This is a genomic window from Paraburkholderia pallida, from assembly GCF_004524855.1.
Taxonomy (GTDB): Bacteria; Pseudomonadota; Gammaproteobacteria; order Burkholderiales; family Burkholderiaceae; genus Paraburkholderia; species Paraburkholderia oxyphila.
This window is the reverse complement of record NZ_CP038151.1, coordinates 1,493,789-1,551,459: the sequence shown is the minus strand read 5'-3', so window position 1 is coordinate 1,551,459 and position 57,671 is coordinate 1,493,789. Positions and strand designations below refer to the sequence as shown.

The following is a 57,671-nucleotide window of genomic DNA, read 5'->3' as shown; positions in this document are numbered from 1 at the left end:
CATCGTAATGGGCCTGAACGCGCATCGATTCTGCGATTTCCCGCAGAGAATCGTAGTGGCGTAAAAGCTCGATGAGTCGGTCACTCTGGCTCGCTTCGCGCAATGGGTTAATTAAATTGGGCTTTAATCCCTCGATTGCCCAGACCATGACCTCCGGCACGTGGATGGCATTGCCGTTTCCGGCGGACTGATCCATCCGAAGCAGAAGGCGGACTGCATAGTAGAACGCCCGCTCGACGGCGCTGAAGGAAACGGCAGGGGAAAGGATGGCCATGAGATTTTCGATAGGTCACAAGGTATGTATTACGCACATCCACCTTTGGGCGTGTGCGGGCTTTTCACCTATATGCACGGCTTTTATCCCTGGTTGGCCAGAAAACGTCGGCCTTCAGGCGGGGGGTGAAAGGTGGGTGTAGACAGCGACGTAGATGTCCGAGGAAACCGGTTGACATATCCCGCGTTCAGCGTCGCGGCAAATGAAAGCGTTTGTCCGGGGAGCCATTTTCAGAGGGAGCAAACTCTGCGGATTGTGGACCGGTTGGGTACGGATTCCAGGGTCCTGACAAACTCATCGGCCGAGAGGTGTTCGAACAGCGCGAGAACTTCAAGGTTCAGCCCTTGGTGCCGGAGGGCGAACTCATGATGCAGAACCGGAGATTCCTCGATGAAGTCCATAGTCGGTGATGTGTGGCAGCAACTACGCGCGTAGGCCACAGCGAGTGACCTCAGCCAATAGCAGAGTTGATGTTTTTCGAGCGTCTGTACGGTCTTCTGGCACGCGGAAAGGAGGGGCACCCAAACCCAGAGGTTGAAAGGTGCCCGCCGTAAGAAAGTTAAACCACGGCTCAACGAAAAGCGAAGTAATCGCGCACGTCGATAATACCGTCGTCAACATTGACAGTTGGGTCGTACTCGTGCCTGTGTCCATCTGCTACGCAGCACGCCACCCAGAGGTCCTCTTCCGTCTGCTCTGTATAGGGGTATTGCTGGAATGAGATTTTGTCCCTGAATACCCAAAGAACGTGAAGGCGTTGGCAATCGAGTGGCTGAGCCAAATTAACCGCTTGCGCTGAGACGGCAATGCGTCCATTTGCGAGCAGGGCACAGGCAATCGGGAAGCCATCGTCAGTGCGTCGCACTTGCGTGCTGATTGCCTGCGACTGGTAGTCGATATCTTCGGATGCAACGTCAGTGAGGACAACGACGATGCATTTCTCAGTGGTATCTAGCTCTCTTGTTAAGATTTTCGCGACGTTAGCGATGCACGCCGCTTTCCCACCGTAAAGCGACGTGGTCTTACGAACCCCGTCGACGAAGTCGGCGTCTGCGTCGTGCTCGTTGAGCTGAAGAGCGGGGCGATTCTGGGGCAATTGGGTTTGAAGGTCCTGCATCTGTATATCCTAAATCATTGGTGACGTTGCGTCGCGACGTCTGCGACATTATGTATAGCTATCGTTGTCGTTCAGTCTTGACCTTTGTCGTGCCGATAACTTCGGCTGTGGTCAGTCAGCCAATATGGCTTCTCGATGAGGACACGCGGGGTTGGTCAGGTCGGCAACCTCGAAAAATCCGAGGTGGCTCGCTTCTGCCGCGACCTTCTGCCAGGCTCGTACTTCCTCCTGAGTCAGCGGGTTGTGGTCTTCCTCGATGGCGTTTTTTTGCGTCATGCCTTCAAGCAAATCCTCTGAAATGTAGTATTGCGACACCGACGGCTCGTCGTCAAAAAGCCAAAGCACGTTCAGGTTGTCGTAGAGGCTCGCGTTGGCCCGGTGGGGGGCCATGTGTGTCAATGCCACCTGACCACCGCCCAGCATGAGGCACGCAATGCGCGCGCCATTGGCTCTCGGATGAACTGCGCTATAGATATCGGGATACGCATGGTCGATTGCATCAGAATCCCTTCCGCAAAGTGGAATGACGACGATTTTTTCGCCAGATAGCTCTGCCGCGTCGTCAAGGATGTCATCCGCCGCGACGACATAGCTCGGTAGTGATGCGTGTGTCTTTGCGTCGTTGCGAATTTGCTGGAGGACGTGCGGATTGAAATCTTCGATGTCAAATTCGAGCGTGGCGGACTGGAAACCAGGGTAACGGTGCTTTTTCATTTTTATATCTTTAGGAGGTTCTGAAGGTGGTGTGGCGAATTCAGCAAATTTCTCGTTATTGAATCTGCTTCATCGTGTTCGAAGTGGATGTTAGTGAAGGGTGTTGAAATTGGCAATAGATGTCGAAAAATATCCAATTATTTATACGGCGCCCGGAGTGATATTCATATAAATATTTATACGGTTCATGATTTCTTTATGAAATCATGAGGATATCGTAAGGCACATTGGCGGATGAGTGATGGTACGTGAGGTACCACTGTCGGGCAGGCTCGCTATGCGCTGGAAGCGGGCAGCCGCATGGCACCGATGATTGGACTGTTCCGCGCCCGACAGAACTTCCGGCGGTATGTACTCTGAGAGACCGGCGCGGTGGCCAAGGCACGGCCTATCTTGAACTGAGGAGGGGGAAAGTTCTGGTATGGGCTCACGAATTGTCAGCATCGCTTACGGCATCACGGTACCTCACACTCTATCTGTTCGACGACGGTCCGGCTCTTGATATCATCCCGGCGACCGAGGCGCTTACGGAGGAGATTGCGATACATCTAATGAGTGCGCAATCATGTTATCCGTATGATGACGAGCCGTCCGAGAATGCGGCAAGGGACGCATTTAAACTTCCTATGGTGGTAAGAAATGCGAGAACCGTAATGCCACTCGATGCTACGGTTGGAAGTGATGTCTCGGACTCCGATGCAGACTGTGAGGTGACTCAAGCTGGCGCACCGAGCGAAGTGGCTGAGATTCAATGGCTAGACAACATCCCGTTCTGAGCGTTGCCACGCGGGCGAGACAACTACGAGTCGCCGTACCTATGTAGTGATTTTCAGGCTCGACGCTTGGATGGAGTCTATACATGACACCCGCCACGTGTTCCGGTCGCAGACCTGGAGCTTGACGTCGCCAGTGAACGGGACGCACGGTTTCAGGAAAAGGCACGACGGGTTGGTCATCGGGTCGTATCCAGAGGGCATCCCGGCGGTGTCAAGCAAGCTTTCTCTGCGCTCCCCGCCCGCTTCGCGACATGCGAAATCGCACGCACGCGGAAAGCTTCGGGGCTTCCCGAGGAACGAGCCAGAGTCTTAGCACAGGGAAGCAACGGCGACGTAGGTTCGCTTGCACGCTGCTTGAAGGGGGCGCCATACCGGGACAGACTTCGGGGCCGTGGGTCTCGCGGTCGTGATGCTCGCGGACGGAGAGAGCGAGGAAAAACCAGGCGAAATCTCTACGCTGGGAGCAATTTAGGGCGAGCCCTACACGGAATGCGTGGGCATGCTTCGCTCCACAGCGGCGGAGTCTGGTTCCCTGCTGACGCACTAGGATCACGTGTGAAAGCAAATTCTATATATGTTAATTAACATTAACTACACGTTTCGGAAGCAAGGTTCTTCAACTTGCCCAATTGCGAGTCGTAGGCATGACTTGCCACCGCCCGCTATCCCTCATGCCGCGCAACGAACTATATTTGTTGAAGCAATTTCTGTGTGACGAGCTATTCAACTTCGAAGTCGATAGGTGGGACATGCGAAAGGGTGCCCGAGGCCGTCATCGGTAGCCTTTGCGTCTCGGAGAGCCTTCACGATATCGTTTGCGATCTGGCTTGGCGAGCAACTGACGGGGGCTCGTAATTGCGTGGCGCTACCTCGAACAGATATTTTCGGCGCAAGCATGTAAGGGATCTTTCCCGTTGATGCTTCTTGTTTTGGTTTGAACGGCCGCCGAGGCAATCGCACTCGACAGTGCGAGAGCGGAAATGGTGAGGGTTTTCAGGAGGCAGGACGGTTATGTGTGTTCGCGTGCGAGGCGGCAGCTCCGCCTAGAGCCCAGGCCCAGTAGAAAGTGTTCTCACTACAACTGCTGCACTACAGATGTTGCCTTGGCATGGTAGTCGGTCGATTGCTTGCCGAATCCCAACGGGGTGCATTGTCCGTTGAGGCAGAGGCTACAGGTGTGTCATACGAACCCCTACGCGGAAAGCATATCTAGTCCGAATTTTCAGCCGACAGAATCACATCGATGCCGATGCGGGCGCGTTTTCCTCCTTCCTTTTCATCGCGGCACGCTTATTGCAGTCAACTGTCGAGGTAGCTGTTCTCCGGCGGTGGCCACTCTTCTCTATCCTTTGAAGAATTCGGAAAGAGGGGACTTGAGTGCGGTTGCGATACGGGCCAAGACCTCCAGAGTGATGTCCGGGCGCAGTCGCTCAATCTGGCCGACGTATCCTCTCGGAAGATCCGCGCGCTTTGTCAACTCGTTCTGTGACAGTTCTAGCTCTATGCGTAAGCGTGTGACGGCCTGTGCTACGACGTCTGGCAAATCTTCGCACGAGCAGTTAGGCGCTGGAGAGTCAGCCGTCCCTTTCTCGAAGAATGCGCATGGGTGCATTTCCAGTGCTCGTGCCAGTTTGCAGATTGTCACGACGCGTACGTTCGCCTTGACTTCTTCAATCAAATAAAGCGTGTTCCGGCTAATCGATGCCTTCTTTGCTAAGTCTTCTCGGGATAGGTCTCGCGCCGCTCGTAGATTGCGCAAGGTCACAGCGAAGTCCGCGTTCGCAGATGATCGACTCATCAGGTTTTGAAAACATGGTGGTGGCGCCGGGAATGATAACGCGTTGACCGCCGCATCTTTCGTGATGCTGGGTACCGCCCATGTTCGTTTGTTAATGCTTCGAGTCGGTCGCAAGTTCGATTTTGAAAGCTGCCGTACGATGGTACATGGGTGATCAGCGACTCCGACAGCGACAGCGACAGTTGCAGCCAGACAGGTAGCGGGCGGGCGGCGGCGAGATTGGTTAGTGATTGTGACTCGCATCATGAAATTTTCTGGTGAAAATTACTATTTATTCGATAATTACAGATAAAAACATCCTGACGGTCGGATGAGCGGCAGCTAGATTTGACGGCAAATCAAATCAAGCTTCCCTCAGCAGGACTTGCTCGCTACGGCGCCAAAACGAACTTTACTTTTTCGATTTTGTTCGTTAGATTTCGCATTCGAACATTTCGGGTTCGCACTTGGGCTCGTTTTGGGGCCACTACCCGAATTACCAGGACTATCAGGAAACGCAGGTGACTCAACAGAATCGCTACGATCTGCTCGTCGTGGGCGGCGGGATCAACGGCGCGGGCATCGCGCGCGACGCTGCCGGGCGCGGGCTTTCCGTGCTCCTTTGCGAGCAGGACGACCTCGCCTCGCATACGTCGTCGGCCAGCACGAAGCTGATTCACGGCGGGCTGCGCTATCTCGAGTACCGCGAGTTCGGCCTCGTGCGCAAGGCGCTGCAGGAGCGCGAGACGCTGCTGCGCTCGGCGCCGCACATCATGTGGCCGCTGCGCTTCGTGATGCCGCACATGCCCAACCTGCGCCCCGCGTGGCTGATCCGCATCGGCCTCTTTCTCTACGATCACCTCGCGAAGCGCGAATTGCTGCCGGGCTCGCGCGGCATCGACCTGCGCCGCCACGCGGCGGGCGCGCCGCTCATCGACACTATCCGGCGCGGCTTTGTCTATTCGGACGGCTGGGTGGACGACGCGCGCCTCGTCGTGCTCAACGCGCTCGACGCGCAGGAGCGCGGCGCGCAGATTCTCACGCGCACCAAGCTCGTTTCCGCGCAGCGCAAGAACGGCGAGTGGCTGGCCATCCTGCGCCGGCCCGACGGCAGCACCTTCGACGTGCGCGCACGCGCGGTGGCCAATGCGGCGGGCCCGTGGGTGGGCGAAGTGCTGCACGGCGCGCTCGGGCGCGGCGCGCAGCATAGCGTGCGGCTCGTGAAGGGCAGCCATATCGTGACGAAGCGGCTGTTCGACCACGATCACGCGTACATTTTCCAGAACCCGGACAAGCGCATCATCTTCGCGATTCCCTACGAGCACGACTTCACGCTGATCGGCACAACCGATGTCGAGTACCGCAACGATCCTGCGAAGGTGTCGATCGACGGCGACGAGACGCGCTATCTGTGCGAGTCCATCAACCGCTATTTCAAGCGCAAGATCTCGCCCGCCGACGTGCACTGGACCTACTCGGGCGTGCGTCCGCTGCTCGAGGAAGAGGGCGCGAAGAACGCATCGGCCGTCACGCGCGACTATCGTCTGGAAATGGACGACGCCGAAGGCGCGCCGCTGCTTTCCGTGTTCGGCGGCAAGATCACCACGTTCCGCAAGCTCGCGGAAGAGGCCGGCGACATGCTGTGCCGCGTGCTGGGCAGTGACGCGCCCAGCTGGACCGAAGGCGAAGCGCTGCCGGGCGGCGACATCGCGAACGCGCGCTTTGCGCCCTTCGCCGAAGCCTTCGCCCGACGCTTCGCCTGGCTGCCCGCGCCGCTCGCGCTGCGCTACGCGCGCGCTTACGGCACGCGCGCCGAGCGCCTGATCGGCCACGCTACGTCGCTCGAAGAACTGGGTGAGCAAATTGCGCCGGGCATCTACGAAGCCGAGCTGCGCTATCTGCGCGATACCGAATGGGCGACCTGCGCCGAAGACGTGCTGTGGCGCCGCTCGAAGCTCGGCCTGCACGTGGCGCCGGGCACGCTGGAAGCGGTCACGGCCGCGCTCGAATCGTGGTTTGCCGCGAGCCGCGCGCGGGCCGCGGTGCCGCACTGAGCATTACGCGCATCTACGCGCATCGAATCACGAACATTCAGCACCACTCCCACGCGCCGTGCCTTGTGGCGCGCATCACAACTACTTAAGGATGGAGATGAGAGACATGCAGGACCAACAGTACATTCTTGCGCTCGACCAGGGCACGACGAGCTCGCGTGCGATGCTGTTCGACCGTCAGGGCCAGATCGTCTCGATCGCCCAGAAGGAGTTCGAACAGATCTATCCGCGCCCGGGCTGGGTCGAGCATGATCCGCAGGAAATCTGGTCGACGCAGGCGGGCGTGGCGGCCGAAGCCGTCACGCGCGCGGGCCTGAACGGCACCAACATCGCCGCCATCGGCATCACGAACCAGCGCGAGACCACTATCGTCTGGGATCGCGAGACGGGACACCCCATCTATAACGCCATCGTCTGGCAGGACCGCCGCACGGCTGACTTCTGCGACCAGCTCAAGGACCAGGGCCTCGAAGCCATGGTGCGCGCGAAGACCGGCCTGCCGATCGATTCGTACTTCTCCGGCACCAAGATCCGCTGGATTCTCGACAACGTGGAAGGCGCGCGCGAAAAGGCGCGGCAAGGCAAGCTGGCATTCGGCACCGTCGACAGCTGGCTGGTCTGGAACTTCACGAAGCACGAGCTGCACGTGACCGACGTCACGAACGCCTCGCGCACGATGCTCTTCAACATCCACACCCGCAAGTGGGACGACGAACTGCTCGAAGCGCTCGACATTCCGCGCAGCATGCTGCCCGAAGTCCGTTCGTCATCCGAAATATATGGGCCGACCAAAACCACGGTGTTCGCTTCGAAGATCCCGCTCGCCGGTATCGCGGGCGACCAGCAGGCGGCGCTGTTTGGCCAGATGTGCACGGCCTCGGGCATGGTGAAGAACACCTACGGCACGGGCTGCTTCCTGATGATGAACACGGGCACGAAGCCCATCGAGTCGAAGAACAATCTCGTGACGACGATCGCCTGGCAGATTGGCGACGAGGTGAACTACGCGCTCGAAGGCAGCATCTTCATCGCGGGCGCGGTGGTGCAATGGCTGCGCGACGGCATGGGCGTCATCAAGAGCGCGGCGGAAGTCGAAGCGCTCGCCGCGAGCGTGCCGCACACGGACGGCGTCTATCTCGTGCCCGCCTTCGCCGGCCTTGGCGCGCCGCACTGGAACGCGCATGCGCGCGGCTCGCTGTTCGGCGTGACGCGCGGCACGACTTCGGCGCACGTGGCGCGCGCGGCGCTCGATTCGATCGCGTATCAATCGCTCGACGTGCTCGCCGCCATGGAGGCCGATTCGGGCATCAGCGTGGGCGAGCTGCGCGTGGATGGCGGCGCGAGCGCGAACAACCTGCTCATGCAGTTCCAGGCGGACTTGCTCGGCGTGGATGCGGTGCGTCCGCAGATTACCGAAACCACCGCGCTGGGCGCGGCCTATCTCGCGGGCCTCGCCACCGGCTACTGGAACAGCGTGCACGATCTGCAGAGCCAGTGGCACGTGGACAAGCGCTTCTCGCCCGCCATGCCGGCCTCGCAAGTCGACGTCTGCCGCGCGGGCTGGCAGCGCGCGGTGCGCGCCGCCAAGGCGTGGGCCGACGACGCGCAGTAAATGCAGTACGACGCCAGCAAAAGCATCTCAACCTAAAAACACAATAATCCGCGGACGGGCCGCGCGGCCGCGTTGCATCGGCTGCGTGCGCCCGGCCCGGATCGAAAGAGAGACAAATCGAATGTCACCCTATATTGCTGAATTCATCGGCACGGCCATTCTCGTGCTGCTCGGCAACGGCGCGGTCGCCAACGTGCTGCTCGCGAAGACCAAAGGCAAGGGCGCCGACCTCATCGTCATCGTGATGGGCTGGGCCATGGCCGTGTTCGTGGCCGTCTACGTGACCGCATCGTATAGCGGCGCGCATCTGAACCCGATCGTGACGATCAGCCTCGCGCTCGCGGGCAAATTCGCCTGGTCGAAGGTGGGCGGCTATATTGCCGCGCAAATGCTCGGCGGCATGGCGGGCGCCTTCCTCGTGTGGCTCGCCTATCGCCAGCACTTCGCGAACGAAGCGGACTCCGACGTCAAGCTCGCCGTCTTCTGCACCGCGCCCGCGATCCGCAGCGTGCGCCACAACGTGATTACCGAAGCCATCTGCACCTTCGTGCTGATCCTCGGCGTGCTGTATCTCGCTTCGCCGCAGGTGGGGCTCGGCGCGCTCGACGCGCTGCCCGTTGGCCTGCTCGTGCTCGGCATCGGTATTTCGCTGGGCGGCCCCACGGGCTACGCCATGAGCCCGGCGCGCGATCTCTCGCCGCGCATCATGCATGCGCTGCTGCCGATCCCGGGCAAGCGTGACAGCGACTGGCGCTATGCGTGGATTCCGGTGCTCGGGCCGCTTGTCGGCGGCGTGGCGGCATCGTCGCTGTATCTGTATCTGCACGCGATGCACTGAGTGTCGTAAATCGGACGCGGGCCTGGTATCGAACCCGGTCCGCGTCTGTCTAAAGCCTGTTCGCGAGCCCGGTGGCTTCACGCTCAGGTGCAGCGGGGAAGCTTGCCAATCTCTGCGCGACACGCGCCACTACCGGTTGCCAATCGCCAGGCCGGGGTTGCCGAAACAAGGTCACGCTGTCGTACCATCGCTGTGATTCCTGCGTCCCCCACGCCCATTGCGACACGCGATCGAGCATCGCGAACACGGGCTTGCCGAGCGCGCCGCCCAGATGAAGCGGAGCGCTATCGATCGTCACGACCGCATCGAGTGCGCAGACATGCGCGGCGACGTCTTCGAAGCCGTCGCGGTAGTCGGGCGTCAAATCGCAGTGCGGCACGTTCGCCGGCATAGCTGTATGCCCCGGCGAAAGGGGATGGAAAACCACATCGTTCAACGCGAAGAGCGGCGCCAACGCTTCAAGCGTCATGGAACGCTGCGCGTCACGCCTATGGTTGGGATCGCCACGCCAAACGAGACCGATCTGAAGTGCATCATGCATCGGCGATGCCTCGCGTACACGAGACTGCCATTGCGCTGCGCGCGACGCATCGGGCTCGAGATAGGGCGTGCCGCGCACCTGCTCCGTAAGCGGCTCGGCAGGGCCGGTCCCCGATTCGCGCGCGCGTGGGGCATGATGTGAGAGCGTGGAGAGGTCCGGGTAGATCCAGATAGATCGTTTCCATGATCGTGGACACGATCTATCTGGATCTACCCGGTCAAACGGCGGGCGTGGGCGGAGCGGCCGGCTTCAGTTTGTCGGCCACGTTCCAGGGAAGCAGTTCGTCGATGCGGTTGACCTTGTGGTCCGCAATATGAGTGAGCACGTATTCGAGGTAAGCACGTGGGTTGATTTCGTTGAGTTTGCACGTACCGATGAGACTGTACATCGCCGCCGCACGCTCACCGCCGCTGTCGGAGCCAACGAACAAATAGTTTTTTTCTGCCCAACGCTACACAACGCAGGGCATTTTCTGCAAGCACATTGCTGATCTCGGCGCGTCCGTCCTCGCAGTAGAACGTGAGCGCCGCCCAGTGGTTCAGCGAGTAGTTGATCGCGCCCGTGAGCGTAGACTTCTTCGACAGCGTCGCAAGCTTGGCCCTGAGCGTCGATTCGAACGCGTTGAGCAGAGGCTTGCTCTTCTCCTGCCGCACACGCAACCGCTCATCGGGAGGTTTGCCGCGAATGTCGGCTTCGATGCTGTAGAGCTCGCCGATCATCTCGAGCAGTTTCTGGGTATCCGGAGTCGGCGTACGCTCGTGAACGTCGTATATGTACCTCCTCGCGTGATCCCAGCATGCCGCTTCGAAGACGTCGCCGCTTGCGTACAGCTGATCGAAGCCGGCGTAGGCATCCGCCTGCAGGATTCCCTTGAAGTTGGCGAGGTGCGTTTGCGGATGAACACCCTTGCGGTCCGACGAGTACGTGAACCAGACTGCCGCAGGCTCCGTCGAGCCCGAGCGTCGATCGTCGCGCACATAGACCCAGAATCGGCCGGTTGTCGTCTTCTGGTTGCCCGGTGTGAGGACGGGAACCGTCGTGTCGTCGCCATGAAGCTTGCCGGCAGCCAGCACGTAGCGCTGGATCGCCTCGACCAGCACCATGCAGAGCTCGACGATCTGGCCGATCCAACGGCCCATGCTGGCGCGATCGAGCGTCACCCCGTCGCGGGCCGCGATCTCCGACTGGCGATACAGAGGTTGGTGATCCGCGAACTTCGATACCGCGATATCGGCCAGCAGGCTCGGATGCGCGATGCTGCGCTCGATCGGCAGGCCCGGCATCGGCAGTTGTTCGATATGGCCGCAGCCGGGGCAAAGCAATTTGCGCCGGATCGTGCGGATCACCTTGAATGCGGCGGCTACGCGCGCGAGCTGTTCGGATACGTCCTCGCCCAGCGGCTGCATGGTCGTCGCGCACCTGGGGCAGAGCGGATCAGGCTCGAGTACGATCTCCTCGCGCGGCAGGTGCGGCGGGAGCGGTTCTCGCGAAGGCGATTTGCTGGCCGGCGCATTCGGTGTCCTGTCTCGCTGGTTACGCGCCTCGGCAGCACCACGGCCGCCCGTCAGGTCCTCCAGCTGCGCCTCGAGCTTGTCGATCTGCTTGGCGAGTTGTTCGGACTTGCGCCCGAAGTGCATCCGCCTGAGCTTGTCGATCTGCGCCTTCAGGCGCTCGATCTCGTCATCTCGCGCGGCGAGTTCCTCCGCCATCTTCGCAATCGATGCCTGGTGCTCAAGCAGCGATGCCTGTTGCGCGAGCACCATGGCACGGAGCTCGGCGACAGTATCGGGAAGCGGCGCTTGATCGGACATGCGTCGCAGTTTACGAGCCTTCCTCGAGGTTTACAACATCGAGAGTGCGGCGGTGCGTCGTGGTTGTCGCCAGTCGATGCCCTCGAGCAACATCGACAACTGCGCGCTCGTCAGATGGATCTTGCCGCCGTCGGCCTGCGGCCAGATGAAACGCCCTCGCTCCAACCGTTTCGCGAGAAGCCAGAGCCCGTCCTCAGTAGCCCAAAGCACCTTCACAAGATCGCCGCGGCGCCCTCGGAAGATGAAGACGTTACCGCCAAGGGGGTTCTCCTCAAGCGCCGTTTGCACCTTGGCAGCCAGGCCCTGGAAGCCGCAGCGCATGTCAGTGACGCCCGCGACAAGCCAGATACGCGTACCCGTTGGCAGAGAAATCACGAGCGCAGACTCCTCAACACCGTTCGAAGCGTCTCAGCGTCGACAATACCGTCGACCTTAACCACCGCCCGACCGATCCGAACCTCGATTGAACCAGTGGGCACAGCCGGCCTCACGGTCTCAGGCTCTGGCAGCGCAGGAGGTTCATTGACCGATGACGCCTCGTTCACGATTGCCACCGGAACGAGTTGCACCGCCTCGGCTTGCTGTTCCGCCAGATACCGGCGCCGCCACGTGAACACGAGGTTCGCGTTCAAGCCGTTCTCACGGGCCAATCTGGCGATTGACACCCCTGGTTCGCAAGCTGCCATCGCCAGGCGACGTCGGAATTCCGGATTATGGTTTGGGCGACCTTTACGGCTGCCGGGCCTCTGTGTTGGCTCTGACAAAATGATGTCCACCACTTCGAAAATGATGGACATCACTTTGATGCCGATCCTTGCGGGCGTCTACGACGGCCATCGCGAGCCGCTTACCCTGCTCCGGCTTCAAGCGAAGCATGAAAGGCACGCTCATCATCGGCAGGCAGTAGTCAGGAGTGCCATGCTCGGCATAGTTTCTCGCTTCGATCTCGATGCAAGGCGCGTAATGGCGTGCGAAGAGCGTGCGCAGTGCGCGCCTGCACGCCAGGACCAGACGGCCGCCTTCGGCTTGCACACGCGCCGTGAGTGCGGGGATCAGCCGGACCATCTGAATGTCGTCGCCATGTCCCTGCTCGCTATAGACCAGCAGCGTGCGGCCCTTGAGCGGCTGGCCAGTCCAGCGCGGAGCCACGCGCGTCATGATGGACACGACACTGTTTGATGCGCGGTCCGTTCGCGCGAGGCGCCCTTCGTATCGTGACCAGCCGCGTGGCCAGTCGCCATTGCGCAACTCCAGCTCGGCGAGATCGACGGCCGATGTGGGTGCGTTGCTGTCGAGCGCGAGCGCGCGTTCATACAATCGCCGGGCCGCGCCGTAACGCGCCTGTTCGGCGACAAACTGCGCCAGCGCAGCGAATACGTCGCTGTTTCCCGGGTGATGGGCATCGGCGATGCGCATCGTTGCTTCCGCTGCGGCAGGGTCATGGCGGCGCCATTGCGCACAGGCCAGTTGCCACGACATTTCGAGGTCGCCAGGACGACGGGCGAGCTCCGCGTGGCACACCTGTTCGACGGCTTGCCAATCGCCCGCATACCGCCGCTCCAGAACCCGTTGCAGCGGCAAGGCCGGATCGATCATCGGATCGATCTGCCAGGCGCGCAGCAAGGCCTTCTGGCGCAACTTGAGTGTTGCCTCGTCGGCGTGGCCGGACAATGCGCACGCGATCAGCCAGTGCAGGCGGGCATCGTTCGGGTGATGAGTCTCCAGCGCGGCCATGAGGTGCAGCGCCATCGCGCGGCCGTCGATCTTGTCCGTTATCCACGTTGCCCATTGCAGGGCGTCGTCCGGCTCGAGCGCCTGGGCAGCAAGCGTGACGAGTTTCAGAGCGGCGTCGTCGCGCCCGGATGCGCTGGCGAACAATGCGCATCGCAGGAATCGAGTACCAGCGTGGGCGACGTTCGATGCACCTCGCGCCTGTTGCTCCGGCGTGGCTTTCAGGCCGAGGCCGGCTATCAGGTCTGCCTCGAGACAGGCGCTTTGACCCGTGGAATCGAATGCAATCGCGAGGCGTTGCGCCGCGTTAAAGCCATCGGATTGCAATGATTTGAAGACCGGTAGAAAGGTATCGCTCGCGGGTGAGATGGCTTGATTCATTCTCGCGCTCCTGGGAGAAAATCGATGAGCGACGAATTGGGATTTCCGTCTGGCACGCAATGCTCTCGCCGCGCTCGTGGCGAGCGCTATAGGACCGCTCCGAAAAGGGTGTGTAAAACGAACACGGCCCGAGCGCATCGGGCCGCGGTGCAAGCAAACAGGTCACGTCGATTCAACCTGCAGCCAACTTCGACGCGCCTTCGCGCATCACTTCGGAATCACGCAGAGCATGGCCGCGAACGCCGCATAGAGCCAGCCCACGTGCGTCAGCTGGCGGCTATGCACTTGTGGCGCGCGGAACGCCCACTGCAGGAACACGATGGCGAGCATCGTCGTGACCGCGGCGAGAATCGACGGCGCACCGAGGTGCCACGACGTGAAGAACAGCCCGAACGCGGTGGGAATGGTCGCCTGGATCATCATCGCGCCGCTGATGTTCGCGAGCGCGAGCCGCTCCTTGCCCTGACGCACCCAGATGATCGCGTTCATGATCTCCGGCAGCTCGGTGGCGATCGGGCTGAAGAGCAGCGCCGTCAGTTGCGGGCTCAGCCCGAGCCACGGACCCACCGCGCTGATCTGCTGCACGAAGAGGTGCGAGGCGAAGAAGATCACAGCGAGCGCACCCACGGTCTGGAGCAGGACCCAGAACAGTGACGGATTCGCATCGCGCGGACGCAGCTTGAGTGGTTCGAGTCCCACGTCTTCCACGCTGTCGCTCTGGTCGCTGAGCTCCTTCCAGCAATAAATCGCGTAGGCCGCGAGAAACGCGATGCCGAGCAGAGGCTTGAAGCTGAACACCACGAGCCCGAGCCCGATCTTCACGACGAAGATCGCGAGGAACCAGAGCTGGTCGCGGCGCAAGCGGCGCGTGTCGGCGTCCACGGTGCCGGCGCGCGCGCGGCCCGTGCGTGCAGCCGTTGCCAACAACGCGACGCCCACCACGGCATAGGCGACCGTGCTGAGCGCGAGCGGGCCGCCGATGGCCGCGCCAATGCCGATTTCCTTGTGGGCCGCATCGGTGCCGAAGGCGACCGCCACGAGCGTGACCACGCTCTCGGGCAGCGCGGTGCCAAACGCGGCGAGGATCGTGCCGGTGGCCGTTTGCGTGACCTTCAGCTTCTGGCCGAGCCATTCGACGGCGTTGACGAAGATCTCGCACGACAGATAGATGATGCCGGCGGCGGCAATGAGCAGGGCGAACGTCCAGATCATGACGCACGCTCCGTAGGGCGCGCGCAAGTGCAGATGCGGGAAAGGCGGGACATGGGTAGCGGCATTCCTCGGGCTGGACGATGGGACCAATGACGCCATCCCCCCCGCCCAGCCCGGGTGTGAGGGATAACGTCATAGGTCTCGTCAGGCCGAAGAACGGCTGCCGGCGCCATGGCACTGTGTGCCAATCATGTTGACGCCGGCGCGGCACGCATTGCGCGTGACGCAGACTACTCCCCTAAGACCCGCGCATTATAGCCGACGAAGCCGGCCGCGCGGAAGGAAAGGGGCGAAGCCGGATCAGAAGTGGTGGCGGATGCCGACCATCGCCATGGCCTGCTTGTTGGTGGTCGCGTCGTTGCCGAAGTCGGCGAACGAGGCGTTGGCGTCGACGAGCGCGCCCGTATCGGCGTCGATCGTGTGGCCCGAGGCCTTCTGGTAGCCCGCGAGCACGTAGATGTCGGTGCGCTTGGAGAGGAAGTAGTCGCCGCCGAGGCTGAACTGGTTATAGCTCGCGTTCACGCCGTTGCCATGGCCCTTCGTGTAGTTGTAGCCGACACCGATCAGCGCCACCGGCGTCACCTGGTAGTTGATGTACGCCTGGCCGGTGTTGAACTTCGTGTCGCTGTTGGGGCCGGACGCGCTCTGGTAGTTCGCGTAGTCCACGTTGCTGTACGAGAGGCCGAAGGTCATCGGACCGTAGTTGTAGTTGCCCACCGCGCGGATGATCTGCAGCGAGTTGGCCGAAACGAAGCCACCCGTGATCGCCGGCGAATCCACGTTGACGTCGGTGTTCGGGTTCAGGCCGTCGAACGAAGCCGCCGTGCCGCTGTTGCTGTTGGCCTTGAAGTAGCCTGCGCCGAAGCCGAACGGACCATGGTTGTACGCCGCCGCGAGGGCCCAGGTCTGGCCCGCGCCCATGCTGCCCGCCTGGCCGCCGAATGCGTACATCGCGCTCACCTGCAGGCCCGCCCAGTTCGGGCTCGTGTACTTGACCGAGTTGCTGGTGCGGTAGCTGTTGTCGTAGTTGTCCATGTCGCCCGGCGTCGCGAATGCGGAGCCGAAGTTCACGTCGTCGGTCATCGGCTGGAGCAGGTCGATGAGCGGATCGTACTGGCGGCCCAGCGTGAAGCTGCCGGCCGTGTTCGAGTTCAGGCCCACCATCGCGGTACGGCCGAACATGCGCTGGCCCTGGCCCTGCTTGCCGTTGTCGATGTTAAAGCCGCTTTCGAGCTTGAAGATCGCGGAGAGGCCGTTGCCGAGATCCTCGGTGCCCTTCAAGCCCCACAGGTTCGGCGACACGTTGCCGGACATCATCTGGAAGGTATTGCCCGAACCATTCTTGCCCGCCTGATTGCCGAAGAAGGCGACCGAGGTGTCGAGCGAGCCGTAGAGCGTCACGCTGCTTTGCGCATGAGCGGCGGAGGCGATGGTCGCCAGCGTGGCAGCGAGAGCGAGAGCGGTTTTTTTCATTGGCGAATATTCATTAAAAAGTTGCGTGAGAGAGCGTGTACTTCATGAAAAACGAATCGCAGCGCGGCAGGTACGCAAGGCAAATTCAGGGGCGATTATGCGTAACGTGCTCTGTGGACGAATTTGAAAATCGGAAAGACTGAGTTTCAGAAAACGCGTTCGTGCGTGGGTCCCGTCTGGACGGCGCTGCAAGGGCGCAGTGCGCGAAGGTGTTGTTTTTTTGCGGCGATCTGTGGCGTGGCGATGTGTGCATAGGCACACGTCGTGGATGCGCACCGCGCTGGCTGGTGCGCATGGCAAGCCGCGCATGCGGCTTTCGTGGACGTATTGCAGGTGCGATGTGCCGCGCGAGTCGATCAGGACAATTGAGCGAATTCGCTTTCATCCTGGCGCGCGGCGGTCATGGGCCGGATCTTAAACATTTCTTCATTTCCCTGCGGATATTCGCGAGGGTTCGCGCCTCTATCCTTGCCGCATGAATTGCATTGCAGCCCTGCGATGCATCGGGAACCGGCGTGCAACAGCGCCGGCACAGTCAACGGTAACGGCCGCCTGGCCGGACAGGAGTTTGAAGTGAAGAAGAGTTGGAATTGCGCGATTGCCGCGCTCATGTTGTCGGTTTCGGCGTTCGCGCATGCACAAGGCACGGCGACACCCGTTGGCGCTGCGCCCGACGCGGCGGCGCCCGTGGCGGCGGCTCCGGCGGCCCCCGCATGGAACGGTGACGGCACGGCACACATCACGCGTGCCCAGGTGCGTCATGAACTCGTCGAAGCGCAGCAGGACGGCCAGTTGAAGCTGCTCAACAGCACGGTCTACGCCCACCACTGACGCGACCGGGCACAGCCGTCAAGTCGCACGGGCCGCGCGTCTTGACGGGAACTCGCCTTGCGGCCAGTCATCCGAGTTTCGATTCCATGAAATCACGCATTGTTATTTATGTCGTGCGCGCGGCGGTGTGCGTCGCGGCGGCAGCCGCCATGTCGGGCTGCGCAAGTCTGCATCCGCAGCCCAACGGCCCCGGCGACTGCGTCGGACCGCCGGATTATTGCGTGCCGTTCTTCGGTTCGTAATGCGAGGCGGATGCCGCGCGGCGCGTCAATGGCTATTGCCGGCGGCATTCGAAGCCGGCTGCGCGGCCGTATGGCATTCGTCGAACAGCCAGCGCCGGAACAGCGGCACAGCGGGCGCTTCGGGCCGCGCCGGCGGACGCACGAGAAAGTAGCCGCGCGCCGTAACGACTGGCGTATCGATCAGCCGCACGAGCTGGCCGCTCGCAACCAGCGAGTCAGTCAGCGGGGTCCAGCCGAGCGCAACGCCCTGGCCCATCAGCGCGGCATGAATCACGAGCGCGTAGCTATTGAAGGTTATCCCCTGTTCATCCGCGGGCGCCCGCAAATGCTGCGCCGCGAACCATCCTGTCCATGACAGCCAGCGCACCGGTTCCGTCGGCTGAACGTGCAGAAGCGGCAACGCCGCGAGGTCGGCGGGCGTCCTCACGTGGCCGTGCTGCGCGTAAAACGCGGGCGAGCAGACGGGAGTGACCTCCTCCGGAAACAGTCGCGTGGACGTGCAGGGCGTCCAGTCATCGTCGCCAAACGCGATCGCCACGTCCGCGTGATCGCGGCGCGGATCGAACGTCTGCTGCGAGGTGACGACCTTCACGTTGACGTCCGGCATCCGTTGCTTCAGTCCCGCCAGGCGCGGCATCAGCCAGAAGGTCGCGAAGCCCGCATCGGTGAGAATGGTTAGTCCTCCTGACGCACGGCGCGCGCGGATTTCGGCGGTGGCATCGCGGATGGTCGCCAGGCTCTGGCGCACCGCCTCATAGAGGCGCTGGCCGTCGGGCGTCAGCGTCACGCCGCGGTGGCCGCGCTCGAACAGCGGGGCGCCGAGGTCCGCCTCGAGCTGCACGATGCGCTGGCTGACCGCCGGCTGCGTCGCGCCGAGCTCGCGAGCCGCGGCGGTGAAGCTCGCAAGTCTCGCAGCCGCCTCGAATACCGAGAGCGCCTGCATCGGCGGCAAACGATCCTGGTCTGACATAAGCGTCCCTTATGGGGCCATAAGCTGAGGGCGTCTTCACGCGCGTTTAATGGGGCGACATATTGTGGACACGCCGCACGTCCCTTCGGACATTGCGCCGTTGAGTCCGGCAGCCCGTCGTGCCGCTGCATCCCTGCGGCAATGCCGCGTGGCCGGCCACTACCCCCGATTTTAACTGCCCTCGATCATGAGCTCTAAGCCCGCAAATATTCTCATCCTGATGGCGGACCAGATGACGCCTTCGGCGCTGCGCATACACGGCAATGCGGTGTCCAGGACGCCGCGCATCGACGCCCTGGCGCGCGACGGCGTGGTATTCGATTCCGCGTATTGCGCGAGCCCGTTGTGCGGGCCTTCACGCTTCGCCTTCATGGCCGGCAAGCTGCCGTCGAAGATCGGCGCCTACGATAACGCGGCGGAATTGCCTGCGCAAACCCTGACGTTCGCCCATTACCTGCGTGCGGGCGGCTACCGGACGGTGTTGTCGGGCAAGATGCATTTTTGCGGTCCCGACCAGTTGCATGGCTTCGAGGAGCGTCTGACCACGGACATCTATCCCGCCGACTTCGGCTGGGTGCCGGACTGGGATCGTCCCGAAGTACGTCCGAGCTGGTATCACAACATGAGTTCGGTGCTCGATGCCGGTCCCTGCGTGCGTACCAATCAGCTCGACTTCGACGACGAGGTGACATTCACCGTGCGGCAGAAGCTCTACGACATCGCGCGCGAGCGACAGGCGGGCAGCGATACGCGGCCGTTCTGCGTGGTCGCGTCGTTGACGCATCCGCACGATCCCTACGCGATCCCGGCGCAATACTGGAACCTCTATCGCGATGAGGAAATCGATCTGCCACGCACGATGCCGGGCCATGAGGCGCGCGATCCGCATTCGCAGCGGCTGCGGCACGTCTGCGAGAACGACCGCACGCCGCCGGGCGAACAGCAGGTCCGCAACGCACGCCGGGCATACTATGGCGCGCTGTCCTATGTCGACGCGCAGTTCGGCGCGATGCTCGACGCACTGGAGGAGAGCGGGCTCGCTGACGATACGATCGTGATCGTCACGTCCGATCATGGCGACATGCTGGGCGAACGCGGTCTCTGGTACAAGATGACGTTCTTCGAGAACGCCGCGCGCGTGCCGCTGATCGTGCATGCGCCGAAGCGCTTCGCGCCGCGCCGCGTCGCGAGTTCGGTCTCCACGATCGACCTGTTGCCGACGCTCGTGGATCTGGCGGGCGGGACCCACAAGACCGACTGGCCCGACCCCGTGGATGGCCGCAGCCTGGTGCCGCATCTGGTTGGCGACGGCGGCCACGACGAGGTGTTCGGCGAATACTTCGCGGAGGGCGCGATTGCGCCCATCGTGATGATCCGGCGCGGCGCGTACAAGTTCATCCATACGAGCGTGGACCCGGACCAGCTTTTCGATTTGAGCGCCGATCCGCTGGAGCTCGTCAATCTGGCCGACAACCCGGATCACGCGCGGACGGTCACGGCATTTCGCGCGGAGATCGCGGCGCGCTGGGATCTCGATGCCCTGCGTCGCGAGGTGCTGGCGAGCCAGCGCCGACGCCGCTTTCACTACGCGGCGACGACCCAGGGGCGTATCCAGTCGTGGGACTGGCAACCCTTCGTCGATGCGGGTAATCGGTACATGCGCAATCACATCGAGCTGGACACGCTGGAAGCGATGGCGCGCTTTCCGCGCGTCGTGCACGAGTGATCCTTGCGCCACACCATCGTCGAGACCCGGGCGGAAATCGGAAACAGGAGAGAGACATGAAACGAAACGAGGCAAATCAGGCCAGCAGGCTGCGACGCGTTCTGTCGATCGTGCTATGCGCGACGGCGCTCGCCCCCATGCTGGCGGCGCAGGCTGCGGAGCCGCAGAGTTGCGAGCGCGTCCGGATGGCGGCTCCCGGGTGGGCCGACATCGACGCCACCAATGCCATAACCGGCATCGTGCTTAAGGCGCTCGGCTACAACCAGACCGTCTCGAACCTGTCCGTGCCCATCACCTATGAGGGCTTGAAGCGAGGGCAGATCGACGTGTTCCTCGGCAACTGGATGCCGGCGCAGGCGCCGCTCGTGAAGCCTTTCGTCGAGGGCCACTCGATAGACGTATTGCACGCGAACCTGACGAACGCGAAATTCACGCTCGCAGTACCTGACTATGTCGCCGCTGCGGGCGTGCACTCGTTCGCCGACCTCGCGAAGAACGCGGGAAAATTCGACGACACCATCTATGGAATCGAGCCTGGCGCACCCGCGAACCAGAACATCAAGCACATGCTCGACAAGAAGGCGTTCGGGCTCGGTGACTGGAGGCTCGTCGAATCGAGCGAGACCGGGATGTTGACCCAGGTGGAGCGCGCAGTGCGCGACAAGAAGTGGATTGTCTTTCTCGCGTGGGAGCCGCACGAGATGAATACGCGATTCCACATTACGTATCTGGCGGGCGGCGACGCGTATTTCGGGCCTGACTATGGCGGCGCCACGGTCAATACCGTGACGCGCACCGGCTTCGCGCAGCAGTGTGCCAATCTTGGCCGGCTGCTCAGTCAAATGACGTTCAACGTCGACCTCGAAAACCAGATCATGACGAGCGTGCTGCGAGACAAGGAAGATGTCAAAACGGCCTCGCTGAACGCGCTGAAGGCGCATACCAACCTGCTGGGACCGTGGCTCGATGGCGTGACGACAGTGGGCGGCGCGAACGGATTGCAGGCCGTCAACGCGGCGATTGGAGGCCACTAGCGGCGTGCCCCGACGGCGCGCTCGACACGCCTCTCGGCTATGTCACCAACGCAGGAGGGCTGGCGCGTCTACGGAACCAGTACGGCCTTGATGCTGCCGTGCCCCGCGCTCGTGTCGATCGTCAGCGTGCCGCCAGATCCGGTACACAGATGATGCGCTAGACGAAGCCCAAAACCCGCATCGCGCGCGGGATCGAAGCCCGCAGGAAATCCCGATCCCTCGTCGTCGACAACGACCTCCAGTTGACCCGTTTGCCATGCCAACGTCACGTTGACGTTGCCGCGACTGTATTTGACCGCGTTGGTCACCAGTTCCGCCACGATGGAGCCGAGCGACACGAGCGTATCGCTGTCGAGCACGAACGCTTCGCCTGGCGCCAGACACAGCATGCGGGCCGAGCCCGGGCCCAGAAGCGCGTGGTGCAAATCCTGAAGCAGGCTAGAGAGGTAGTCCCTCGCGGGTTGATAGTCGCATTGGCCATTGTCGTAAAGATGCTCATGAATACGCGCGACACTGTTGATGCGGCGTGCCGCAACATCCAGTGCATGTCTTGCTTCGGCATTGCTGGACTGACGCGACTGCAGCTGCAAGGTACAGGCGATCAGATGGAGGCTGTTTCGCGTGCGATGATGAAGCTCGCGTATTTGCAGAGCCTGTATCGATGAAATCTCCTGTGGGGAGTCTTTCCGTGAATCCGCGGGGCTATCGGAAACGGGTTTCATGGCGAAAGGAAAGAAGGAAGCACGCGGGGAGGAGGCGGCCGGCGTGACGCGGTGCCGGTCGGTGGCCTCGTCACTGGATGCGGACACTGTATTGCCGGGCCCGTGCACTGAACAGATACGGTTGTACTGCATTGCCTGGTATGTTTGACTCTGTTGCCAGGCTCGCTGCTTCGCTACATTGGGTTCGTCCCTGCCGTATCGGCAAGGGGCTTTCCCCCATCGACTGGAGAGCGATCATGGACAACGACCGGATCAAGGGCGCGGCGAAAGAGATCAAAGGTTCGATCAAGGAAGCAGCCGGCAAGGTAACGGGCAGGCGCGAGACCGAAGCGGAAGGCAAAGTCGAGAAAGCGACCGGAACGGTTCAGCGCAAGGTTGGCGAGGCCAAGGACAAGCTACGCGAAGAGCTTGACAAGGACAACTGATGTGTTTTGAGCCTGCGCGAATGCGGCAACGTGTTCGCGCAGGCCGCGTTGCCGGGCTGGAGCCCGAAAGGGCTTTCTGCTTACCGTGTGGCGGGGCCGCGTGGATTGCGGCGTTGTCGTGGCGAAGGCGCCACGTGGCCATCGCGGTCGATGCCGCGGTCGCGGGCCCAGACAATGGCCGCAGAACGCCGGTTCACGCCAATCTTGCTGTAGATGGCGGCAACATAGTTGCGCACGGTATTGCGTGAGAGTTGCAGCGTTTCGGCAATCTTCGCATCGTCGCTGCCCTGGCACATCAGCACCAGCACTTCGAGCTCGCGGGGGCTGAGGTCGTCGAGCGCCGCACCCGTTTTCCCTGCGGGAGTAGGATGGCGGATTTCCGCGAGCTTTTCGATCACGGTGCGGCTGAACCACGACGTATCCTGCATCACTGTTTCGATGGCGGCGATCAGTTCGCTTTCGGAGCGTTTGCGTTCGGTGATGTCCTGGAGCACGCACAACACGCAGCGCCGCTCGTGAATGGTGACCGTCTCCGCGGAGACCAGACAGTCGAGCATGTCGCCATTCTTTGCGCGCAGCTTCATTTCGACATTGCGCACACTGCTGGTGGATTCAACCGTGTCGCGGAACTGGCTGAAAGCCTCGTCGTCCTCCCACAATTCCAGCGACGACGGATCGCGGGCAATGGCCTCTTCGACCTGGTAGCCGGTTGCAGCGACAAACGCGTCGTTGACGTCGAGAAATAACATGTCGTCGAGCGCGCTGACCGTCATCGGCACTGGCGCGAGGCGAAACGCCGTCGAAAAGCGCTCTTCGGTTTGCCGCAGCGCCGCTTCGGCTTTTCGCCTCGGCTCGAGATCCATGAACGTGAAGAGCATGCAGTCCTGGTCGCCCACCTCGATCGGCTGGCCGGCCACGATCACGAACTTGCTGCCGCCATCCGCGATACGCAGCACGCTTTCCATTTGCGGAATTGTGCGGCCTTCGTTCAGATATTCAATCGCCTGGTCGCGCTTGTCGGAGCCGCCGAGGACATCGAACTCGTAGGCCGAGCGACCGATGACTTCATCGCGCGCGAACCCGGTCATCTCGAGAAAGCCCTGATTGACCTTCACGTAGCGGAGGTCGGACAACCGGCAGATGACTGCGGGCGCCGGATTCGCACTGAAGGTTCGCTCGAAGCGCTCTTCCGCCGTGTATCGCCCGGTCACGTCCTGAATCACGAGCACCAGCGACTGCGGCTCCTCGGCTGCGTCGGTCAGCACGAGGCTGCGCACCTGGTGGATCGCGTGAAAGCTGTCGTCGCCCGGCTTCGTCACCTCGATGATCACGTCCCGAAACACTTCGCCGGCCTGTACGCGTGCCAGCGGATATTGCCCTGCCAGCAGCGGATGATTGTTGCGGTACTTCAGCGTGAAGCGCTTCTGAAAACCGGCGGGGTTGCCGCCGAAGTCCTCAACCGCATTGATGCCGTGAATCGAAAGGGCGGTTTCGTTGGCCCAGACGATCGAGCCGTCGGGATCGGCGAGCAGGATGCCTTCGGTGAGTCCGGCGACGATCTGCTGCAATTGCCTTCTGTCGACTTGCGGCTTGCTGGAAGCGGAATCCATTGCGTATCCCGGTGATCTTGTCGGCCAGGCCGTGATCATCGATCCCCGGTTTCAGGCGCGACAAGGGTACGAAACGATGCGGCCTTTTCCATCCTGCATGAAAAGCCTCGCGCCGAACAGAGCGAATTGCACGATCTCACCTGATTGCTTTGTACTGTACTGGCGCGCAGCCCGCCTTCACATGGCCGCGTGATTCGCTGTGCTACCCTTGCGCTGCCCTTTGCCCGCGGGTGCGCGCGGCCCCGCCTGTTGCCTTCCGCACGCAGCGCCACACACTATCCGCCCGCGGGCAGGCTGCTTTGTGTTTCGACATCCCGTATCGACATCCATAACAAGGAAGAGAACCAGATGAGAAAGCACGAGAAATTGCGCGCGGGTTCGCGCAGTCATTTGCGCGCCGCGGTCTGTGCGCTTGCCATCGGCATGTCGTTTGCCGGCGGCATCCGGTCGGCCCAGGCGGCGCCCGTCGAGATCCAGTTCTGGCACGCGATGGAGTCGGAGCTCGGTGAGCGCGTCAACGATATCGCGAAGCAGTTCAACGCCTCGCAGAGCGAATACAAGATCGTGCCGGTGTTCAAGGGCACTTACGACCAGACGCTCGCCGCAGGCATTGCCGCCTACCGCAGCGGCGACGCGCCCGCAATCCTGCAGGTCTACGAAGTGGGCACCGCAACGATGATGCAGGCGAAGAAGGCCATCGTGCCCGTGTACGACGTGATGAAGAACGCGGGCGTGCCCTTCGACGAAAAGGCGTTCGTGCCGACCGTGGCCAGCTACTACAGCGACGCGAAAACGGGGCATCTCGTCTCGATGCCGTTCAACAGCTCCACGCCGCTGCTCTACTACAACCGAGACGCGTTCAAGAAGGCGGGCCTCGATCCCGACGCGCCTCCGAAGACCTGGCCCGAGGTCGCCGCCGATGCGGCCAGGCTCAAGGCGGCTGGCATGAGCTGCGGCTTCACCACGGGCTGGCAGGGCTGGATCCAGATCGAGAATTACAGCGCCTGGCACGGCGCGCCGATCGCCACGCGCAACAACGGCTTCGACGGCACCGACGCCGTGCTCGAAATCAACAAGCCGCTGCAGGTCGCGCATATCGCCTTCCTGCAGAAGATGGCGAAGGACGGCACCTTCACCTATGTGGGCCGCAAGGACGAGGCCACGGCGAAGTTCTATAGCGGCGACTGCGGGATCATGATGGGCTCGTCGGGCGCGCTCGCGAACGTGCAGCAGTATGCGAAGTTCAAGTACGGCACGGGCATGATGCCCTATGACCCGAGCGTGAAGGGCGCGCCGCAGAACGCCATCATCGGCGGGGCGAGCCTGTGGGTGCTGGCGGGCAAGAATCCCGACGTGTACAAGGGTGTCGCGAAGTTTCTTGCCTATCTGGGTTCACCGGCTGTGGCGGCGAAGTGGCATGAGGACACGGGCTATCTGCCCGTCACGACGGCGGCCTACGACCTCGCGCGCAAGCAGGGCTTCTACGATTCGCATCCGGGCGCCGATACGGCCACGAGGCAGATGCTCAACAAGCCGCCGCTGCCCTGGACGAAGGGTCTGCGTCTGGGCAACATGCCGCAGATCCGCACCGTGGTGGACGAAGAGCTCGAGCAGGTATGGACGGGCAGCAAGACGCCGCAACAGGCGCTCGATTCGGCCAACGCGCGTGGCAATGAGCTGTTGAGACGCTTCGAGAAGCAGGGCGGCTAACCCTTTCATGGCGGCACGGACGCACGACATCGTGCGTCCGGCTCGCGGGGCGTGAGTGAAAGGGTGCTCGAAATGTCTGGGCGTCAAGAATTCGCTGGTGCCGTGATTCGATCGATATTCGAGGTGTGTTATTTAAATAAGCGGTGATTTTCGTCAGGGTATTGAGTTGCTAATGATCATGAAATGATTAAATGTTGTGGCGCTGCAACAAAAACGGCGTGCGTTAAATATTAAATCAAGATATCCACCTTTCAATTAAATTATGTAATTGATTTTCAAAGACAAAATTTAATTATTCAAAATAGTCAAATTTTCTATTCGTCCTTCTGTGTAGTTTGATGGTCGACTGGTCTTTATATTGCGTCCGTGCATGAGCAGCCTTGTCTGTCCGAAGCCCGATTTGGCGCGGGATGTCGGAAAGGGCTGTCCACGCAATGTGGCATTTCCAGATCAACTATTAAGCTCTGTACGGAACGAACGATGAAAAAGAAGACTTTGATTTTTGCGGCTGCATCCGCGGCCATGGCGGCCGGGGCGCATGCCCAGAGCAGCGTGACGCTTTACGGTATCGTCGATGCGGGCTTGACCTATGTGAGCAATGAAGCGAGCACGAGTTCGTCGGTGACGCCCAATGGGCTGTCCAACGGCAAAGCCTCGTTCGGCATGACGAGCGGCAACATCCAGCAAAGCCGCTGGGGCCTGCGCGGCGCGGAAGATCTCGGCGGCGGACTGAAAGCCGTCTTCAACCTCGAAAGCGGCTTTAACGTGAACAACGGCAGCACGGTCACCAGCTCGCTGTTCAATCGTCAGTCGTACGTCGGCCTCTCGAGCAACGACTACGGTACGCTGACGCTCGGCCGCCAGTACGATCTCGTGGTCGACTACCTCGGGCCGATCTCCGCAACGGGCTCGTGGGGCGGCACCTACTTCGCGCATCCGGACGACAATGACAATCTGAACAGCACGTTCAGCATCAACAACTCGGTCAAGTACCAGAGCGCGAACTACGCGGGCTTCTCGTTCGGCGGCCAGTACGGCTTCTCGAACAAGGCGGGCGGCTTTGCCGACAATCGCGCCTATAGCGTGGGCGCCGGCTACAAGTACGGCGGCCTGCAAGTCGGTGCAGGCTATCTCCAGGTTCAGGGCCAGAGTCTCGGCGCAGTCGATCCGAGCAACCCCAATGGCGCGGTTCAGAATTCCACGGTGCTCGCAAGTCTGCCCGGCATGCAGACCCAGCGCACCTGGGGCGTTGGCGCGAACTACGCTTTCGGCCCGGCGCTGGTGGGTCTCGTGGCTACGCAGAGCCGCTTCCAGGACAAGCTCAGCGACATTACCCTGCGCTACAACAACATCGAAGTCAACGCCCGCTATGACCTGACGCCGGCGTTGTTCGTGGGCGGTGCCTATACGTACACGCAAGGCCTTCGCAACACGCCGGGAAGCGGCTCGTCGAACAATTTCTCGGCTCACTGGAACCAGTTCAGCCTGATGGCCGATTACTCGCTCTCCAAGCGCACCGATATCTATGCGGCCAGCATTGTCCAGATCGGCGCCAACAATGACGATGGCACGAACGCGGCCCAGATCAACGGTACCGATTCGTTCTCGACCAGCCGCAGCCAGGTTGTCGTGACCACGGGCATCCGCCACCGCTTCTAAGCGCCTTAGCGCTTCCTTCGATGCATGAAGAAGGCGGCCGCCACAGCGCCGCCGCCTCTTGTCCGCGCCACGCGTGAGCCCGATATCGCTCCCGCGTGGCTTTTTTACGCGTCTTTTGTGAACCATGATTGGGAGCACGATTGTGAATCAGTCGAAGAAGAACGCACGCGCGATGATCGCGGTCGCGGCGGTAAAGCGGGTTCGGGTCGTGGCCTCGCTGCTTGCCGTTACCGCGCTGGCGTGGAATCTGCCAGACGCGAGCGCGCAGGCGCAGCCGGCCGCCGCATCGCAGCCGGACTGGCCGCGCGCCCTCGACGAAGGCAAGGAGCACGTCGAGATGTACCAGCCGCAGATCGAGCAGTGGAGCGGTAATCGCATTGCCGGCCGTGCCGCCGTCGCGGTGGGCGCGGCGAATGGAGCACCCACGTACGGCGTCGTGCGTTTTTCCGCGATGGCCGACATCGACAAAGAAAGCGGTCTCGTTCTGCTCACCCATATTCAGGTCGATGGTGTCGACGTGCCGACGAACGCGGCCATGTCTCAGCGCATCAGGCAGGCAGTGGTCGCGCGTCTGCCCGCCGCCGGCCTGCAGGTGTCGCTCGACGAGTTGCAGACGAGCTATGCGGCGTCGCGAGGATTCGCGCACGCGATGAGCGTCGCAGTGAAAAACGACGTGCCGCGGATCGTGTTCGCATCGACGCCCACCGTGCTTGTCCTTGTCGATGGCGCACCCGCCTGGCGGCCGGTCGGCGAGACGGGGTATGCGCGCGCCCTGAACAGTCGTGCGTTGCTCATGCGCGATGCGCAAGGCCACCTTTACGCGCAAGCGGCGGGCCACTGGTATTCGGCATCGGCGGTGGGCGGTCCCTGGCAGCCGATGGCGTCGCCGCCGGCCGCGCTGCTTGCGGCGACGCAGGCGAGCGAGGCGAAGACGCCCGCCGATGCCATGCTGCCCCACGACGGCAAGCCGGCCGCATCGGCGCCCGCGTTGCTCGTCGCCATTCAGCCCACGGAGCTGATCGTGACCGTGGGCGCCGCGCAGCTCAGCCCGGTCCAGGGAACGCATCTGCTGACGGTCACCAATACGGACCATGCGGTCTTTGTCTATCCGCAGACCAATACGTACTACGTACTGATATCGGGTCGCTGGTTCCGCGCGCAGTCCACTGGCGGACCGTGGACCTGGGTGCCGGGCAGCGATTTGCCCGCGGACTTCGCGAAAATCTCCCCCCAGGATCCGAAGGCCAATGTGCTCGTTTCGGTGCCGAATACGCCTGAGGCGAAGGAGGCCGCAATCGCGGCCTCGATTCCGCAAACAGCCACGGTGTCGCGCTCGCAGGCCAGCCTCAAGGTGAGTTATGACGGCGCGCCCCGCTTCGAGCCGATCGCGGGCACGACACTGAGCTATGCCGTCAACACGGGGAACGCCGTGATCGAGGTCGATCCTTCGCATTACTACGCGGTTGCCAACGGCGTGTGGTTCGTTGCGGGCTCGGCCGCCGGCCCGTGGGCCGTTGCGACCGCCGTGCCCGAGGTCATCTACGCGATGCCGCCCAGCAGTCCGCTCTACTACGTGACTTACGTGCGGATCTATTCATCGACGCCGGACACTGTCGTGGTGGGCTATACGCCGGGCTACATGGGGGTGATGGTCAGCGCGGACGGCACGGTCGTCTATGGAACCGGCTATGTCTATGCGCCCTACATGGGCGACGTCTACTACGGATATCCAGAGACTTACGGCTATGGCGCCGGCTTCGCGCTGAGTGCCGCCGAGGGCTTTGCGTTCGGCTTCGCCGCCGGGGCCATCTGGGGCAGCGCATCGCCGTGGTGGGGGTCTTATTGGGGCGGCTACTGGGGCGGGGGCGGCTGGAGCAACGTCAACGTCAATCAGGCGAACTTTTACGGCCGGTGGGGGCAGGGCACGGTAACCCACGCTTCCGGATGGAACCCATGGACCGGCACGCAGTGGCGCGGCGCTGCCGGCACGGGCTACAACCCGGCCACCGGGGCGCACTACCGGGGCGCGGCCGGAGCCGCGTTCAATCCGTACTCGGGCAACTTTGCCGGCGCGCATCAAGGCGCGTTTGCCAATCCCACCACCGGCCGCGCGGGTGCGGGCCGCGGCGGTATCGTCGGCAACGAGGCCAACGGCAATTTCGCGGCAGGGCGGCAGGTGGCGGGCGCCAACGTGAACACCGGGCGCTCGGGTGCCGCGGAATTCGGCGTGGCCGGCAATACCCACACGGGCCAGTACGAAGCCGGGAGCCGGGGCTATGTGACGAACGCGTCGCGCGGCAATGCGCTTGCCTGGAACAATGGCGATGTCTATGCGGGGCACGACGGCAAAGTCTACCGGCACACCGATGGCGGCAACTGGCAGCAGCACACATCAAATGGCTGGCAGTCGGTGCAGCCGCGCGGCGACGTGGGTGACGACCTGAACCGGCAGAGCGACGCGCGCAATCTCGGAGCACAGCGATGGAACCAGCTCAACGGGCACGCGGGCGGCGGATGGGGTTCGCGCGGGATGGGGGGCGGGTTCCGTGGCGGTGGCTTCGGCGGCGGATTCCACGGTGGGTTCCGGCGCTGACGCGTCCATCTCGCCTTACTGGCGCGGCGCAAGTGGGCGGGCGGCTTTCGGAGGCCGCCCGCATCACATTGGCGTCGGGTGCGCCAATGTCAGAACCACGCGTCCTGCATGTCGAGCGTCGTGCGGTCGAGCGAGGCGAGCAGATCGAACTGCGGGCCGGTCTTCGGCAACTCCCACGCGAAGAAGTACTCCGCGGCGGCGAGCTTGCCGCGATAGAAGTGGATTTCGTCGCCACTTGCCTGCGAGAGCGCCGCACGCGCCGCGAGCGCCTGTTCCAGCCAGATCCACGCCACCACCACGTGGCCGAACGCTTCCAGGTACACCGAAGCATTGGCGAGCGTGACGCTCGCGTCACCCGCCGACCAGAGCGTCTGCGTGACATCGACGAGGCGCTGCAGCGCCGCTTCGAGCGCATGCGCATGCGCGGCGTCCTGTGCGTTGCCGTTCGAGCGCGCGCGGTCGAGCGTGGCCTTGACGCGCTGGACGAACAGCTTCAGCGCCGCGCCATCCTTGATCGTGACCTTGCGGCCCAGCAGGTCGAGGCCCTGAATGCCGTGCGTGCCTTCGTGGATCGGATTGAGACGATTGTCGCGATAGAACTGCTCGACGTTGTACTCGCGCGTGTAGCCATAGCCGCCGTGCACCTGGATCGCCAGATCGTTGGCGGCGAGGCACCACTGCGAGGGCCAGCTCTTGGCAATCGGCGTGAGCAGGTCGAGCAGCAGCGTGAGCGGTTCGCGCGCGGCGTCGTCCTCGACGGCGCGCGCTTCGTCCACGAGCTTCGCGCACCAGAGATTGAGCGCTAGCGCGCCTTCCACATAGCTCTTTTGCGCGAGCAACATGCGGCGCACATCGGCGTGCTCCACCAGCCTGATTTGCGGCGATGCCAGGTCTTTGCCCGCCGCGCCCACGCTGCGCCCCTGGGGCCGGTTGCGCGCGTAATCGAGCGCGTGCAGATAGCCGGTGTAGCCGAGCATGGTCGCCCCGAGGCCCACGCCGATGCGCGCCTCGTTCATCATATGGAACATGCAGGCGAGGCCCTGATGCGGTTCTCCCACGAGATAGCCGATGGCACCGGCCTGGCCGCCCGGCGTGTATTTCGTGCCTTCGCCAAAGTTGAGCAGGCAGTTGGTGGTGCCGCGATAGCCCATCTTGTGATTGAGGCCCGCGAGCACGACGTCGTTGTGCTCGCCGCGCGAACCGTCCTCGTTCACGAGGTATTTCGGCACGATGAAGAGCGAGAGGCCCTTCACGCCGGCAATGAGCTTGCCGTCCGGGCCGGGAACCTTCGCGAGCACGAGGTGGACGATGTTCTCGGAGAGCTCGTGCTCGCCGCCCGAGATCCACATCTTGTTGCCGCGCAGGCGATATTGCGCGCCGAGCGGCGAGTCGCATTCGAAGTCGGCGCGCGTGGCCACATCCGAGAGCGATGAGCCCGCCTGAGGCTCGGAGAGACACATCGTGCCGAAGTAGCGGCCTTCCAGCTCGGGCTTCACGAAGGTGTCGATCTGCTTCGCGCTGCCGTGCGCGAGCAACAGGTTCGCGTTGCCGATGGTGAGGAACGGATAGGCGCTCGTGCCCACGTTCGCGGCCTTGAACCACGCGAAGCCCGCTTTCTCGACCACGAGTGGCAACTGCATGCCGCCGTACGCGTAGTCCTGGCCCGCGGCCATCAGGCCCGCCTCGCAGAACGCCTTCAGCGCGGTCTTCACCTCGGGGATGATGGTGACGGTCTCGCCGTCGAAATGCGGCTCGTGCTGGTCGTTCTTCTTGTTGTGCGGGGCGAACAGATCGGTGGCGATCTTCTCGCAGGTGTCGAGCGCCGCGTCGAAGGTTTCGCGCGAGTGGTCGGCGTAGCGCGCAATGCGCGTGAGACGTTCGACGTCGAGCCATTCGTAGAGCAGGAAATTCAGGTCGCGGCGGGAGAAGATCAGCGACATGGCAGGCAGCCTCGAATGTAAGAAAAGTCCTAGCTTACATAAAATAGAACGATCGTGCTATTGGTAATTTCTCCAGCATCGCCGAGTGCCGGCGCGGTCGTTTCGCGATCACGGGCTGATACGCGTCAAACGTCGACGATTATTCACGAATCTTGAAATGGAGACAGGCTTTTGGGGGAGCGATTGGCCTAAGCTGGACGCCGCTCCCTATTTGGGGAGCATTCCTTAAACACACGCACAAACCATGGAGGTTGCTCATGCAACTGCTTCAACGTGAAGAACTGTCGAATCTGCAAGTCGTGACCGCAGGCGCTGGCGCCAACAAGACGCCGTCGGCTGTGACGCTGACGATCACGAAGGAAAGCGGCCTGAATCTCGTGATCACGCCGCAAGCCGCGACGTCGGCAAGCTAAGTTTTAGCCGGGGTCGCTGACCCCGAAGGCCGGCAACTCTGTTTGCCGGCAGTAGGTTGACAAAGCCCAGGTTCCCCGCTTGGGCTTTGTCGTTTCATGAGCGCCGTGCTCGATACGCGGCCCCCTCGCAGCATGAACATGTGAGAGGAACGCGGGCCGAAGCGCGGGCGAGCAACGTGATCGACTGCCGCTCGCCAAACAATCCAGTTCAGTATTTGAGTAATGCTCACGGGTAGCCCGGAATCATGTATTTCGTACAACGTAGTGACAAAAAAAGAGAGAAGGCCGTGAACTACCTATCCCTCCGGCGTGTTTTCGCTGGCGCGCTGCCTTCACAGGATAACCGCCCGTTCCGGATGTACTGGCGCAGTTCGCAGAAGGACCTGGCCGGTCTGCTGTTCATCCAGCGGCTCGATATTCGTGAGGATCTGTGCGGAGGCATTGAGGGCCGCCTTTCCTGCATTTCCACCACGGTGGGCGCACCGCTCGAGATGTTTCTCGGCCAGCCGGTAACGGTCCAGCTGGTCACCGACGAAGGCGCGCTGCATTCGATCAGCGCGATCGTCACAGATGCCCATGAGGGTGAATCCGACGGATCGCTCGCAACCTACCAGCTGGTGATCCGTGACGCGCTGTCGATCATGGAGCGGCGCATCAATACGCGCATATTTCGCGCAAAAAGCGTCGTCGATATTATCCAGACGCTCGTGGAGGAATGGCGCCGCAGAAGCACCACGCTTGGTGGAACGTTTAATGTCGATATATCGAATCTGGACACGTCGAAATATCCCGCGCGCGAGCAGACGCTCCAGTTCGATGAATCGGACGCGGATTTTGTCCGCCGCCTGTGCCGCCGTGAAGGGATTGCATGGTTTATCCGCGCTGGCGACAGCCGCGATAATACCGATCTCGCGAAGTGGCCGTTCCACACCCTGGTGCTGTTCGACAACGCCGTCAAGCTCAGGGAAGCGGACGTGGGCACCGTCGTCTGGCACCCCGATGCGGCTACCGGAACGCGCGATGCCATCACGCACCTGACGATGGGGCGCCAACTGGTGTCGGGCTCGATGCGGCGGGCGAGCTGGGACTTCAAGCCCGGCATGGTCAGCCTGGTGGGCGCGACGACACGCGTCGACCAGGGGCCGGCGGGCAATGATCTCGCAGCCCTGCTGTCCGATGTCCGGATCGATTCTCCCCATTTCGCCGATACCCCGGACGACTACGAGCGGATCGGCTTCGCGCGGCTGTGGTCGCACGGGGCGCGCTCGACCCGTGTCAACGGCGCGAGCGGCGTGCGTGACCTCGAGGTTGGCTTCTGGATCAGGGTCTCGGGGCATCCGGAGCTGGATCAGTTGCCGCAACTGCAGCGTCGCATCGTCATCACGTCGCTGCATCACACCGGCGAGAACAACCTGCCCAAGGACCTGAACGAGCGCGCGCAGCTCTTCACGGCCAGCCGATGGCCGTCCGTGAGCGCGCCGCTGTCGGTCGATACGCTGGCGCGTCCAACGGCGTTCGACGGCTCGACCGCGAGCCGCTACGAGAACACGTTTAGCGGCGTGCCGCGCGGCACGCCGCTGGCGCCCGTCTACGATCCGCGCGTGGACCTGCCGCGCGTGTATCCAGTGACCGGCAAGGTGGTCGCGCCCGATGGCGAGCAGGTCCACACCGACGAATACGGGCGGCACAAGGTGCAGATCCGGGCTCGCCAGCGCCGACCACGAGCACGCCAGCGGCGCGGGCACGAGCGGCACGCCGGCGGACAGTGCGTGGGTGCGGATGCTGTCGGGCTGGGCGGGCGACTGCTTCGGCCAGCAGCGCCGCTGCGAGCCGGCATGGAGGTCTTGCTGGACTTCGCGAACGGCGATCCCGACAGGATGTATATCGCAGGCGTGCTCAGTAATGGCCAAAACATGCCGGCGACGTTCAGCCGTACCGGCACTCTGCCGGGCAACCGCTACCTCTCGGGCATGCGCTCACGCGAAATCAACGGCAGGCGGTACAACCAGCTGCGCCTGGACGATACGCCGGCGCAGATCAGTGCGCAGCTGGCGAGCGAGCATGCGGCGTCGGAGCTGAACCTGGGGCACCTCACGCATCCACGCGAGAACGGACAGGGCGCGAAGCGCGGTGAGGGCGCGGAGCTGGCCACGGATGCCGCCGCGGCGCTGCGGGCCGCGCAGGGCATCCTGCTGACGACTTACGCGCGTACGCAGGCGAGCGGGGACCAGCTCGACCGGCAGGAACTGCTGCAGCTGCTTGGCGAATGCACGGAACTGTTCAAGGCGCTTGGAGACTATGCCGGACAACACGGCGGACAGGCGGCCGATACAAGTGGCCAGACGGCCGTTGCGGACGCATTCAAAAGCTGGTCGCCTGGCGTCGGGAGTTCGGAGAACGGGCGCCGCGCCGGCCGATGGATCGCAGGCGTTGATGGCGTTCGGTGCGCAGGCGGGCTCGGTGAATGTCACGCCGAGGACGCATGTGACCTATGCGGGCGAGAACATCGATCAGGTGGCGCGTCAGCACGTGCAGGTCGCCAGCGGCGAGCGGATCAGCCTTCAGGGCGGCCACGGCGTGGCGATGTTCGCGCAGGCCGACGGCATTTCGGTAATCGCTAACCACGGCAAGCTCACCACGGCGAGCCAGTCTGACGACACGCAGATCCATTCCGCGAAAGACCTTCAGCTCACGGCCGCCGACGGCAAGCTCGTGGGCACGGCGAGCGACCAGGTGGTGTTCGCCACGACGGGCGGCGCTTACCTGAAGCTGCATGGCCAGAACATCGAGCTTGGCTGCCCGGGCAGCTTTACCGTCAAGGCGGCCGGTCATACGTGGGGCGGCCCGGCGAGCATGGCCACCGACATGCCGAACTTCAGCGACTCGCAGCTTGGCCGGGTCCCACAGCTTGTGCGCGCAACGGACGGCCAGTCTGCCATGGGCTATCAGGGGGCGGTGCAGGCCGCCGCTGGTGAAATCGCCCAGGGGCAGACCGACGGCTCGGGCCAGTTGCCAAAAATCAATGGCAACCGGTTCCAGTCGCTCGTGGCGAAATTTTTCCGGCAAGAGACGTAAATCAAAACGGAGTCCAGGACATGAGTGCTTCTCCAGATCCATCGCTCGTGGAGGTCGGCAGCGTAGAAGGGATGACATTATTCAATTCGGACACGCCGCTCATCTGCGTCCTGCGGATGCCGCTACCGGGCATTGTGATCTTCGTGCATGGCGTGAACTCCGAAGGGGAGTGGTTCGACGCTGCAGAGAAAGGCCTGTGTCGCGGCCTGAACGCACGGCTGGGCCGCAACGACGACCAGATGGCCTATACCGGCACCTGCGCCGGCCAGCTTACGCCGGTCAGCTATATCGACAGCCTCACCGCCGATGGGTATATCAATCCGAAGATGACGTCCAAAACCTACATCAACCCGGACCCGTCGTTTTCGCCGGTGATCCACTTCCGCTGGGGCTACAAGGCCAACCAGGACGAACTCAAGCGGTACGGCACCAACATCTTCCTGAACGAGCAGAACTACTGGGGCGGCGGCCCGTTCGCCAATGGCACGTCGAGCCTGCCGGATCTGTGGCACGAAGGCCTGAACGACCGGCTGTTCCTGTGGCTCACCGCGCAGCACATGAATCCGGTGGCCTCGCGCACCGTGTATGCCTGCCCGCCGCGTGCCTACGGGGTGCTGGCGGCCCTGCGGCTTGCGAATCTGATCAGGACGATCCGCAGCAAGCAGCCTGACGCGGCAATCACGGTGGTCTGCCACAGCCAGGGCAACATGGTCGGGATCGCCGCCGCGTTCTCGTGACCGCCTCCCGGCGGTGAAGCTCCCGAAGGGTAGCAGCCTGCCACCCGAGACCGGCCGCTGCGTGGCGGATACCTATGTGCTGTGCAATCCGCCGTACAGTCTCGTCCCCAGCAACGCCATGGATAGCTGGGCGCAGCGCGGCATTGGCGACCGGGACGGCAACCACGGGCGTGAGAGCTATGTCGCGCGCGCCGAAACGCTCAAGGCGTATTTCGACATCCTGCGCGAGCGGGCGGCGCTCGAGCCGGATCCTTCGCGGCTCGATCCGGAGATGGCCAATACGCGCACCTCGGCAAGCGGCGGGCAAGCGTACAACGCGGCCGACGACCGCGCGGCGCACGGCCTGAACGGCAAGACGTATGGGCGCGTCACGCTGTACTGCTGCCCGCACGACCAGGTGATTTCCGTGACGACCGTGCAGGGCCTGGGCTGGCGCGGCATGAGTGACAAGGAGCGCGCCGACACGAACGCCGACGGCGTGCTCACGCAGCGGGTATTTGCTTCGGGCCACGAGGTGGGCAGGACGGGCGAGTACTACCGGTACTGGGATGACGACTGGCGCAAGGATCGGAACCGGAAAGAAGGCTTCTGGTATCCGCCCTCGCCGCTGGCCCGATTCTCGCTCGAGCGCGGGCTGGAGGCGCGCCCGAGGAATCCGGTTGCGCAACTCACGACGCTGGCCACCGCGCCGGTGTTCTACCTGTTCAACCTGCTCACGCGTGTTCCGTTGAATGCCAGCCCGGACAAGGACTGGAAGGTCCTGGTCAACGCGCCGGCGCTTCCGGCGACGTTCACGCCACAGTCGATCCGCTATGGCGGGGTGTCGTCAGTCTCGGACGGAAGCGCCGAAAGCGATTTCAACGAGGGCTACGATCCGCCGGCGGACGCGCGCGACGCGAGCAAGGGCAACGGCGGCAAGGCGACCAACCCGGCTGATCCCTACGACAGCCATCCCGGGCAGGGGCTGGGAACGGAGCAGACCGAAGCGTCGCGGCGCTACGAGGATCACGCGACGCTGCGCATGCTGGCGCGGCGCGAGGACCGGCCCGGCTGGGTCGACGGTCAGGGCAAGGTGGTTGGCGAGGACGATGCGTCGCAGGCCAGCGCGGACTACACCGGGTGGCACAACGAGCAGATCACGAAGATCCTGACGCAGGGCGTCGACAGCAACGCGACGAACCATTCGACGATCCTGACCAATGCGGAGCACGCGGAAAAGGCGCTGGCGTACGACGTGGCGATCGGGCGGTGCGATATCTCGGCGGAAGATCTTGTCAAACTGCGCTGGGCTGCCGACTGGCGGTTTGGCGACGGATTGCCGGATGACGATCCGAACGGGCGGTTCGCAGAGTACTTTCAGTACGGCCAGATGAACGATGTCGCGCTGGATAAATGGCTAAAAATCGATCGTGATGCCCAAAGGCCGGACAAGATCCACGACAAACGGGACGGCAACTTCCTGCTGGCCGTGGGAGGGTTGCTATGACGTGGCTGCTTTCGACCTGGCCACGCCGGCTTGGACTGGCGATCGGCGTGGCAGTGCTGGTCGCGGCGTGGATGCTGACGAGCATAAACAACGAAACAGGAGTGCTGACAATGGGCGATCTGATGAAACGACTGGTGCTGATACCGGGCCTGATGGCGATCGCGGTATTCTCGCTTGCTACTTCATACGTTATGCCAGACGCCACGGCAGCCACGCCGGGAGCGGGCGCGACGCCGGTGGATGATGCCCGCAAGCCGTTCCTCGCCCAGGTCGTGGGACTTGAATGGCTCAATCCGCTGCAACGCCGCGACTATCCGACCGAATGGCAGACGCTGTGGACGCTGGGGCTCGTGAAGCCGAACCGCAATGACGACATGGTGCGGACCGATCCAAAGAGTTTTACGTCGTTGCAGCCCGTGGCCATTGTTGCGAACGGCGTCTTTGGGGAAGAGACGTTCGAGGGATTCCACAAGAAGTACGTCACCAAGCTGCTCCTGCTGTTCCGTGACCGCTATGCAATGAATCCGTCCTACTTCTACACGGTCGCGCCGTCAAGCAAGCGCAAGTGGCGCGAACTCGCCGGCATTCACGTCGAGTACGCAATCCCCGCCCGCAGGCTCGATCCCGTCAAGGCACGGGACTACCTGCAGCAGAAGATCATCTACAACTTCAGCATCGGGCACAAACAGTTCACAGACCTCTGGTCGAAGGACACTCCACCAGACGTTCACGTGACACCCGGCGGTCCGAATGCCGGCTTCACCTCGCTGAACGCGGCGCTCGACTACCTGCAGTCGCACCCGACCGAGAGCGTCTGGGTAATGAACTGGGATGCACCGAGCTTCCCGCCGAACGACGAGCAGATGAACGAAAACATGGTGCTGCTGATCCTGGCGGGCCCGGGGCTGGACACCGGACGCGACCCGCTGGCCTGGATCGGCCGTGCTGCAAGCGCGAGTGTCGACGACTTCGAAGTGAAGGCCGGCACGACGCGCACCGTGCAGGCATGGCAAAGCACGATCGAGGCGGCAGCGCGCAACGCGAACGTGCCGGTGACCGGCATCCAGTACGTGATCCACGATGCCGGACGGGGCAGCGACGCCGCCTCCGAGCGCGTCGGCGCCCTCGGCCGCACGCTGACGGTCACGCTGCCGGAGTTCGAGTACCTGAAGCAGACCTTCAACACGCCGGCGCTGCTTGGCGAGATGGGCGCGGGTACGGCACTGACCGACGTGGTGCTGGCGATCGGCCGGGCCAATCACCTGGGCGGCAACACACTCGTCATGGGCACCACCGATCCGAAGCACCTGACTGCCGTCGTGGTCGTGCCGCCTGAGAAGCTCATAGCGATCGACCCCGAGAAGGACTGGTTCCGCGCGCGCGGCGAGAACAATGCGTACCTGCCGTGGTGGGGGCGTCTGCGTGGCAAGACATACCCGATCCAGGGCTACACCGAATGAACGGCAGCCTGCGCACGGAAACACCGGGACAGTCGACGCGCCGAGCCCTGGCGGCCAGGTCGCGCAGGTTCGTCCGGCCGGACACGATTCGCTGAAGCCTGAAAACTCCCCCCGCACGCTGTAAAACGCGGTCCAGGTCAACAATCCGCCGCCAAACATTGCGTGCCGGCTATTTAGCGTATGCGCGGCCGCGGCACGCAAGGAAGCCCGGCATTCCGCCGCGCCCTGGCGGCACATAAGGCCACCGAGCTTTCACACCCGAAGCGGATCCGGCAATATTCGTTCTCATCCTTCCAAATGGCGAGAACATCATGGACCGGCTCGATGCGATGTACGTGCTCGTCGCCGTGGTCGAGGCGGGCAGTCTTTCAGCGGCGGCGCGGCGCCTGAACATGCCGCTCGCCACGGTTAGCCGGAAAGTCAACGAGCTCGAGGCGCATCTCAAAACACGGCTCGTCAAGCGCACCACGCGCCAGCTCGCGCTGACCGAGGCGGGCGCGTCCTACGTGGCGGCCTGCCGGCGCATCCTCGAGGAAGTGGGCGAGGCCGAGCGCGCGGCAACCGGCGAATACACCACGCCCAGAGGCACGCTTGCACTCTCGGCGCCCGTGGTGTTCGGCCGGCTGCACGTGCTGCCGGTCGTCAACGCATTCCTCGCGCAGTATCCCGAGATCGACGTGCGCCTCATGCTGGCGGATCGTGTCGTCAATCTGATGGAAGAGCACGTCGACGCCGCCGTGCGCATCGGCGCGCTGCCCGATAGCGCGCTCGTGGCGGTGGGCGTGGGCACGATCCGCCGTGTGGTGTGCGCGAGCCCCGCGTATCTGGCCGCGCATGGTGTGCCCGCCGCGCCGCGCGATCTGGCGAGCCACCACTGCGTGACGTTCGAAGGCGTCGAGGGGCGCATGTGGACGTTCCGTGGCGGCAAGAGCGACGTGATGCAGCCGGTGCACGCACGGCTGGCCGTGAACACCGCCGAGGCCGCGATCGATGCCGCGCTGCAGGGCGTGGGGCTCACGCGCGTGTTGTCGTATCAGGTCGCGCAGGCGGTGCGCGAGAAGCGCCTTGCCGTGGTGCTCGATGCGTTCGAGCCGCCGCCGTGGCCCGTCAGTCTCGTGCACGGCGGGCAGGCGCCGCTGCCGCTCAAGCTGCGCGCGTTCCTGGACTTCGCCAGGCCATTGCTGCGCGAGCGGATCGAAGCGGCACGGCTACCGCAGGCGGATTGAGGCGCCTGCGGGTTGCGTTAGAACGAGTAGATGAACTGTGCGCCCAGCAGGTCGTTGCTCTTGCTGTACGAGCCGTCGTCGCGCAGGAACACCTTCTGCGTGGCCCAGTCGTGACGGTATTCAACCTTCACAGTGACCTGCTGCGTCGGATAGAACAGCAGATCGAGGGCTACGTCCTGACGCGTTGCGCCGTTGCATTCGAAGCCATGACCGCCGTTGGCCTGCGAAGTCGCCAGGCACTCCGAACCGACGCCGAAGCCGTTGTACGGATCCATGCCGTTGCCGTTGAGCGCGATGCCGCCACCGCCACCACCGTTCTTGCCGTTGGCGAGCACGTCGTAGCGCGCGGTCACGCCCATGCGGCCCACCACCGGTGCGTTGAACTTGCGGTGCGCGAGCAGCGAGAGACCGTACCACTGCGCATTGCCGCCGTTGAACGCGGCGCGCTGCTGCTGGCCGTAGTCGAGCTCGGCGTTGTACTGGATGTCCGCGAGCGTGTAGGTCGCGTCCATTTCGCCGAAGAAGAAGTAGCCGCCCGAGCTCGTGGCCTCGCCGCCCGGACCGTAGACGAACTGGCCGGTCGTCGGATCCTGCGCGCTCGACAGCGTCTGGCGGCCCACGTTGAACGAACCACCGATATCGAGTGCGCTCGACCACGTGTAGTCGGCGCGCGCCGTGAAGGTCGGGATCTTGTTGCTCGTCGTGATGGGGTCGCCCAGCGCGTTCGTGCCCGTCTGCGTGACCGCGCCGTAGGTACGGTACTGCTCGTTGCCGACCATGAACTTGAAGGCCCACTGGCTGCTGTCGGGCGAGTAGTTCCAGCCCACGCCCACATAGCTGCCCGGATCCGAGAAGTCATAGAGCAGGTTGTGCGTGAGGGTGAGCATCTGGTTCGACTGCTGCACCTCATAGCCGCCGAAGCTCGGCATGAGACCGGCCACGAACGTGCCCGTGGCCGTCACGGGCACCGTGATGACCGCCGTGTTCAGGATGTTGTTGCCGATGTCGCCGTGCTCGTTGGCCAGCAGCGTGATGCCGTTGCCGCGGTTGGGCATGAGCGTGATTTCGGCCGAAGGCGCCATCGGGCCGACGCCGAAGGTCTTCTTGATGTCGAGGTAGAGGTCGCCGAACGTGCTGTTAAAGTAGTTATACGAACTTTCGTGGTTCGCGAACAGGAACGACGACGTGCCGGGGGCACGGTTGTAGATATACGTCGGGTCGATATAGCCCGTGACCGAGAGGCCCGCGATCGGGCCGGTGTTGGCCGCGTCGGAGAGCGAATCCACCTTCAGCTGCTGGCTCGCGATCTGCTGCTTCATCGAGTCGACGTCGTCGTTGGTCAGGTGCGCAGGCTGCTTGCCGTAGTCGGGCGAGGACATGTCGACGGCCGGCGCGGCAGCGGCCGTCGTTGCGGCGGCCGCGCCCGTGGCGGCGGTGGCGCTCTTCGCCGTGCCCTTCGCGCCCGTGTTCGACGTGGCAAGCTCGTTCTTGAGCGATTTCACCTCTTTTTGCAGCGCGTTGAGCTGCTGCTGCAGGGCCTTGATCTGATCGCTGGTCGAGTCCGCAAAAGCGAGCCCTGGCAGTGCCCCGGCCACCAGCAGACAGATTAATTTCTTCTTCATCAGGATTCTCCTTATGGATCGTTATGGCAGGCGCCCTGGCTTGTCTTTCCCCTGTGCCGCCGGACGTTGCGCGCGGCGCGCGCCGCAGCCTGCGAGCCGCGCGCGCCGCTTCTATGGACTGCGTTCTGTGGACTGCGACCCGGCGATCAGGCCGCGCGCCGGCCGAGCGGCGAGCCGACCGCGCCCGCCGGTGCGCCCTGCACGGCGCCCTGCACCGCTTCCGAGGGATCGGGCTGCACGAAGGCCATCTGCATGTCGCGCATGCGCTTGCGTTCGCGGGCCGACATGATGTAGTTGGCCGCGATCACGCCAATCGTCACCGCGCTGATGAAGAGCGTCGCCAGTGCATTCATCTCCGGATTCAGGCCCAGACGCACGCGCGAGAACACCACCAGCGGCAGCGTCGTCGAACCGGGACCCGAGAGGAACGCGGAGAGCACGAGGTCGTCGATCGAAAGCGTGAACGAGAGCAGCCAGCCCGAGATGAGCGCCTGCGAGATCAGCGGCAGCGTGATCACGAAGAACACCTTGAAGGGCGTGGCGCCCAGATCGAGCGCGGCCTCTTCGAGCGACTTGTTCAGCTCCTTCACGCGCGACTGCACGATGATCGCTACGTACGAGACGCACAGCATCACGTGGCCGATCCACATGGTCAGCACGCCACGGCCCTTGGGCCAGCCGAGGAACTGCTCCATCGCGACGAACAGCAGCAACAGCGAGATGCCCTGGATGACTTCAGGAATCACGAGCGGCGCGTTGATCATCCCCGCGAACAGCGCGAAGCCCCGGAAGCGGCCCATGCGCGCGAGCACATAGCCGGCCCACGTGCCGATCGCGATCGACGCGAACGCCGTCATCAGGCCGATCTTCAGCGAGAGCCAGGCGGCGGTGAGGAGCTCGTCGTCCTGCAGCAGCGCGGCGTACCACTTCAGCGAGAAGCCCGACCAGACGGTCACGAGCTTCGATTCGTTGAACGAATACACCACGAGGCTGATGATCGGGATGTAGAGGAACAGGAAGCCGAGCGTGAGCACGCCCGTGGACAGGGTGCGATTGGGCTTGATCATTTGCGGTCCTCCATTTCCTTGACCTGGTAGTGCTGGAAGAGGGCCATCGGCACGAGCAGCAGCACCACCATCGCGACCGTCACGGCCGATGCCATCGGCCAGTCCATGTTGTTGAAGAACTCGTCCCACATCACGCGGCCGATCATGAGCGTGTCCGCGCCGCCGAGCAGCTCGGGAATCACGTACTCGCCCACCGCCGGGATGAACACGAGCAGGCTGCCGGCGATGATCCCGTTCTTCGAGAGCGGCAGCGTGATGCGCGTGAACGCGACCCGTTGGCGCCCAGGTCATAGGCGGCTTCCGTGAGCGTGAGGTCCATCTTCACGAGGTGCGCGTAGAGCGGCATCACCATGAAGGGCAGGTACGAATAGACCATGCCGATATAGACGCCCGCGTCGCTGTGATAGAGGCGCAGCGGCGAGTGGATCAGGCCGATGGCGATGAGCGCATGATTGAGCAGGCCGTCGTCCTTCAGGATGCCGATCCACGCGTAGACGCGGATCAGGAACGAGGTCCAGAACGGCAGCATCACGGCCATCATCAGTACGTTGCGCGTGGCGGGGTTCGAGCGCGCGATGTAGTAGGCGATGGGGTAGCCGATCAGCAGGCAGAAGAAGGTGGAGACCGCGGCCATCTTCAGCGAGCTGATGTAGGTGGCGACGTAGAGGCTGTCCTGCAGCAGGAACACATAATGGCCGAGCTGCAGCGCCAGGTGCACCATGCCGTCCTTCATCTCGACGAGGTTCGAGTAGGGCGGCACGGCCATCATCTGGTCGGCGAAGCTGATCTTGAGCACGAGCACGAACGGCACGGCAAAGAACAGCGTGAGCCACAGGAACGGAATCCCGATGACGGTGGTGCGGCCCGAAGGCACGAAGCGCGAGAGGAAGCGTGCGAGCGTGCCGCGCGAGGCGGCCGTCGTGGAAGGTAAAGTCGTACTCATGTCGGCATCTCCGTTATTGCGTGAGCACGACGCCGCTGGCGGGCGACCACGAGACATAGACGTCGTCGTTCCAGGCCGGCGCGCCCTCGTTCATGAGGTGCGAGCTGGAGAGGTTCGAGACGACCACCTTGCCGCCGGGCAGGCGCACGTGATAGAGCGAATAGCTGCCCATGTAGGCCACGTCCTTGACCACGCCACGCGCCCAGTTGTGCGGCGTGGTGGGCTTCTCGCGCGTGACGCGCACGCGCTCGGGGCGCACGGAGATGCCCACCGGCATGCCGAGCGGCCCGGTGATGCCGTGGCTCACGTACATGCGCGCTTCGAGGTCCTCGCTTTCGACGTAGATGTGATCGGGCTCGTCTTCGACGACCTTGCCTTCGAAGAGGTTGGTCGAGCCGATGAACTCGGCAGAGAAGCGGCTGTTGGGGAATTCGTAGACGTCGTTGGGCGAGCCGATCTGCACGATGCGGCCTTCGCTCATGACGGCGAGGCGGTTGGCCATGGTCATGGCCTCTTCCTGATCGTGCGTGACCATCACACAGGTGACATCGACCTTCTCGATGATGTTCACGAGTTCGAGCTGGGTCTTCTGGCGGATCTTCTTGTCGAGCGCGGACATCGGCTCGTCGAGGAGCAGCAGCTTGGGACGCTTGACGAGCGAGCGGGCGAGCGCGACGCGCTGCTGCTGGCCGCCCGAGAGCTGGTGCGGCTTGCGCCTGGCGTAGCGGCCCATCTGCACGAGGTTCAGCGCATCGGCCACGCGCTCCTTGATCTCGTTCTTGGGCACGCCTTCCTGCTTCAGACCGAACGCGACGTTCGATTCCACGCTCATGTGCGGGAAGAGCGCGTACGACTGGAACATCATGTTGACGGGGCGGCGATACGGGGGCAGCGTCGCGAGGTCTTCGCCGTCGACGAAGATCTTGCCCGAGGTGGCGGCCTCGAAGCCGGCGAGCATGCGCAGCAGCGTGGACTTGCCGCAACCCGAGCTGCCGAGCAGCGCGAAGAGCTCGTTCTTCGCGATGTTCAGGCTCACGTTGTTGACGGCGACGCTGTCGCCGAACTTCTTGACGACGTTTTCGATGCGGATGAACGCATCACGTGACGGAATTTTCGACTCCTGAATATGGGCGGTGGGCATTGGCGTTGTCTCCATGATTGCCGTGCTTCCAGTTCCACCTGCTGCGGGCGCACGCTGCCCTGCGCGCCGCGAGGTGGAACGTATGATTCGCAAAGGGAAAGGTCAGGATGCGGCCGGTAGCAATCCGGTCAGCGGGCCGCGATCACGCGATTCAATGCCCGGTTTTGAGCTGTGCCCACAGGCGGTTTTCGAGTCTCTGGATGTCTGCGGGCAGCGCCTTGATGAGCGTCATCTTGAAGAGCACGTCCTCGGGCGGGTAGACCCCCGGATCGTTGGAGACCGAGGCGGTCACAAAGGAACGCGCCGCTTTGTTTGGAGTGGGATAGAAGACGTCGTTGGTGATGCCGGCGTTGACTTTCGGATCTTCAATGTAGTTGATCCAGGCCAGTGCGGCTTCGGGGTGCGGGGCATCCTTGGGAATGCCCATGACGTCGAACCAGATCAGCCCCCCTTCCTTGGCATTCGCGAATTTGATGTCGTAACCGCGTTTGGCATCCTGAGCACGACGGTGCGCAATGCCCACGTCGCCCGACCATCCGAACGCGACACAGATATCGTTGTTCGCGAGATCGTTGATATAGCCCGACGAATTGAACTGCGTGATGTACGGGCGGATTTTCTTCAGCACCTCATACGCCGCCTGGTAATCGCTGGGGTTGAGACTGTTCGGGTCCTTGTGCATGTACTGCAGCGTCGCGGCGAATACGTCGGTGGCCTGGTCGAGGAATGAAACGCCACAGCTCTTGAGCTTCGAAAGATTGTTCGGATCGAAGATGAGCGCCCAACTGTCCACCGGTGCATTCGCCCCGAGCTCCTTCTGTACGGCCTGCTGGTTGTACCCGATGCCGTCCGTGCCGTAGGCGTACGGCGCGCCGTACTGATTGCCGGGGTCAAACTGCGCAATGACCTTCATGATGGCCGGATCGAGATTCGCGAGGTTGGGCAGCTTCGACTTGTCGAGCTTCTGATACACGCCAGCCGGAATCTGTCGCGACATATAGTTCGAGGTGGGCACCACGATGTCGTAGCCGGAATTGCCCGCGAGCAGCTTCGCCTGCAGCGTGTCGTCGCTGTCGTAGTTGTCGTATTTGACCTTGATGCCGGACTGCTTCTCGAAGTCGGGGATGGTGTCCTTGCCGATGTAGTCGGACCAGTTGTAGACGTTCAACTGGGTATCGGCCGCGTGTACGGGGATCGTAGTGAATGACCCCAAGGTGGCCACCGTTGCGAGTGAGACGGCTGCGATGGTCGGACGAAGGTAATGGCGCTTGCGATGGGCACTCATGTTGTTTCCTCTATGGGCAAAGAAGTAGAAGCGAGCATCATTGGCGATCAATGAATATCCGAAAGGACTGGATTTTTTTAATGGGGTTTTGTATTGTTGTAAGGAATGCGAATTAATATGTATGAATTCAGTCGCTGTATAAATCCGATTCCGTGAACATCACGACGAGGTGCTGCGCGGTCGGCTACCAGGTCGCTCGCTACGGGACATGACGAGCGCTATCGCCTCGAACATCACGATGCGCTGCCTTTCCGCAAGCTCGCCGATCTCGTCCATACCGCCTCTCTCTCCCCGCCGATGGAACCGCATTCGACAGCCGCGCCGCGCCTGAATGGCCAGCGAGCCGGCCCCTCAAAGGCAGTCCTGGCGGGCGTTTGGCCGGTTTCTGGCACTGCGCTGCGAACGACGGATCAAGCGTAGCACGGTGCAAAGAGACGGAAAAAAATAGTTTCTTTACTGGTTGCGGAGATTTTTCCTATGCACCCGGCACCAAGAGGTTTTTGCTAGCCAAGGAACACAAAAATCATAATTTCGTAATTCCTGGACTCTGAAGAGAATATGAACAACACCAACCACTAGCCCTCGTACGAGGAAAGAGCAATGAGTATCGAAACCGTTGACACGCTCGTTGTGGGCGCCGGGCAAGCCGGCGTCGCCATGAGCGAACACCTGGGCAAGCTTGGCGTGCCGCATCTGGTTCTCGAGCGGAACCGCATCGCGGAACGCTGGCGGACCGGCCGCTGGGACTCCCTCGTCGCAAACGGTCCCGCCTGGCACGATCGCTTTCCCGGCATGGAATTCGATGACCTCGATCCTGACGCTTTCGCGTCCAAGGAGCGCGTGGCCGACTACTTCGAGGCCTACGCGAAGAAGTTCCGCGCGCCCATTCGCACCGGCGTGGAAGTGACCCGGGTCACGCGCAATTCAGGCCGCGGTGGCTTTACCGTTGAGACGAACAGCGGGGTGATCGAAGCGAGCCGCGTCGTGGTGGCCACGGGGCCATTCCAGCGACCTGTCATTCCGCCGATTGCGCCCAAGTCCGATCGCTTCGTGCAGATTCACTCGGCCGACTATCGCAACCCCGAGCAATTGCCGGACGGAGCGGTGCTGGTGGTGGGCGCCGGCTCGTCGGGCGTGCAGATCGCCGAAGAGTTGATGCGCGCGGGCAAGAGGGTGTATCTCTCCGTCGGCCCTCACGATCGTCCGCCGCGCACGTATCGGAACCGCGACTTCTGCTGGTGGCTCGGTGTGCTCGGGCTGTGGGATACCGAGACCGTCGTGCCGGGTAGGGAACACGTCACCATCGCGGTCAGCGGCGCCAGGGGGGGGCATACGGTCAACTTCCGAAAGCTCGCGCATCAGGGCATGACGCTCGTTGGCCTCACCAAGGCGTTTGCCAATGACGTCGTGACCTTTGAAGCGGACCTCGAGACGAATCTCGCGAACGGCGACGCGAACTATCTGTCTTTGCTCGATGCGGCAGACGCCTATATTGCTCGCAATGGCCTGGATTTGCCGGAAGAGCCGGCCGCGCGCGAGATCGTGCCGGATCCGGATTGCGTGGCGCATCCGCTTATTGAGCTGGATCTGGCGGCAGCCGGCGTGACGTCGATCGTGTGGGCCACGGGTTACGCCAACGACTACGGCTGGCTGCAGGTGAATGCATTCGACGACAAGGGCAAGCCCAAGCATCAGCGCGGCGTCTCGGCAGAGCCGGGCGTTTATTTTGTGGGGCTGCCGTGGCTGTCCCGACGCGGGTCGTCGTTCATTTGGGGCGTCTGGCACGACGCGAAGCATGTTGCCGGCCATATCGCCACGCAGAGCAGCTATCTCGAGTATCGCGACGCCGCGCAGCGCAAGGCCGAAGCGCATCTCGCCAGCACCGGGTACGCGAACGTCGATTCGCAGATTCAAAACACCAACGCATTGGGAGTTATTTGATGCCGACTCATACTCGCATCCGCATGTTCAATACCAAGGACACCTATCCGAACCAGTCGCTGGACAACGATCTTTGCCAGGCCGTGCGGGCCGGCAACACGGTCTATGTGCGCGGTCAGGTGGGGACCGATTTCGAGGGACGCCTGGTCGGCCTGGGCGACCCGCGTGCGCAGGCAGAGCAGGCCATGAAGAACGTCAAGCAACTGCTCGAGGAAGCCGGCAGCGATCTCTCCCACGTCGTCAAGACGACCACGTATCTGATCGACCCGCGCTATCGCGAGCCGGTCTATCAGGAGGTCGGCAAGTGGCTCAAGGGGGTCTTTCCCATTTCCACCGGTCTCGTGGTGTCGGCACTGGGGCAGCCGCAATGGCTGATGGAAATCGACGTCATCGCTGTGGTTCCGGACGGCTGGACGCAGGCACAGGCATAAGGAGCAGGCCATGACATTTTCGATCGTCGGACGTTGCCCGGAGACCGGGCAGCTTGGCATCGCCATCAGCTCCTCCAGTATCGCGGTGGGTGCGCGTTGCCCGTGGGCGCGGGCGGGCGTCGGAGTCGTGGCCACGCAGAACGTCACGCTGCCGGCACTGGGCCCGCAGGTGCTCGACCTGCTGGAGCACGACCAGCTGGAGCCCGCCGCAGCCGTGGAGCGCGCCCTCAACGCGAACGGCTGGAGCGAGTATCGGCAGGTGACGACCATCGACGCACAGGGCCGCACGGCGTTTTTCACCGGCAAAGAGGCGCTGGGCGTTCATCATGCGTTGGCAGGGGAGCAATGCGTGGCCGCGGGCAATATGCTCGCGAGCATCGAGGTCACCGCTGCCATGGTGCACGCCTTCGAAAACGCTGCGGGTCTGTTGGCGGACCGTCTGCTCGCGGCAATGCACGCCGCGACCGACGCGGGTGGAGAGGCCGGGCCCGTGCATTCGGCCGCGTTGAAGATCGTTGGCGATCACACATGGCCCATTGCCGATTTGCGCGTCGACTGGGCGGACGAAGATCCGATTGGGCAGCTCGACACGCTTTGGCAGGCTTATCGTCCGCAGATGCAGGATTACCTGACACGAGCGCTGAACCCCACCTTGGCGCCGAGCTACGGAGTGCCGGGCGATGAGTGACCTATGCAGCCGCATGCTGCTCGAACGGCTGGTGGCTTTCCAGACGGTCAGCCGCGACTCGAACCTCGAGTTGATTGCGTTTATCGAGCACTATCTGGCCGGGTTCGGCGTCCGCAGTGAACTGATCTATAACGCGGAACGGACGAAGGCCAATCTCTTTGCGACGATCGGCCCGGGCGGGCGCGGCGGCGTGGTGCTTTCCGGGCACACGGATGTCGTGCCGGTCGATGGGCAAGCGTGGACGGTCGAGCCCTTCCGGTTGACTGCGCGCGACGGGCGCCTCTACGGCCGCGGCACGGCGGACATGAAGGGCTTTATTGCCTCGGTTCTGGCAGCGGTTCCCGCGTTTATCGAGGCGGATCTGCATGTGCCGGTCCATCTGGCGTTTTCGTATGACGAGGAGGTCGGATGCCTCGGTGTGCGCCCGATGCTCGCCGAGCTTGCGAAGCGTCCGCACAAGCCGGTTCTGTGTCTGATCGGCGAGCCAACGGGGATGAAGCCCGTGCTCGGGCACAAAGGAAAGCTCGCGATGCGATGCTCGGTAAAGGGTGCCGCGTGCCATTCCGCGTACGCACCGTATGGCGTGAATGCGATCCAGTATGCGGCTCGCCTGATTGGGCGGCTCGATGAAATCGGCGCGCAGCTCGCGCGCCCCGAGCGCCATGACGCGCGCTTCGATCCGCCTTTCTCGACGGTGCAAACGGGCGTGATCAAGGGCGGCAGGGCGCTGAACATCGTGCCGGCGGAGTGCGAGTTCGATTTTGAAGTGCGCACGTTGCCCGGTTTCGATGCGCAGGAGGTGGCGGACGATCTGGATCGGTACGCCCAGACGGAACTGCTCCCCGCCATGCGAACGGTGAAGCCCGAAACGGACATTAGCTTCCAGTCGCTGGGCGCTTATCCAGGGCTCGCGACGCCGCATGAAAGCGAAGCGGCCCGGCTGTTGGCGGCGATCAGCGGCTCATCGGAATTCGGCACCGTCGCATTCGGAACAGAAGGCGGTCTTTTCGAGCAGGCGGGCATACCGACGGTCGTATGCGGACCCGGCAGCATGGATCAGGGGCACAAGCCGGACGAGTTCATCAGCGAGGCGCAACTCGCCGCTTGCGACGCGATGCTCGGGCGCCTGGCAACGCGTTTGAAGCATCCGCTCTGAACGCAGAGCGGCCTTCATCGATGCGCCCCGCTCACCATGCATCGACGCATGGTGAGCGGGGCGCATGGCTATTTCGACGCGTGCAGATGGGTGAGCTGCTCCCGGCAGAAGTCGACGAACAGCTGCGCGGGCTTGGTCAGTTGTCCGCGCTTGAGCCGCGCGCTCACGAGACCCGAAGGCGTAACCGACTCTGTAATGTCGATCGTTACCACCCTTTTTCCATCGTAGGTGCATTCCGAATTCGGGCGTGTCACGAGCAGTGAAAAGCCGAATCCTTGCCCCACCATCCCTCGCACCATTTCGATCGAGGGGGAGCCGAAGACGATATTGGGTGTCAGGCCCAGATCGTGGAAAAGACTGACGAAATAGGTGCGGCTCGGCTGCACGTCGAGCAGAATCATGGGTTCCACACTGAGATCGTGCAACGAGACGTGCGACTGCCGCGCGAACCGATGATTCTCGGGCAGCAGCACATAGGGCTTTTGTGCCGGCATGAGCGGCTCGGCTTCGATGGTGCCGTCGAGCTCATGATCGTAGAGGAACGCCACGTCGATGGTCCCGGCCGTCAACCCCTGCACGAGATCCTGCTGCTCGCCGTCGCGCAGCCGGATGTTGACGCCCGGATACAGCTCGCGAAAACCCGCGATCAATTGCGGCAGATACAGCGGGGCCACGGTCTCGAAACAGCCGATGTCGATCTGGCCCGTCACCACGTCGTTGTCGGCGAGTGCGTTTTGTTCGAACTCGCGCGCCACGCGCAACAACTCCTGCGCCTTGCGATAGAAGCGCGTTCCGCCGGGCGTGAGCGACACGCCCTGGGCGTGATGGCGGATGAAAAGCTTCACGCCGAAACTGTCTTCCAGCCCCTTGATGGCGCTCGAAATAGACGGCGGAGCAATATGGAGCTGTCGCGACGCCTCCGCCACGCTGCCGGCTTCCACCGTGGTGACGAGGTACTTCAGTTGCCGCAAGGTATAAAAAGCCACGTGTCCCTCTGATATCCGGCCGCTGGCACTTTGGCCGCGCGGACTATTTGTCCTGTGTTTTATGTGCGTAACCTTACCCTGGGAAAGGCGCCGCAGTGGGGCTCGGCTGCAAAGTTTTATCATATCGCCCGAGAATATTTTTAATAATTTTCCTTTCGCGCGAAATACCGCACCATCCTCTTCAATTACAAAGCAACCGGGCCGCAGCAGCGGTCCAAGCGGAGCGCAGCATGTTCGATCTCGGGTACTGGCAGCGGCGAGCTGCCGAGCAGGCTTTCATCGAAAAGGCGGTGATCAACGGACGTCGCGTGGACGCGGCTTCGGGCGCGACATTCGACTCGATCAATCCGGCCACGAATCAGCGGCTGGGACACGTCGCGGCATGCAATGAGGTGGACGTCGATCTGGCCGTGCGCGCCGCGCGTCAGGCGTTCGAAAAGGGGCCATGGGCACGCATGGCGCCCGGTGAGCGCAAGAAGGTCTTGCAGCGGCTCTCGGAGCTCATGCTGGCGCACCGGGAGGAACTGGCCCTGCTCGACTCGCTGAATATGGGCAAGCCGGTCATGGACGCCTATAACATCGACGTGCCGGGCGCGGCCCACGTATTCGCGTGGTATGGCGAAGCGCTCGACAAGCTCTACGACCAGGTCGCGCCTACTGCATCGAACGCGCTGGCGACCATCACGCGCGAAGCGCTCGGTGTGGTCGCAGCGGTCGTGCCGTGGAATTTCCCGCTCGACATGGCGGCATGGAAGCTCGCGCCGGCGCTGGCCGCGGGCAATAGCGTGGTGCTGAAGCCCGCGGAGCAGTCGCCGTTTTCCGCGTTGCGTCTGGCCGAGCTGGCGCTCGAAGCAGGTGTGCCCGAAGGCGTGCTCAATGTCGTGCCGGGTCTGGGTGAAGTTACGGGACGCGCGTTGGGTCTGCATCCCGATGTGGATTGCCTCGTGTTTACGGGGTCCACTCAGGTTGGCAAATACTTCATGCGCTATTCGTCGGAGTCCAACCTCAAGCAGGTATGGCTCGAATGCGGCGGCAAGAGTCCGAATCTCATCTTCGAAGACTGTCGCGATCTCGACCTCGCCGCGGAAAAGGCCGCATTCGGCATCTTCTTCAATCAGGGCGAAGTGTGCTCGGCAAACTCGCGTCTCTACGTGCAGCGTTCCATTCAGGACGAGTTCATCGAACGCCTGATGAAAAAAGCGCGTGACTGGATGCCCGGCGATCCGCTCAATCCGGCGAGCCGCGCAGGCGCGATTGTCGACGCGCAGCAGACTTCGCAGATCATGAGCGCCGTGGAGCAGGCGCAGCGCGATGGCGCGCGTCTGGTGACGGGGGGCAAGCGCCTGAGCGTGAATGGCTCGGACAACTTCGTCGAACCCACGGTGTTCGCGAATGTGCGTCAAGACATGCGGCTCGCGCGCGATGAGGTGTTTGGTCCCGTCCTCGCCATCAGCAGCTTTGACACCGAGGAAGAGGCGTTGAGCCTCGCCAACGACAGCGTCTACGGCCTTGCCGCCTCGCTCTGGACCGACGACCTCAATCGCGCCCATCGCGTGGCGCGTGCGCTGAAGGCCGGCACGGTGTCCGTCAACACCGTCGATGCCCTCGATGTGACCGTGCCGTTTGGCGGCGGCAAGCAGTCGGGCTTCGGCAGGGACTTGTCCTTGCACTCATTCGACAAATACAGCCAACTGAAAACCACGTGGTTTCAATTTCGCTGATATCGGTAGCAAGCCCCTTGCGATGAACCGCTTGGGGCTGCTCATTCCCGAATCGTCAATTGCTCGCGCGTGCCAATGCTTCGCGCCAACTTCACTACATGATTAGGAGACTTTATGAATGCTCCCACACCCGGTCACCGTACGACCCGCGACTTCCAGCGCTCCGATGCCGCGCATCACATCCACGCGTTCGTGGATCAAAAGGCGCTGAATGCGGAAGGTCCCCGTGTGATGGTTCGCGGCGAAGGTAGCTATCTATGGGATTCGGACGGCAATCGCTATATCGATGGCATGTCCGGTCTCTGGTGCACGAACGTCGGCTACGGACGCCCGGAGCTCGTGGAGGCGGCTTCGCGCCAAATGAAGGAACTGTCGTACTACAACATGTTCTTTCATACCACGCACCCTTCGGTAATCGAATTGTCCGAGCGGCTGTTCGGCCTGCTGGGCGAACCGTTCAGCCACGTCGTCTACACGAATTCGGGCTCTGAATCCAACGAGGTCTTGATCCGCACGGTCCGCCGCTTCTGGGACATCATGGGCAAGCCGACGAAGAAGGTGCTGATCGGCCGCGTGAACGGCTATCACGGCTCGACGGTCGGCAGCGCGTCGCTCGGTGGTATGAGCTTCATGCACGAGATGGGGGATCTGCCGATTCCCAACATCACGCACGTCGACGAGCCCTACTGGTTCGCCAACGGCGGCGACCTGACACCGGAGGAGTTCGGCCTGAAGGCGGCGCGATCGCTCGAGCGCAAGATTCTGGAACTCGGCGCCGAGAACGTAGGCGCGTTCGTTGCGGAGCCGTTCCAGGGCGCCGGCGGCATGATCTTCCCGCCGCCGGGATACTGGCAGGAGATCGAGCGTATCTGCCGGCAATATGACGTGCTGCTCTGCGCCGACGAGGTGATTGGCGGCTTCGGCCGCACAGGCGAGTGGTTCGCGCACCGTTACTTTGGCTTCACGCCCGATCTCGTTTGCGTGGCGAAAGGGCTGACCTCGGGATACGTGCCGATGGGCGGGCTCATCATGAACCGCCGCATTGGCGAGACGCTGGTCGAGAAGGGCGGCGTCTTCGCACATGGCCTGACTTATTCGGGCCATCCGGTTGCCGCCGCGGTGGCGTTGGCGAACCTCGACGTGCTTCAAGGCGAGCAACTGGTCGAGCGCACAAAGGCCGACACGGGTCCGTATCTTCAGAAGCTGCTGCGGGAAGCGTTCGCCGACCATCCGCTCATCGGCGAAATTCAGGGCGCGGGAGCCGTAGCGGCGATCCAGTTCGCCAGGAACAAGACGACGCGTGAGCGCTACGAGAACGAAGCGGACCTGACGTGGCACAGCCGCAGCGTGGCGTTCGATGCGGGCGCCATAGTGCGCTCGACGAACGGCCGGCTGATCGTGGCGCCGCCTTTGGTGATGACGCACGGACAGATCGACGAACTCGTCGACAAGATGCGCAAGGCGGTGGACGCCACCGCGGCAATGATTGCGCAGAATAACTAAATAAAGGCTATTCATACAATGGCGAGATCACGCGACGCGTGATCTCGCCATTTTTGTTTGAGTACCGACAATGCGACGGCCATCCAGAAGGGGATATAAAACCAGTACCGGACAAGCCAGTGTCTTTTTGGATTCCTCATCGCACTATGCCTGCTTGCTGTATGAAACAAGGGTCCACGTCGCATAGGTCCGGTCTTCACGCACGCCAAGCAGGGCATCGAGTATTTTCATGGAGCGGGGATAGCGGAGGAGCAGATCCGGCATGGTTTGCCCCTTGCTGAAGTGCTGCGTGGCTTCCGGACTATAGTATGTCCATTGCTTCGCACACCACACGCCCTCCTGCGGACAGGCCTCATTGGTGTACGCCGTCGTGCCGAGAGGAACGCGGCTATCCTTGGGCTTGAGGGGCAGGCCCGTCGCCGGGTCGAGATTCTTCTCGCGGGCCAGTTTCGCGACGAGCGATTCGGCTGGCTTCGATGGCGGCACGGCGGCGTCTTGCTCCTTCTGCCACTGGAAGGTGCCGTCCCACTCCGGCAGCTTCGCGGGCGGCAGCGGCACGATCAGGTCGATGTCCGGCACCTTGGGATTGAGGCCGTCATGGTCATCGATGAACTTGCCGATCAGCTTGTAGCGGCGTGATCTTTCCGGGTCGCGAGCAAGTTCCAAGTAGTACAGCGGATCGGATGTATCGGTGTCGAACCCATTTGCCAGAAATCTAGCCGATTGCTCGTCGCCTGCCTCGACCCCCTTTTGAAAGATCTCGGTAGCTTGCACATAAGATTTGCTATCCATAAGATCTACGCCAAGGTCGCTCGCCGCCTTCCCAAACCCTTGATCTACCGCACACCGCATCATTTGCCTCGAAATATCCGGGGCGCGGTCCTTCGGAGAAAGCAGGTCGCCAACGTAATACTGTGCGTCCGGATCGCCCAGATCGGCTGCCTGCCGGAAATAGTGACGCGCTTTCTCTGCGTCCTGCTCAACGCCATAGCCCACTTCAAGGTAGTGACCCATCTCGTAGTAACCCCAAGGTATGGCAGCTTTGATTAGCTGACTGGCGAGATCAACAGCTTCCGCAGGAGCATCTGGCGAGGATACCTGACCGTTTTCAAGCATATTCTGCAAATTGTTGTTGGCCTTGTAGTGCCCGCTAGCTGCCGCAATCCGATAATACCGGGCAATTTCGTCGTAGTTCTTTGGGCCATCCTGCTTCTGTAGATAGCGCGCGTATTTGAATAGCGCATCAGCAGTCGGATCAAGTGCAGGCAAATGGTCCGCCGCATGAACGCATGTAAAGGCCAGCTTCGCACGCACGGCGCTCCAGTCGGTTTGAGAGGGCATCGGATTATCCTTGTTCGAACAGGCACATAGCAGCGACGCCAAAAGAACTATCAAGGAGACTTTTGGCATGATCTTTAATCCACGTTGCTCTTCGTCGTTGAAGCGCGCGAAAAGCCAATAAGCGACGCAATCGGTGCTTCTCCGTTTTTCTGTTTTCTCGCATTGCGCTTAATAATGTCATCCCAAGCATCAAACGCCGACTTAGGCGAATCCGATGCCCCGTCTTTTATCCCGCGAGTATGGATATGCCACAAGCGCCGCCGCAGCGGCTGCGTCACGTCCATCCGCTCGTGACAGATATTCAACTCGCTGTCCACCTCCATGCTGCGCGTGTTGATGTTCGCGGAGCCGTGCGTCAGGAATACATCATCGACAATCATGATCTTGCTGTGGATATAGACCGGCATCCAGTTGTCGCCTGGCGAATCCGGTGCGACCAGCGTGCAGATATGAATCTTCAGGCCGGGGATATCCCTCACCGCCAGCGGGCCACCGTTGCCCTGTCGGGCATCATCGAGTTTCTGTTGCGCTGCCTTCTGCCGTGCAGCAGCATCAGGACCTGAACTCATCCGGGCAACGGCCAGTTCATTTACCGCACGCATGATATCGACTGGTTGCTGGGCATCCTGATCTTCCTGTGCCAGGCCTGACATGAGTTTTCCCTGTCCGAGGCTCTTCAGCATGTTGTAGGTGCTCACCGTGCCGCTACCCACCCCTTCGTCACTTGAGTTCGTGACGACGAACAGATAGACCGGCCCATGCTTGCCGGGATCGCGGCCCCACTGGACCTGTCTCGCGGCAGCCTCCTTGATCTTGTCCGCCAGCGGCTCCCAGCGGAAATACTGGTTTTCGATGTAGATGAACTTCGCCGCGTTGGCCGCAGTCTGGAGATACAGCGACTTGATATCGCGCCTTCCTTCCTGCGACTGGGTGCGCGTGATCTGCGCCATCACAGGCGTACCAAAGTCGCGACGTACCTTAAGCTGTTTCGACAGCGGCATCCGCTTTGTCTGCAAATCAACCTTCGCGTTGTGCTTCCACGCGGTGCAGAAATTCGCGTTCAGACACTCCAGAATCGGCCCCGTGACAATACTCGACATGTCCTGGCGTGGCGTCTGGCCATTACGCCCGAAGCGGGCATTCTTCCGCGCGTAGCCATGCGAATCGTCATCCCAGTATGCGTCAAGCGTGTTGTGGCCCATAACGAAGCCCACAGCCTGTTCGGGAGCTTCATAGTCGATCAGCACCATTTTCTGGTGATGCGATGGTCCGGCACCGAAGCCAAGCACAACCGCCTGCTCGCTTAGACTCTTGTCCGCGCGGCGCAAGGACTCCCGATACATGATTTCAACGCGGTCAGTCAGCGAAAAGTCCCGCGTCACCAGGTGAATATTCTTGAGAGCATGAATACCTGTCAGCGATCGGGCTGCTGCGGCTCGATCCGCAGCGATGATACGGGCACGTGCGTACCAGGCGCGGTCATATTCGCGCTGCGTATTGTTTTCGTTTTGCGTCGAGATGCTACGTACCAGGTCGTATCCGGGATTTTCGTTCTCGAGAAACTGTCCAGCCGCAAAGGTATCTGCCCAGCAGAGGATGCGAACCACGACTCCTTCCTGGCCTTTCTTGATGAGCAGGTCGCCGATGCAAAGCGAATTGCCGCCGACGCGTTTGAA

Annotated in this window: 42 protein-coding genes, 4 pseudogenes and 1 riboswitch (2 of these 47 running past the window's edge); of the genes and pseudogenes, 23 read left to right on the top strand and 23 right to left on the bottom strand. The window is 62.5% G+C overall.

Annotated elements, in window-relative coordinates:
- The 4 genes from E1956_RS41625 to E1956_RS47805 all read right to left on the bottom strand — a co-directional run.
- Window positions 1-274 carry the beginning of a hypothetical protein gene (locus E1956_RS41625; protein WP_134759195.1) on the bottom strand. It extends 1,358 nt beyond the left edge of the window, so 274 of the gene's 1,632 nt are visible here — the first part of the coding sequence; it begins with the start codon at window positions 272-274; the stop codon falls past the left edge of the window.
- A gap of 571 nt (window positions 275-845) precedes the next feature.
- Window positions 846-1,391: a hypothetical protein gene (locus E1956_RS41620; RefSeq protein ID WP_134759193.1), complete on the bottom strand. Its 546-nt coding sequence runs from the start codon at window positions 1,389-1,391 to the stop codon at window positions 846-848.
- 111 nt (window positions 1,392-1,502) lie between these two features.
- Window positions 1,503-2,105, bottom strand: a complete 603-nt coding sequence (locus tag E1956_RS41615) for a hypothetical protein (RefSeq protein WP_134759191.1) — start codon at window positions 2,103-2,105, stop codon at window positions 1,503-1,505.
- Window positions 2,106-4,223: 2,118 nt separating this feature from the next.
- Window positions 4,224-4,679, bottom strand: coding sequence for a helix-turn-helix domain-containing protein (locus tag E1956_RS47805; RefSeq protein ID WP_418789349.1), 456 nt, complete (start codon window positions 4,677-4,679; stop codon window positions 4,224-4,226).
- Between the two features lie 500 nt (window positions 4,680-5,179).
- Here E1956_RS47805 and glpD point away from each other — a divergent pair, with 500 nt between their 5' ends.
- From glpD to E1956_RS41595, 3 genes are all read left to right on the top strand, one after another.
- Window positions 5,180-6,712 carry a glycerol-3-phosphate dehydrogenase gene (glpD, locus tag E1956_RS41605; protein WP_134759187.1) on the top strand — a complete coding sequence of 511 codons (1,533 nt, stop codon included), beginning with the start codon at window positions 5,180-5,182 and terminating at the stop codon, window positions 6,710-6,712.
- A gap of 106 nt (window positions 6,713-6,818) precedes the next feature.
- Window positions 6,819-8,324: a glycerol kinase GlpK gene (gene glpK / locus E1956_RS41600; protein ID WP_167760291.1), complete on the top strand. Its 1,506-nt coding sequence runs from the start codon at window positions 6,819-6,821 to the stop codon at window positions 8,322-8,324.
- Between the two features lie 121 nt (window positions 8,325-8,445).
- Entirely contained in the window at window positions 8,446-9,162 is a 717-nt protein-coding gene (locus tag E1956_RS41595) for an MIP/aquaporin family protein (protein ID WP_028220554.1), read from the top strand.
- Window positions 9,163-9,211: 49 nt separating this feature from the next.
- On the opposite strand, the gene E1956_RS41590 is transcribed toward E1956_RS41595, so the two are convergent.
- The 7 genes and pseudogenes from E1956_RS41590 to E1956_RS41550 all read right to left on the bottom strand — a co-directional run bounded on the left by E1956_RS41590 (window position 9,212) and on the right by E1956_RS41550 (window position 16,311).
- On the bottom strand, window positions 9,212-9,781 hold the full coding sequence (locus E1956_RS41590) for a hypothetical protein (protein ID WP_134759183.1): 570 nt from the start codon (window positions 9,779-9,781) through the stop codon (window positions 9,212-9,214).
- Window positions 9,782-9,920: 139 nt separating this feature from the next.
- Window positions 9,921-11,514 (bottom strand): annotated as a pseudogene (tnpC, locus tag E1956_RS41585) (IS66 family transposase).
- 30 nt (window positions 11,515-11,544) lie between these two features.
- On the bottom strand, window positions 11,545-11,889 hold the full coding sequence (tnpB, locus tag E1956_RS41580; RefSeq protein ID WP_134757525.1) for an IS66 family insertion sequence element accessory protein TnpB: 345 nt from the start codon (window positions 11,887-11,889) through the stop codon (window positions 11,545-11,547).
- Window positions 11,886-12,311 (bottom strand): IS66-like element accessory protein TnpA, encoded by a 426-nt coding sequence (gene tnpA, locus E1956_RS41575; RefSeq protein WP_134757523.1) that lies wholly within the window; start codon window positions 12,309-12,311, stop codon window positions 11,886-11,888. Before tnpA ends, tnpB begins: the two co-directional genes overlap by 4 nt.
- Window positions 12,244-13,392: a tetratricopeptide repeat protein gene (locus E1956_RS47155; RefSeq protein WP_232072272.1), complete on the bottom strand. Its 1,149-nt coding sequence runs from the start codon at window positions 13,390-13,392 to the stop codon at window positions 12,244-12,246. Before E1956_RS47155 ends, tnpA begins: the two co-directional genes overlap by 68 nt.
- A 441-nt stretch (window positions 13,393-13,833) precedes the next feature.
- Window positions 13,834-14,838: a sodium:calcium antiporter gene (locus E1956_RS41555; protein WP_134759175.1), complete on the bottom strand. Its 1,005-nt coding sequence runs from the start codon at window positions 14,836-14,838 to the stop codon at window positions 13,834-13,836.
- A gap of 72 nt (window positions 14,839-14,910) precedes the next feature.
- A riboswitch (yybP-ykoY riboswitch) is annotated at window positions 14,911-15,089 on the bottom strand.
- Window positions 15,090-15,138: 49 nt separating this feature from the next.
- Window positions 15,139-16,311, bottom strand: coding sequence for a porin (locus E1956_RS41550; RefSeq protein ID WP_134759174.1), 1,173 nt, complete (start codon window positions 16,309-16,311; stop codon window positions 15,139-15,141).
- 573 nt (window positions 16,312-16,884) lie between these two features.
- Between E1956_RS41550 and E1956_RS41545 the strand changes: the two genes are divergently transcribed.
- On the top strand, window positions 16,885-17,142 hold the full coding sequence (locus E1956_RS41545) for a DUF4148 domain-containing protein (protein WP_232072270.1): 258 nt from the start codon (window positions 16,885-16,887) through the stop codon (window positions 17,140-17,142).
- An 86-nt stretch (window positions 17,143-17,228) separates the two neighbouring features.
- Window positions 17,229-17,384, top strand: a complete 156-nt coding sequence (locus E1956_RS46485; protein ID WP_167760289.1) for a hypothetical protein — start codon at window positions 17,229-17,231, stop codon at window positions 17,382-17,384.
- A 25-nt stretch (window positions 17,385-17,409) separates the two neighbouring features.
- On the opposite strand, the gene E1956_RS41540 is transcribed toward E1956_RS46485, so the two are convergent.
- Entirely contained in the window at window positions 17,410-18,354 is a 945-nt protein-coding gene (locus E1956_RS41540) for a choline sulfate utilization transcriptional regulator (protein ID WP_134759172.1), read from the bottom strand.
- 187 nt (window positions 18,355-18,541) lie between these two features.
- Here E1956_RS41540 and betC point away from each other — a divergent pair, with 187 nt between their 5' ends.
- Window positions 18,542-20,080: a choline-sulfatase gene (gene betC, locus E1956_RS41535; RefSeq protein ID WP_134759170.1), complete on the top strand. Its 1,539-nt coding sequence runs from the start codon at window positions 18,542-18,544 to the stop codon at window positions 20,078-20,080.
- 56 nt (window positions 20,081-20,136) lie between these two features.
- Window positions 20,137-21,114: a choline ABC transporter substrate-binding protein gene (choX, locus tag E1956_RS41530; RefSeq protein ID WP_134759168.1), complete on the top strand. Its 978-nt coding sequence runs from the start codon at window positions 20,137-20,139 to the stop codon at window positions 21,112-21,114.
- Between the two features lie 68 nt (window positions 21,115-21,182).
- Here the strand turns inward: choX and E1956_RS41525 are convergent, their stop codons facing one another.
- Window positions 21,183-21,923: a sensor histidine kinase gene (locus E1956_RS41525; RefSeq protein WP_167760288.1), complete on the bottom strand. Its 741-nt coding sequence runs from the start codon at window positions 21,921-21,923 to the stop codon at window positions 21,183-21,185.
- 149 nt (window positions 21,924-22,072) lie between these two features.
- On the opposite strand from E1956_RS41525, the gene E1956_RS41520 reads away from it, so the two are divergent.
- Entirely contained in the window at window positions 22,073-22,261 is a 189-nt protein-coding gene (locus tag E1956_RS41520) for a CsbD family protein (protein ID WP_134759164.1), read from the top strand.
- 80 nt (window positions 22,262-22,341) lie between these two features.
- Here E1956_RS41520 and E1956_RS41515 read toward each other — a convergent pair whose 3' ends face one another.
- Complete coding sequence (locus tag E1956_RS41515; protein WP_134759162.1) at window positions 22,342-23,871, bottom strand: helix-turn-helix transcriptional regulator; 1,530 nt, start codon at window positions 23,869-23,871, stop codon at window positions 22,342-22,344.
- Between the two features lie 348 nt (window positions 23,872-24,219).
- Between E1956_RS41515 and ugpB the strand changes: the two genes are divergently transcribed.
- From ugpB to E1956_RS41500, 3 genes are all read left to right on the top strand, one after another.
- Window positions 24,220-25,581 (top strand): sn-glycerol-3-phosphate ABC transporter substrate-binding protein UgpB, encoded by a 1,362-nt coding sequence (ugpB, locus tag E1956_RS41510; protein ID WP_134759160.1) that lies wholly within the window; start codon window positions 24,220-24,222, stop codon window positions 25,579-25,581.
- Window positions 25,582-26,061: 480 nt separating this feature from the next.
- Window positions 26,062-27,240, top strand: coding sequence for a porin (locus E1956_RS41505; RefSeq protein WP_134759158.1), 1,179 nt, complete (start codon window positions 26,062-26,064; stop codon window positions 27,238-27,240).
- A gap of 172 nt (window positions 27,241-27,412) precedes the next feature.
- Complete coding sequence (locus E1956_RS41500) at window positions 27,413-29,833, top strand: carbohydrate-binding family V/XII (protein WP_134759744.1); 2,421 nt, start codon at window positions 27,413-27,415, stop codon at window positions 29,831-29,833.
- Window positions 29,834-29,922: 89 nt separating this feature from the next.
- Here E1956_RS41500 and E1956_RS41495 read toward each other — a convergent pair whose 3' ends face one another.
- A complete protein-coding gene (locus E1956_RS41495; RefSeq protein ID WP_134759156.1) occupies window positions 29,923-31,773 on the bottom strand; it encodes an acyl-CoA dehydrogenase in 1,851 nt (616 codons plus the stop codon).
- Window positions 31,774-32,030: 257 nt separating this feature from the next.
- Here E1956_RS41495 and E1956_RS46480 point away from each other — a divergent pair, with 257 nt between their 5' ends.
- The 6 genes and pseudogenes from E1956_RS46480 (at window position 32,031) to E1956_RS41475 (ending at window position 40,170) form a co-directional block, all read left to right on the top strand.
- Window positions 32,031-32,186, top strand: coding sequence for a hypothetical protein (locus E1956_RS46480; protein ID WP_167760287.1), 156 nt, complete (start codon window positions 32,031-32,033; stop codon window positions 32,184-32,186).
- A 245-nt stretch (window positions 32,187-32,431) separates the two neighbouring features.
- A pseudogene (locus E1956_RS41490) lies at window positions 32,432-34,429 on the top strand (type VI secretion system Vgr family protein); the annotation flags it as partial.
- Window positions 34,430-34,484: 55 nt separating this feature from the next.
- Window positions 34,485-35,261: a DUF2345 domain-containing protein gene (locus E1956_RS47150; RefSeq protein WP_335930031.1), complete on the top strand. Its 777-nt coding sequence runs from the start codon at window positions 34,485-34,487 to the stop codon at window positions 35,259-35,261.
- A 20-nt stretch (window positions 35,262-35,281) separates the two neighbouring features.
- Window positions 35,282-37,484, top strand: a pseudogene (locus tag E1956_RS47615) (T6SS effector phospholipase Tle3 domain-containing protein).
- On the top strand, window positions 37,481-38,944 hold the full coding sequence (locus tag E1956_RS41480; RefSeq protein ID WP_134759154.1) for a virulence factor: 1,464 nt from the start codon (window positions 37,481-37,483) through the stop codon (window positions 38,942-38,944). Before E1956_RS47615 ends, E1956_RS41480 begins: the two are co-directional and overlap by 4 nt.
- A gap of 311 nt (window positions 38,945-39,255) precedes the next feature.
- Entirely contained in the window at window positions 39,256-40,170 is a 915-nt protein-coding gene (locus tag E1956_RS41475; protein WP_134759152.1) for a LysR family transcriptional regulator, read from the top strand.
- 17 nt (window positions 40,171-40,187) lie between these two features.
- Here E1956_RS41475 and E1956_RS41470 read toward each other — a convergent pair whose 3' ends face one another.
- The 5 genes and pseudogenes from E1956_RS41470 to E1956_RS41450 all read right to left on the bottom strand — a co-directional run bounded on the left by E1956_RS41470 (window position 40,188) and on the right by E1956_RS41450 (window position 46,228).
- Window positions 40,188-41,792: a DUF3138 family protein gene (locus E1956_RS41470; protein ID WP_134759150.1), complete on the bottom strand. Its 1,605-nt coding sequence runs from the start codon at window positions 41,790-41,792 to the stop codon at window positions 40,188-40,190.
- A gap of 146 nt (window positions 41,793-41,938) precedes the next feature.
- Window positions 41,939-42,859, bottom strand: a complete 921-nt coding sequence (locus E1956_RS41465) for an ABC transporter permease subunit (protein ID WP_134753908.1) — start codon at window positions 42,857-42,859, stop codon at window positions 41,939-41,941.
- A pseudogene (locus E1956_RS41460) lies at window positions 42,856-43,802 on the bottom strand (ABC transporter permease subunit). Before E1956_RS41460 ends, E1956_RS41465 begins: the two are co-directional and overlap by 4 nt.
- A 13-nt stretch (window positions 43,803-43,815) precedes the next feature.
- Complete coding sequence (locus E1956_RS41455; protein WP_134759148.1) at window positions 43,816-44,958, bottom strand: ABC transporter ATP-binding protein; 1,143 nt, start codon at window positions 44,956-44,958, stop codon at window positions 43,816-43,818.
- 136 nt (window positions 44,959-45,094) lie between these two features.
- The gene (locus E1956_RS41450; protein ID WP_134759146.1) at window positions 45,095-46,228 is read right to left on the bottom strand and encodes a polyamine ABC transporter substrate-binding protein; all 1,134 of its coding nucleotides are present in this window, start codon (window positions 46,226-46,228) and stop codon (window positions 45,095-45,097) included.
- A gap of 600 nt (window positions 46,229-46,828) precedes the next feature.
- Here E1956_RS41450 and E1956_RS41445 point away from each other — a divergent pair.
- From E1956_RS41445 to argE, 4 genes are read left to right on the top strand one after another with little or no spacing between them, the layout of a single operon-like run.
- Window positions 46,829-48,169 carry a flavin-containing monooxygenase gene (locus E1956_RS41445; RefSeq protein ID WP_134759144.1) on the top strand — a complete coding sequence of 447 codons (1,341 nt, stop codon included), beginning with the start codon at window positions 46,829-46,831 and terminating at the stop codon, window positions 48,167-48,169.
- Window positions 48,169-48,600, top strand: a complete 432-nt coding sequence (locus E1956_RS41440; protein ID WP_134759142.1) for a RidA family protein — start codon at window positions 48,169-48,171, stop codon at window positions 48,598-48,600. Before E1956_RS41445 ends, E1956_RS41440 begins: the two co-directional genes overlap by 1 nt.
- 10 nt (window positions 48,601-48,610) lie before the next feature.
- The gene (locus E1956_RS41435; RefSeq protein WP_134759140.1) at window positions 48,611-49,288 is read left to right on the top strand and encodes a DUF1028 domain-containing protein; all 678 of its coding nucleotides are present in this window, start codon (window positions 48,611-48,613) and stop codon (window positions 49,286-49,288) included.
- Complete coding sequence (gene argE / locus E1956_RS41430; protein WP_134759138.1) at window positions 49,281-50,444, top strand: acetylornithine deacetylase; 1,164 nt, start codon at window positions 49,281-49,283, stop codon at window positions 50,442-50,444. Before E1956_RS41435 ends, argE begins: the two co-directional genes overlap by 8 nt.
- A 68-nt stretch (window positions 50,445-50,512) precedes the next feature.
- Here argE and E1956_RS41425 read toward each other — a convergent pair whose 3' ends face one another.
- On the bottom strand, window positions 50,513-51,430 hold the full coding sequence (locus tag E1956_RS41425; RefSeq protein WP_134759137.1) for a LysR substrate-binding domain-containing protein: 918 nt from the start codon (window positions 51,428-51,430) through the stop codon (window positions 50,513-50,515).
- A 230-nt stretch (window positions 51,431-51,660) separates the two neighbouring features.
- Here E1956_RS41425 and E1956_RS41420 point away from each other — a divergent pair, with 230 nt between their 5' ends.
- Window positions 51,661-53,151 (top strand): aldehyde dehydrogenase, encoded by a 1,491-nt coding sequence (locus E1956_RS41420; protein WP_134759135.1) that lies wholly within the window; start codon window positions 51,661-51,663, stop codon window positions 53,149-53,151.
- Window positions 53,152-53,265: 114 nt separating this feature from the next.
- Window positions 53,266-54,654, top strand: a complete 1,389-nt coding sequence (locus E1956_RS41415; protein WP_134759133.1) for an aspartate aminotransferase family protein — start codon at window positions 53,266-53,268, stop codon at window positions 54,652-54,654.
- Window positions 54,655-54,798: 144 nt separating this feature from the next.
- Here the strand turns inward: E1956_RS41415 and E1956_RS41410 are convergent, their stop codons facing one another.
- Together E1956_RS41410 and E1956_RS41405 are read right to left on the bottom strand one after the other, a co-directional pair.
- Window positions 54,799-56,064: an SEL1-like repeat protein gene (locus E1956_RS41410; RefSeq protein WP_472802082.1), complete on the bottom strand. Its 1,266-nt coding sequence runs from the start codon at window positions 56,062-56,064 to the stop codon at window positions 54,799-54,801.
- A 5-nt stretch (window positions 56,065-56,069) separates the two neighbouring features.
- A protein-coding gene (locus E1956_RS41405) for a phospholipase D-like domain-containing protein (RefSeq protein WP_134759128.1) crosses the window boundary here: on the bottom strand, window positions 56,070-57,671 show its 3' portion. The gene runs 225 nt beyond the window's last position; 1,602 of the gene's 1,827 nt are visible here — the last part of the coding sequence; its start codon lies off the right edge, out of view — the gene reads right to left on this strand; the stop codon is at window positions 56,070-56,072.

Coding starts and splice junctions, on each gene's coding strand:
- E1956_RS41620 (WP_134759193.1), bottom strand. CDS start 1,391: ATGCAGGACCTTCAAACCCAATTGCCCCAGAATCGCCCCGCTCTTCAG.
- E1956_RS41615 (WP_134759191.1), bottom strand. CDS start 2,105: ATGAAAAAGCACCGTTACCCTGGTTTCCAGTCCGCCACGCTCGAATTT.
- E1956_RS47805 (WP_418789349.1), bottom strand. CDS start 4,679: ATGAGTCGATCATCTGCGAACGCGGACTTCGCTGTGACCTTGCGCAAT.
- glpK (WP_167760291.1), top strand. CDS start 6,819: ATGCAGGACCAACAGTACATTCTTGCGCTCGACCAGGGCACGACGAGC.
- E1956_RS41595 (WP_028220554.1), top strand. CDS start 8,446: ATGTCACCCTATATTGCTGAATTCATCGGCACGGCCATTCTCGTGCTG.
- tnpA (WP_134757523.1), bottom strand. CDS start 12,311: ATGTCCATCATTTTCGAAGTGGTGGACATCATTTTGTCAGAGCCAACA.
- E1956_RS41555 (WP_134759175.1), bottom strand. CDS start 14,838: ATGATCTGGACGTTCGCCCTGCTCATTGCCGCCGCCGGCATCATCTAT.
- E1956_RS41550 (WP_134759174.1), bottom strand. CDS start 16,311: ATGAAAAAAACCGCTCTCGCTCTCGCTGCCACGCTGGCGACCATCGCC.
- E1956_RS46485 (WP_167760289.1), top strand. CDS start 17,229: ATGAAATCACGCATTGTTATTTATGTCGTGCGCGCGGCGGTGTGCGTC.
- E1956_RS41540 (WP_134759172.1), bottom strand. CDS start 18,354: ATGTCAGACCAGGATCGTTTGCCGCCGATGCAGGCGCTCTCGGTATTC.
- betC (WP_134759170.1), top strand. CDS start 18,542: ATGAGCTCTAAGCCCGCAAATATTCTCATCCTGATGGCGGACCAGATG.
- choX (WP_134759168.1), top strand. CDS start 20,137: ATGAAACGAAACGAGGCAAATCAGGCCAGCAGGCTGCGACGCGTTCTG.
- E1956_RS41520 (WP_134759164.1), top strand. CDS start 22,073: ATGGACAACGACCGGATCAAGGGCGCGGCGAAAGAGATCAAAGGTTCG.
- E1956_RS41515 (WP_134759162.1), bottom strand. CDS start 23,871: ATGGATTCCGCTTCCAGCAAGCCGCAAGTCGACAGAAGGCAATTGCAG.
- ugpB (WP_134759160.1), top strand. CDS start 24,220: ATGAGAAAGCACGAGAAATTGCGCGCGGGTTCGCGCAGTCATTTGCGC.
- E1956_RS41505 (WP_134759158.1), top strand. CDS start 26,062: ATGAAAAAGAAGACTTTGATTTTTGCGGCTGCATCCGCGGCCATGGCG.
- E1956_RS41500 (WP_134759744.1), top strand. CDS start 27,413: ATGATCGCGGTCGCGGCGGTAAAGCGGGTTCGGGTCGTGGCCTCGCTG.
- E1956_RS41495 (WP_134759156.1), bottom strand. CDS start 31,773: ATGTCGCTGATCTTCTCCCGCCGCGACCTGAATTTCCTGCTCTACGAA.
- E1956_RS46480 (WP_167760287.1), top strand. CDS start 32,031: ATGCAACTGCTTCAACGTGAAGAACTGTCGAATCTGCAAGTCGTGACC.
- E1956_RS47150 (WP_335930031.1), top strand. CDS start 34,485: ATGCCGGACAACACGGCGGACAGGCGGCCGATACAAGTGGCCAGACGG.
- E1956_RS41480 (WP_134759154.1), top strand. CDS start 37,481: ATGACGTGGCTGCTTTCGACCTGGCCACGCCGGCTTGGACTGGCGATC.
- E1956_RS41475 (WP_134759152.1), top strand. CDS start 39,256: ATGGACCGGCTCGATGCGATGTACGTGCTCGTCGCCGTGGTCGAGGCG.
- E1956_RS41470 (WP_134759150.1), bottom strand. CDS start 41,792: ATGAAGAAGAAATTAATCTGTCTGCTGGTGGCCGGGGCACTGCCAGGG.
- E1956_RS41465 (WP_134753908.1), bottom strand. CDS start 42,859: ATGATCAAGCCCAATCGCACCCTGTCCACGGGCGTGCTCACGCTCGGC.
- E1956_RS41455 (WP_134759148.1), bottom strand. CDS start 44,958: ATGGAGACAACGCCAATGCCCACCGCCCATATTCAGGAGTCGAAAATT.
- E1956_RS41450 (WP_134759146.1), bottom strand. CDS start 46,228: ATGAGTGCCCATCGCAAGCGCCATTACCTTCGTCCGACCATCGCAGCC.
- E1956_RS41445 (WP_134759144.1), top strand. CDS start 46,829: ATGAGTATCGAAACCGTTGACACGCTCGTTGTGGGCGCCGGGCAAGCC.
- E1956_RS41440 (WP_134759142.1), top strand. CDS start 48,169: ATGCCGACTCATACTCGCATCCGCATGTTCAATACCAAGGACACCTAT.
- E1956_RS41435 (WP_134759140.1), top strand. CDS start 48,611: ATGACATTTTCGATCGTCGGACGTTGCCCGGAGACCGGGCAGCTTGGC.
- argE (WP_134759138.1), top strand. CDS start 49,281: ATGAGTGACCTATGCAGCCGCATGCTGCTCGAACGGCTGGTGGCTTTC.
- E1956_RS41420 (WP_134759135.1), top strand. CDS start 51,661: ATGTTCGATCTCGGGTACTGGCAGCGGCGAGCTGCCGAGCAGGCTTTC.
- E1956_RS41415 (WP_134759133.1), top strand. CDS start 53,266: ATGAATGCTCCCACACCCGGTCACCGTACGACCCGCGACTTCCAGCGC.
- E1956_RS41410 (WP_472802082.1), bottom strand. CDS start 56,064: ATGCCAAAAGTCTCCTTGATAGTTCTTTTGGCGTCGCTGCTATGTGCC.